The sequence below is a fragment of the Ruegeria sp. AM4 genome, assembly GCF_056540665.1.
Map to the genome: position 1 here is coordinate 844,496 of NZ_JBQFXD010000001.1, position 55,868 is coordinate 900,363.

The following is a 55,868-nucleotide window of genomic DNA, read 5'->3' on the forward strand; positions in this document are numbered from 1 at the left end:
GATGGATTTACCGGGAACGTGGCGATCAAGACCGGCGAGGGCACGGCAAGCCTGATCGGCGATCTGCTGCGCGAGGCGTTCAAGTATTCGCCCCTGTCCCGGTTGGCCTCGATCCTTGCCATCACATCCCTGAACCGTCTGAAGAAGCGGATCGACCCGCGCCGCGTCAATGGTGGTGTGTTTCTGGGTCTGAATGGCACAGTGATCAAATCGCACGGGGGTGCGGACGCAACCGGCGTGTCGGCTGCGGTCAAGCTGGCCTTTACCCTGGCCGAATCCGGCTTCTCTGAAAAATTGGCGGCACGGGTTGCATCCACAGCCGCGCTTGCACAAGATGCCGCGCAATCTGCATCGCAGTCGGAATAATAAAAAAGGCAGTACCCAAGCATGGCAGGCCGTTCAGTTGTTGTAGGTGTTGGGCATTATTTGCCCGAGCGTATTGTCCCCAACACCGAATTTGAAAACAGTCTGGATACGACCGACGAATGGATTCGAACCCGGTCCGGGATCGAACGCCGCCACTTTGCCGCAGAAGGCGAAACGACCTCTGATCTGGCAACCCATGCCGCGCAGGCGGCACTGAAAGATGCTGGCCTCGATGCAAGCGATATCGACGCGATTGTCCTTGCGACCTCGACCGCCGATCTGACCTTTCCCTCAGCCGCGACGATGGTTCAGGCCCGTTTGGGAATGACCAACGGTTTTGCGTTTGACGTTCAGGCGGTTTGTGCCGGGTTCGTCTATGCGCTCAGCAACGCCAACGCGCTGATCCTCTCTGGTCAGGCCAAACGCGTTCTGGTCATCGGTGCCGAGACGTTTTCCCGGATCATGGATTGGACCGACCGGTCGACCTGCGTTCTGTTTGGAGACGGGGCCGGCGCGCTGGTTCTTGAACTGCAGGAGGGTGAAGGTACCTCGGAGGATCGCGGGATTCTGGCTACCGACCTCAACTCCGACGGTCGTTATAGGGACTTGCTTTATGTCGATGGTGGGGTTTCGACCCAATCTACGGGCCACCTGCGCATGCAGGGCAATCAGGTTTTCCGCCATGCCGTTGAAAAACTTGCAAGAACCGCCGAAGTTGCACTGGAACGCGCCGGTCTGACCGGTGACGATGTCGACTGGATCGTTCCGCATCAGGCCAATATCCGAATCATTCAGGGCACCGCCAAAAAGATGGGCCTGCCGATGGATCGGGTCGTGGTAACAGTACAGGATCACGGCAACACGTCCGCCGCATCGATTCCCCTGGCGATGTCCGTTGGCAGGGACCGGGGCCAAATCAAGCCCGGCGATCTGATCGTGACCGAGGCAATCGGAGGTGGTCTGGCCTGGGGTGCGGTTGCCCTACGCTGGTAACCGGCACAATCCGGCTTACGTGCCCTCACGCAATTCATTGATATTGACAGCGAATTTCCCCTCACCCTATGCTCTGATATCTACAGGGGAATAAGCATGGGCGATAAAACACTGACTCGAATGGATCTGAGCGAGGCCGTCTTTCGCGAAGTTGGGCTGTCACGCAATGAAAGTGCGCAACTGGTTGAAAGCGTCTTGAACCACATGTCCGACGCACTTGTGCGCGGTGAACAGGTCAAGATATCGTCTTTCGGCACATTCAGCGTTCGAGACAAGACAGCCCGCATAGGCCGCAACCCCAAGACCGGTGAAGAAGTGCCCATTCAGCCCCGCCGCGTGCTGACGTTCCGCCCGTCGCATCTGATGAAAGATCGCGTCGCCGCCGGGAACCGGAAATAACCCCGAGGTTCGGTTAAGATGAGCAAGTCCCCCGACGCGTTTCGCACAATCAGTGAAGTTGCGGATTGGCTCGGTGTTCAGGCTCATGTCCTGAGATTCTGGGAAAGTCGTTTCACACAGGTCAAACCCGTAAAGCGCGCGGGTGGCAGGCGATATTACCGGCCCAACGACATGCGGTTGCTGGGCGGTATCAAAAAGCTGCTGCACGAGGATGGAATCACGATCAAGGGCGTTCAGCGTATCCTGCGGGAGCAGGGCGTTGCTCATGTTGCCTCGCTGTCGCCCAGTCTGGACGATCCCGCAGCCGAAGAAGTGGCAACAGACAACACCATTGTGCCATTTTCCGCAAAACCCGCACCTGCGGCTGAGCAGATTCGGATGGAGTTGGACACACCTCCGGATCAGGCCGCGCGCACTGCCGACACCGCCGCCGCGCCGGAAGCGGTCGCCAGCCAGCCAGAACCGCCGCAGGCAAATGAAGTGGACGCCGCCCCCCTTATGGGTGGTATCACGTCTTTGGCCTGGAACCGCTCCGAATTCGACGACGCGTTGCTGGCGCGGATCGCGCCCATCGCCAAGGACCTGCGCGTCTGGCTGAACCGGGTCGATGCACAAGCCGCGGGATAAGACAAAAAGGCGATGATTTCCTCTTGCCCCTGCCGGGAAAGTCTTTATGAACGCTGCAACGTCGGGCTATGGCGCAGCCTGGTAGCGCGTCCGTCTGGGGGACGGAAGGTCGCAGGTTCGAGTCCTGCTAGCCCGACCAAATCACACCGACGTAAATGGCACATAGGCCAGATCCCGCTCTGGCAACAGGGGGGATCGGAATGACAGGCGTATGCGCAAACCAGCAGATACAGGCAATGATCGAGCGGCGTGAGATCACCGCGCAACCTGCGATCATTCCGGAACAGATTCAACCTGCCAGCCTGGATATGCGTTTAGGTACAGTCGCTTACCGTGTGCGCGCCTCGTTCCTTGCGGGCGAAGGTCGCAGCGTTGCGGACCGTCTGGCGGAATTTGAGATGCACCGCATCGACATCAGCGATGGTGCCGTTCTGGAAAAGGGCTGCGTTTATCTGGTGCCGTTGATGGAATCTCTGGCCCTGCCCCCGGGAACAAATGCAGTGGCCAACGCCAAAAGCTCAACCGGGCGACTGGACTTGCTGACCCGAACTATCACCGATGGCGGCGCCGAGTTCGACCGTGTTCCGGCGGGGTACACTGGCCCTCTCTATGCCGAGATCTGCCCGCGTTCTTTTTCGGTCCTGGTGCGCCCGGGCATGCGGCTGAATCAGATTCGGTTCCGGCAGGGTCAGGCGGTTCTGAGCGATGATGAACTAAGCGCGCTCCATGCCGACTCACCTTTGGTTGATGGTCCGGCCGTTATTCAGGACGGGTTGGGGTTTTCGGTCGATCTGCAATTGCCCGAGTCCGATCTGGTGGGCTATCGCGCCAAGCCTCATACCGGCGTGATCGATCTGGACCGCATCGGCGGGTACGCGCCGCAGGATTACTGGGAAGAGGTCCGCACCACGGATGGACGTATCATCCTGGACCCGGGCGCGTTCTATATTCTCGTCAGCCGTGAAGCCGTGCATATTCCGCCGATGTATGCAGCCGAAATGGCCCCCTATCTGGCGATGGTCGGCGAATTCCGCGTCCACTATGCAGGGTTCTTTGATCCGGGCTTTGGCCATGCTGCGGCGGGTGGTGCCGGCTCACGCGGTGTGCTTGAGGTCCGCTGTCACGAGGCGCCTTTCGTGCTGGAACACGGACAGGTTGTCGGACGGCTGGTGTATGAGAAGATGGCAGAATTGCCCACGCAGCTTTACGGGGCTGGGATTGCATCAAACTACCAGGGACAGGGTTTGAAGCTATCAAAACACTTCAAAGCTGCATGATAACCCCTCAGAATTTCATGAACTTGCGCGCCTGGCGCGTCAGTCTCTGCGCCTGCCGCATCGTCTGCTTCTGGTTCTTGGCGGTCTGCTGCATCTGACGTTTCGCTTCTGGGTCAGGCTTACCTTGATCCGGGCCGCCCGTCCGGCTTGCCATATCAAATCCTTTGTCCACGCCCTTGTTTACAAGGCGGCGCATGACACGGCGAACAATCATATCGATGATGCGGTTGGCGTTCATTGTTGTCTCCGTTTTCTGACACCCTAGATAGGTTGTCCTTGCGGCAACATAAGGGCTGCGCGATCACTCTTCCTCGAACAGTTCCGATTGGTCTTCGTCTTCGTGATCTTCTGAGGACCCAAGTGGCACTGCCCCCGGTGGCGGGCGATTTTCCAGCAACCCCGCCGCCCGCAATTCCTTGAGGCCCGGCAGGTCGCGTGCATTCTCGAGCCCGAAATGATCCAGAAATTGCGGCGTTACTACAAACGTCACCGGACGCCCGGGTGTCATGCGGCGGCGGCCCAGCCTGATCCACTCCATTTCCAGCAGCTGATCTATGGTCCCGCGCGATACCGACACACCGCGGATTTCCTCGATCTCGGCGCGGGTACAGGGCTGATGATAGGCAACAATCGCCAAGGTTTCGATGGCCGCACGGCTGAGTTTCCGGGTTTCGACCGTCTCTTTCTGCATCAGAAAGCCAAGATCGGGCGCGGTGCGAATGGCCCATGCCTCACCCACCTGAACCACGCGAACACCGCGCCCCTCATAACGTTTTTGAAGCATTTCAACCGCTTGCGCGGCATTGCTGCCATGGGGCATCCGCGCCTCAAGGTCGGCGATTGTCACTGCTTCTGCACTGGCGAACAGCACCGCCTCGACCATACGCTCCTGCTCGGCCAGCGGCGGTGCTTCGAACAGTGTGCCGGTCTCTTCTGGGGCGTCAGTCACGTGTTTCTGTCCTCTTGCGCAATTGGATCGGCGCAAAGGTATCGCTTTGCTTGATCTCCATATGTCCTTCTTTCACCAGCTCCAGCGAGGCCGCGAAGGTCGCCGCCGTGGCAGACCGCCTGCGCACTGGATCACTCTCCCACCCGTCAGGCAAATAGGTCTCCATATCGGTCCAGGTTCCTGCAAACCCGATCAGCGGGCGCATGCGTTCCAGTGCCTGCTCCATCGTGAAGACTGCGTCGCGATCCATTACGAAGGGGCGGAATTCGTCCCTTGTGCGAATGCGGGCGTAGCCTTGCATCAGGTCCAGCAAGGTCGCCGAATATGTGACCGTACGAATACGCCGGATGTCTTCGCCCTGCCCGCGCTTGAAAAAATCGCGGCCAAGCTGGTCGCGCGCCATCAACCGCGCGGCGGCATCGCGCATGGCTTGCAGGCGTTCCAACTGAAAGGCAAGGTGTGCAGCGAGTTCTTCGCCGGTCGGCCCTTCTTCGTCAGGATCAGGGGGTAGCAGCAGGCGCGATTTCAGAAAGGCCAGCCAGGCGGCCATCACCAGATAGTCTGCGGCCAACTCGATCCGCAGCGCGCGGGCGCGTTCGACAAAGGCCAGATACTGCTGCGCCAAGGCCAGAACCGAAATTTTTCGCAGATCGACCTTCTGTGTGCGTGACAAAGTCAGCAGCACATCCAGTGGGCCTTCGAACCCGTCTACGTCAACGATCAGCGCCTCGGCGGCCAGACGATCGGCGACCGAGATCGGGTCTTCGCTGAAAAGGTTATCCGACATATACCTGCCCGCCCATGAGGGCAGATAGTTCCGCCTCGGCGGCCTGAATGTCAAGCGCCAGAGGTGCCGTGCGCATGGCCAAGGCCCGCTCTGCGCGGGTCTGTGCCGCATCGGTCATCTCGCCTGCGGCGTTCAGTACGGCCTCACGATCCGAAAGGGATGCGTTGCAATGCAGAACAACATCGCACCCGGCGGCCAGAGCCTTTCCTGCCACCTCGGCCGGGTTGCCGCGAAGTGCTTTCATCGAGATGTCGTCGGTCATGATCAGCCCGCTAAACCCGATCTGTTCTCGGATCAAGCGGATTATCTTGGGTGAAATCGTTGCAGGCTGCGGGTCGATCTGATCGTAAACCAAATGCGCGGTCATCCCCATCGGCAAGTCATTCAGCGCACGAAACGGCGCGAAATCCGCGAGTTCCAGTTCCTCGAGTGGCAAGTCGACATGTGGCGGTTCGTGATGGCTGTCCAGCGTGGCACGCCCGTGTCCGGGCATGTGCTTGACCACAGGCAGAACACCGCCATCCAGATGCGCCTGCGCTACGGCCCGTCCGATCTGCGCGACCTGCTCGACCGAACTTCCATAACAGCGATTGCGTAGGAAAGCGTGCGTCTCGGGCCGGGCCACGTCCACCATCGGCGCGCAGTTGCTATCGATCCCCAGCGACCGGAGTTCATGAGCAATCAGGCGATACCGAAGATACATGGCGCGCTCGGCCTGCGTAGCTGCAATCTCGGCGTGGTCTAGCGGAGGCAACCACTCGCGCGCCAACGGAGAACGAAGGCGCTGAACGCGTCCGCCCTCCTGATCAATGGTGATCGGGCATTCGCGCCCGACCGCATCGCGAAAGTCATCGCAAAGGGCGCGGACCTGATCGGCGGTATCAACATTGCGAGCAAACAGAATGAACCCGAACGGGTTCATCTGGCGAAACAGGGCTTTTTCATCTGCCGAAAGGCGCAATCCTTCGGCGTCGGTGATCACCGCACCAAACGTCACCGCACGGCAACCGGGATGCAGTCTGCCCCTTGCGCGACCAGCGCTGCACAGAACTGACGCGAGTCGCTCAGGTCGTCAAACCCAAGAACACGGAGACGATAGAATGTGCGGCCACCACTTGAAGTTTTCTGGATAACGCGCTGTTTATCATTCATATAATCGCCAAAGCGACCAGAGATCCTGTTCCACTCGGACTTGGCGACCTCAGTGCTTTCATAGGCACCAAGCTGGGCAAGACGCGTCCCCTTGGCCAGCGTGTCGGGTGCGACATCCAATCCGGCAGCCGCTTTGACGGCGGCATTGATCGTCGCTTCGGTGTTGCTGTTTGCGGCGATCCCGCTTTGCGTTGCGCGCGCCGGGCGCGTCACTGGCCGCAGCGAACGGCGTACGCCGGGCAACGCTGCGATTTTCGGATCAGGCTGCAATGCGGCAAGATCAGCCGGATCGATGGCGGGTTCGTCATCCGAGATTGCCAGAGAGGCAACCTGCACGCCGCTCTCGACCGCAGGATCGGTCTTTGCCTCACCTGCGATTTCTGCGACCAGCGCGTCAACAGCGCTCTGCCGCAGTTTCGTGGCATCTTCCCGGGTAATCTCTTCCTCGACCACATGCACCGCTTTGGTCGGCTTCAGAACACCCATCGGAGTATCTTCATCCGTCAGCGAAACGGGCCGCGGCGCAAGGATCAGGCGATCCGCTGGCGCGGCTGCCGACCCTTCGGCGGCAACAGTGTTTACGGCAAGCCCCTGATGATCGGCCAGAGTCCCGCCCGGATTTTCAGGCTGGATACGCATCGGCCCCTCGATGGCGCGTACAACCGGTACACCGCTGACGTCGCGCATAACCAGTTGGTAGCCCCAGACCCCGACCCCCGCCACAAGCGCCAGCGAGGCCGCAGCCCCCAGAAAGTTGACCACGCGGCCAAGCCCTGCGACGCCGCGCGGCGCGTCGTCATACGCGTGCATGTCGTCAGAATAGTCATACGCATCCTCGGGATGCGCTTGATTCGGGTAATACATCTGCTCGGGGCTCGCCTGCCCCGAGTAATCGTAACTCGCCATTTCCGCCTCACCGCCCGATTGCGCCTTAAAACGTTGCGCGCGGGTCATTTCTTGTCTGCCTCAGACCGGCGGTTCGGGCGGTGTTGGTCACCGCATCTCCTGCGCCGGAGTGACCCCAAGAATACCCAAGCCCGCTGAAATCACAACAGAAACGGCCCGGGCCAATGCGATTTTTGACTGGCTTGTGGCAACATCGCCATCCTGGATAAACCGCAACTGGGTTTCGTCATTGCCCTTATTCCACAAAGCGTGGAAATCCCCAGCCAATTCATAGAGATAGAAGGCAACGCGGTGCGGTTCATTCGTGCGAGCCGCGATTTCAATCAGGCGTGGCCATTCGGCCAGTTTCTTGGCAACAGTCAGTTCCGTTGCGTGGTCAATCTTGCCCAGATCGGCGGCTGCAAGGGTCGCTTCATCAGCCTTGATCCCGGCCTCGGCCGCGCGACGCAACACGCTCATGACCCGCGCATGGGCGTATTGCACGTAGAAAACTGGGTTCTCGCGGCTTTGTTCCAGCACCTTGTCGAAATCGAAATCCAAGGGCGCATCGTTCTTGCGAGTCAGCATCACGAAACGGGTCACATCAGGGCCCACCTGATCAACCACATCGCGCAGGGTGACAAAGTTCCCTGCCCGTTTCGACATCTTGAACGGCTCGCCGTTCTTCCACAGCTTCACCAGTTGAGTCAGCTTGATATCCAGCGACACCTTACCATCGGACAGTGCCGACACCGCCGCTTTCATCCGCTTGACATAGCCACCATGGTCGGCGCCAAATACGTCGATCAGCGCGTCAAAGCCACGGGTCACCTTATCATAGTGATAGGCGATATCCGGTGCGAAATAGGTCCAGCTGCCGTCCGATTTCTTTACCGGTCGGTCGACGTCATCGCCGTGCTCGGTCGATTTGAACAGGGTCTGCTCGCGCGGCTCCCAATCCTCGGGCTTCTTGCCCTTGGGCGGTTCCAGCACGCCTTCGTAGATCAGGCCCTTGTCGGTCAGAGACTGAAGCGCAGCCTCGATCCTGCCCGTGCCGTAGAGCGACTTTTCCGAGAAGAACACATCCATCTCGACACCCAACGCCTTAAGGTCGGCACGGATCAAATCCATCATCGCATCGGTGGCGAACTCGCGCAGCTCTTCCAGCCACTCGCTTTCGGGCTTGTCGATCAGACTGTCGCCGTATTTCTCTTTCAGCGCCTCGCCGATCGGGATCAGATAGTCACCAGGATACAGACCTTCTGCAATCTCCGGGCTCAGGCCATTGGCTTCGCGATAGCGTTCGTAAGCAGACCGCGCCAGCACATCCACCTGCGCACCGCCGTCATTGATGTAGTACTCGCGGGTCACGTCATGGCCAGAATACGCCAACAAACTCGCCAGTGCGTCGCCGAATACCGCGCCCCGCGTATGACCCACGTGCAGCGGACCGGTTGGGTTGGCCGAGACATATTCGACGTTGACCTTCTGCCCCTGCCCCATCGTCGAGCGACCATAGTCGGTGCCCTTTTCCAGCACCGCTGCCAGAACGCCCTGCCAGACCGACGGCGCCAGCCGCAGGTTCAGAAAGCCCGGTCCTGCAACTTCGGCGCTGGTAATGCGGTTGTCGTTTGCCAGCTTGCCCGCCAGCACATCCGCAATGTCGCGCGGTTTCATTTTTGCAGGTTTGGCCAATACCATGGCCGCGTTGGTCGCCATGTCGCCATGCGCCGCGTCGCGCGGCGGCTCGACTGCCACGTTATCAAAGCTCAACCCCTCGGGCAGAGCACCGTCGGACTGCATCTGGGTCAGCGCGTCCAGTACGAGGCCGCGGATCTCGGAAAACAGGTTCATTTCGGATGTCCTTTTGCTTGTCGGGCGGTTTATCACGCAATGCGACAACGTCAATGGAAGCGATCAGTTTAGGCGCGGATCGACCGCCGCATTGCGCCGCGTCGCTGATCCAGAGGCGGCCATGCGGCTTGAACACCGATAGATATTGCGGCTGCACACTGGAATTGAGCATCACCATTGCCGCAGAATGTCCTACCGACGGAATGATCAGCCGGAACACAGCCGTGCATGATCCTGCAACGCAAAACGGTCCGTCATTCCGGCGATATAGTCAGACACGATCCGCGCCAGCGCCGTTTCGTCTGTTGCTGCCTCAATATCCTCATGCCATCGCTCGGGCATCTGTTTGGGATCGTCGAGGTAGATGGGAAACAACTCCTCGACCACTTTGCTGACCTCAGCCCGCACCTGCATGACGCTGGGGGCGCGATACATACGCGCAAACAGGAAGGCGCGGATTTCCTTTAGCTGCGCCCACAGGTCTGCCGAGAAGCGAATGACCGGATAACCCAGATGGCGAATATCTTCGACCGTCAGCGCGTTGGACCCGGCAAGTAATGCCTGAGAAGTGTCGATGACATCTGCGACCATAACACCAAACACGCGGCGCAGCGCCTCGTGCCTGCGGCGATATGGATCCAACTTAGGGTATTTGCGGTCTACCTCGGCGTAACACGCGCCGACGATGGGCAATTGGCCAATTTCCGCGTCGGTGAACAACCCGGCACGCAAGCCGTCCAACAGGTCGTGATTGTTGTAGGCGATATCATCTGACAGTGCCGCCACTTGCGCCTCGGCGCTGGCATGCGTGTGCAGTTCCAGATCAAAGCCGTTGTTGCATTCCGCAAGGGCCCAGGGCAACCGACCCGTGACGGGGCCGTTATGCTTGGCGATCCCCTCAAGACATTCCCAAGTCAGGTTGCAGCCGTCGAAATCAGCATAGTGACGCTCAAGCTTGGTTACGATCCGAATGGCCTGAGCGTTATGGTCGAACCCCCCATAGGGTTTCATCAAAGCGTGCAATGCGTCCTCGCCGGTATGCCCGAACGGCGTGTGCCCCAGATCATGCGCCAGCGCGACAGCCTCGGTCAGCTCGGGGTTCAACCCCAGCGCCCCCGCAATCGTGCGCGCCACCTGCGCCACTTCGATGGAATGTGTCAGTCGCGTGCGATAGCTGTCGCCCTCATGTTCGACAAAGACCTGCGTCTTGTGTTTGAGCCGCCGAAACGCGCTGGCGTGGATGATCCGATCACGGTCGCGTTGAAAGCACGATCGGAAACTGCTTTCCTCTTCGGGCACAAGCCGCCCACGTGCGCGGCCCGGGTTCGAAGCAAAACCCGCTCGTTCCAATGGTCTTATCCTTGTCGCCTGTCTTCTGATTTCATATATTGTACCGTGCTGAGGAAATAAACCTTTGGAGTCCGGCATGAATCTGCCTCCAACCGTCACAGAACGCGCCTTCGACCGGCTGGCCGAGATTGGCGCCGCAGATCAGGGTCAAGCCCTGCGCGTCGCCGTTGAGGGTGGCGGATGTTCCGGTTTTCAATACGAAATCGCGCTGGACAAACCAAAAGAGGATGACCTTGTGCTGGAGGGCAAAGGCCAAAAGGTTATCGTCGATTCAATCTCGCTGCCGTTTCTGGAAAACGCGGTAATCGACTTTACACAGGAACTGATCGGCGCAAGGTTCGTGATCGAGAATCCAAACGCGACTTCGTCCTGCGGCTGCGGCACCTCGTTCTCAATGTGATCACCTGGCCGGCCAGCGCCCACGCCCTCAAGACATTTTCAGCGAGACGAAGTGGGGATCCACTCTCTGGCAACTGCGTCACTTGGAACGTCTCGCATCTTTGCCTCGTTGCATTGAGAATTTTGAACCCGATCGTCGGGCTGCATCGTGAAATACTGCTCCAAACATCAAGCACTACTGACCTAATGGCGGAAGAGCGGACTTTGCCGCCATTGGGTTAATATCCGCTTTCGCTTCTTACTTCGGCCGTCACCGAACCTTTCATGCTGGCTCGGTTTGCATTCTGGCTCTAGTCTGTCGACATGGCAATCGAACCGAGACTGGACATCATTGGAGCTGCGTTGGCCGATCCCAGCCGTTCCCCCATATTGTGCGAGTTGATGGATGGGCGCGCGTTTACGAACAAGGAACTGGCCTGCGCGGCCGATGTTAGCCCACAGACAGCGAGCGGGCATCTTAAACAACTAGAAAGCACCGGTCTGACTTCTTCGTTGCGCAGTGGTCGGTATGTCTATCACCGGATTGCGACTGACGAAGTTGCCCAGGTCCTCGAAGGACATGCCAGCCTGTCGCCGACAGATCATCTATCTCGATCCGGACAGGCCGCCACGGATACCCTGCGTGCGCGTAGCTGCTACAATCATATCGCTGGCAGGCTCGGGGTTTTGATGAAAGAGCGTCTTATTTCGCTCGATGTGCTGATCCTCCGAGATGACGCTGTGATGGCAGGTCGGCGCTATCGTGCGTTTCTCGAAGACCTCGGAATCGAGCCTTCGTCAGTTTCGTCGGGCAAACCTCCGGCAAAGCTCTGCCTCGACTGGACGGAGCGGAAGCATCACATTTCCGGGCAATTTGCGACGGCGCTGATGGCAAAGTTCTTTGAAGAGCAATGGCTTCAGCGTCGGACTGGTAGCCGTGCCCTAACCATCACCGATAACGGATTCGATGCGTTGGAACGCTGGTTTGGTCTGGGTAAACAAGCAATTGATGGCGACACTGGGGTCTGACAATTCGGTCGTTAGCGAACCGTCCTTTCCCGCAACTGCGCCGATAGAGGCTATGCCAACAAAAACGCTGTTGGAGATACCCATGACACTGCCCAAGCTCAACAATGACAGGTTCGTGCCCGAATGCGGTCTGCGGATCGTCGTTCAGGTGCCCGATACCCACGCGCAGAAAATTGTGGATGCTGTTCTGGTCGAGGATAGCCTGAAATATGGTGACTATGATTGCGTCACATTTCGAACCGCGCCGGGCATCCAGCAATTTAGATCGCTTGGAAGCGGGCGCAATGTAGCAACCGAAGATGTGGTGGAGGTGCCCTGTGTGGAGCTGTCTTTCTTTGTAGGTGATAGCGAGGCGAAGGCTGCTCAGGCTCTCAAGCGCATCTATGCATCGCACCCCTACGAACAGCCGGTGATTTTCGTGGAAACTTGTGTTCGCACCCTCCATATTCGGGGAATGGATGAGGACAACCCCAATAGGTTCTGGAACAATGAAGCCGAAGACTGGGTGCCTAAAGAACACCGTTAGAAGGCACCAGAACACAGCCGAGGACGTCACCTGAGACCTGACAACCGCCGCACCTTGGCGGATGAACAGGTTGGACTCGAAGCAGACCTTGGTTGCTTCCCAGAAAACCGGCGTCAACCTTCAACCAAATCGTAGTGTTTGATCGTTCTAGCCTCCACTAATTCGGCTTCTGCCGCATCAATGTGAGGCGATTGATAGTCATCTCCCACGAAAGCTTTAAGCGACGACAAGTCTTTCCAGATCATCACGAAACTGAACTCTCTCGGGCTATCTGCACGAGGTGCACCTGGAAAGACTTGGACGATGCCCTCGGTTCCCTTCATCAACGGAATAGCGGTGTTGCGAAAGAACTCGCTGAATTCTTTTTCCTTACCTTCTCGAACCAATACCTGAAAAATGCGCATAATCATGCTGTCCCTCCTTTTGGCGGGGTTTCAGCCTGTATGGTAGCCTCAGGTTCAACTCTTAGCAGCAAAACTCTGAAATGTCGTCTTTGTGGCTCAAAACCGACTTACCGCGATGCAGTATGGCGCACTGCCAAAACATCTGAAAATTGATGCTGAGAGTAGGTGAATTCGACCGAGGTTCAGTTGAGGCAATGTAATGACGCAAAAGTCAAACATCTTTGACTTTCAGCACGCCAGTTAGCCTCAGCTGGCGTGTTCGTCCACCCCGCCCATGCCGCAGATATTTGTTCGGTCAGATTGGTCAAAGACGTGTTTCTTCATCTGGCCAAGTTATCCCGGAGCGCGAGGCAGCGCCTCGGCACCCCGCATCCGACTTGCCGTTGGGCCAGTTCTGGGCGATAGGTTGCCACAGGCTTTCGGAGGGCAGCGCATGAAAATCGCCACGTTCAATATCAACGGCATCAAGGCGCGGGCCGAGGCTCTGCCCCGATGGCTGGATGACGCGCAGCCGGATGTGGTTCTGCTGCAGGAAATCAAATCGATTGACGAGAATTTCCCTCGGGAGTTGTTCGAAGAACGCGGCTACAACGTCGAAACTCACGGGCAGAAGAGCTTTAACGGTGTCGCGATACTCTCGAAACTGCCGCTTGAGGATGTTTCGCGCGGGCTTCCTGGTGACGACGAAGACGAACAGGCGCGCTGGATCGAGGCGACCGTGATCGGCAAGCAGGCCCTCAGAATCTGTGGGTTGTATTTGCCCAATGGCAACCCGACCCACGGCCCCAAATACGAATACAAGCTGGCATGGATGGAACGGCTTTATGACCGCGCACGCACGTTGCTAAGCTCGGAAGCGCCCGCGCTGATGGCCGGCGACTATAACATCATCCCTCAGGCCGAAGATGCCAAGCGTCCTGACGCCTGGCGTGAGGACGCTCTGTTCCGCCCAGAAAGCCGCGCCGCATATCGCAAAATTCTGAACTTGGGGTTTACCGAGGCGTTTCGCGCTGTCACGCAAGGTCCCGAACACTATTCGTTCTGGGATTACCAGGCTGGCGCTTGGAACCGGAACGACGGCATCCGTATCGACCATTTCCTGCTGACCCCGCAGGCCGCCGATCTGTTGCGCGATTGCAAGATTGATGCCGAGATTCGCGGACACGAAAAGCCATCGGACCACGTACCGGTATGGGTCGATCTGGATCTCTGAAACTTCAGGTCGTTACGTCGAACTCGTAGATCCAGTCGTAACGCCGCCCCAATCGCGATCCCATTGTTGTAAGCACCATCTGAGCGGCCAACCGCATCGGCCCCCGCAGATGGAAATTGCGGGCATTGGACCCCGCGGCGTCAACCACGCGCCGGGCGCGCGCAAATCGCGCCTGTTCATAAGCCGCAAGGCTGTCGGCCAATGTTTCGGCGTCAAAGGATCGCGCCAGAACCCAGGCATCTTCCAGCGCGAGGCAAGCCCCCTGCGCCATAAAAGGTAAGGTCGGATGCGCCGCGTCACCAAGCAGTGCGATGCGACCATTTTGCCATTTGCGTGCGACCGGGCGCAAGAAAAGGGCCCAGAGGTAAGTCTGATGCACCTCGGCAAGCACTTCGCGCACTTTGCCGCCGAAATCGGCGAACCGCGCGCGCAACTCGTCCGGGTCGCCCTGCAAGCGCCAGCCTTCCTCTTGCCAGTCCGAGCGCTCTTCGATCGCGACGATGTTCAGAAGGCGTTGATCCCGGAGGGGATAGGTCACGACATGGCGACCGGGACCCATCGTCAGATGCGCTTTGGGCGCTTTCAGGTGGCGATCCCATGGGATTGTGGCACGCCAGGCGACCTGGTTGGTAAATCCCAGAATCTCCTCTCCGTTCAGTTGAGGTCGGATTGCGCTGCGCCCACCATCGGCTGCTATCAGGCAATCCGCCGTCAGCAGTCGACCGTCCTCAAGCCGGATATCAATCTGTTCGGCGGCGTCGTCGACGTCCCGAACACAGCTGTTCAATTGTATGTCGACACCCGCATCAACCGCCGCCGCATACAGAAGATCAACAAGGTCGGCCCTGTGATAATACCAGGTCGCCCCCGCAGAAGGCGGTAGAAGGCGGCTAACGAAGCGCCCCTTGCGATAGTCACGCACGACGGTACCGTACGAGCGTAGCCCGGCCTTGGGAACATCCCCAACCACGCCCAATGCGCGCAGGACTTTCATGCCGTTCTCGCTGATCTGCAGCCCGGCGCCGACTTCGGTGATTGCCTGTGCCTGTTCAAGCACGACAACCTGTGCCCCGCGTTTCCGCAGCGCTACCGCGGCCGCCAGACCACCGATCCCTGCGCCCACCACGGCAAATTTCACGCCCGCTAATTGCATAAATCCGATGTATCCCAAAAAAAACGCCGGAGCCACAGGCCCCGGCGTCGATTTGTTCCGACGGTTCGGCGATCAATCGTCGCGGTGAACCTTTTCGCGGCGCTCGTGCCGTTCCTGCGCTTCCAGTGTCATGGTCGCGATCGGACGCGCATCCAGACGTTTCAGCGAGATCGGATCGCCGGTCATTTCGCAATATCCGTACTCGCCCTCGTCAATCCGGCGCAGGGCCGAGTCGATCTTGGCGACCAGCTTGCGCTGGCGGTCCCGGGTCCGCAGTTCCAGTGCGCGGTCGGTTTCCTCGCTCGCGCGGTCGGCAACGTCCGGAATGTTACGGGTGTTGTCCTGCAACCCTTCGATCGTGTCGCGGCTGCCTGCTAGTAGCTCATTCTTCCAATCCAGCAGCTTGCGGCGAAAATACTCAAGCTGTCGATCGTTCATGAAAGGTTCATCTTCGGCCGGACGATAATCCTCCGGCAGAAAAACTTCCTGCTTCATTTTGGCTCCCTCGGTATGGCCAGAAACGTCGGTCGTGGTAGTGTTACCTGACATTTGGCACCCCCTTCTGCGCAGCATTTATCTGACAGGCGTAGGAATGTCACTACACAAACGTAGCGCCGTTACGTCGCCAGACAGGCTGGTTCAATTCTGAGACTTAATAGGAACAAATCGCTGTTTTTCTGTGAAACAGTCAGGGCGATTTCAAGGCGCGTGCAACCAAGGGGGCGTCGGACATTTTTCGAATCAACCGGATTCGGTCGCCGTTTTCCGATGGCGCCCGACCAGTGGACGCGGCGGACCGCTTGTAAATCGCGCAAGCGCTCTGTAACTCCGGTCAACAACGCTTTTCTAAGATCCGGATGAGGCCCATGACCGCACGATTTCAAGGCACGGCAGAATATGTCGCCACGGATGATCTGACCATCGCTGTAAATGCCGCCGTCACGCTGGAACGTCCTTTGCTGGTCAAAGGTGAGCCCGGCACCGGCAAAACTGAGTTGGCCAAGCAGGTGGCCGGCGCGCTGGGACTGACGATGATCGAGTGGAACGTGAAATCCACGACCCGCGCGCAACAGGGTCTCTACGAATACGACGCGGTCAGCCGGTTGCGCGACAGCCAGTTGGGTGATGAGCGTGTCCACGACGTCTCAAACTACATCCGCAAGGGAAAACTGTGGCAGGCATTCGAGGCAGACGAAAAGGTGGTTCTGCTGATCGACGAGATTGACAAGGCAGATATCGAATTTCCCAACGACCTGCTTCAGGAACTCGACAAGATGGAGTTCCATGTCTACGAGACGGGCGCGACGATCCGGGCAAAGCACCGACCGATCGTAATCATCACGTCGAACAACGAAAAGGAACTGCCCGACGCGTTCCTGCGCCGTTGTTTCTTTCACTACATTCGCTTTCCGGACGAGGCGACGATGCGCCGGATTGTCGAAGTACACCATCCCGGGATCAAGGATGCGCTTCTGACCACCGCGCTGACGCAATTCTATGAAATCCGCGAGACGCAGGGGCTCAAGAAAAAGCCTTCGACCTCGGAAGTGCTGGATTGGCTCAAGCTGCTGCTGGCCGAAGATCTGACATCCGAGGACCTGAAACGCGATGGTGCCAATGCGTTGCCCAAGCTGCACGGGGCGCTTTTGAAGAATGAACAGGACGTGCATCTCTTCGAACGCCTTGCTTTCATGGCGCGCAGCAAGCGGTGACCACGTCACATTCGGCGATTATCCTGCGATCGTCTCTTGCCACGGCCAGGGCCGGATGCCAGCATTGCCACAGATGCTCCGCCACCGTCGGGGAAGAAGTTCCGAGCCAAGAGGATTTTCGCATTGCCCGACGCACCGCTCAACCGTCCCCTGCGTCCTGAGGATCGGCCCGAATGGTCCGAGATGTGGTGCGACTATCTGGCGTTTTATGAAACAGCTGTCGCGGACGAGGTTTATGACACGACGTTCGCGCGGCTGCTGGGAGATGATCCTCAGGACTTTTCCTGTTTCGTCGCGGAATTCGACGGTCACCTTGTAGGTTTGACCCATTACCTGTTTCACCGCCACGCATGGAAACAGGAAAATGTGTGCTACCTGCAAGACCTCTTTGCACGCCCCGAGGCGCGCGGAACCGGTGTCGGTCGGGCGCTTATTCAAGCCGTCTATGATGAGGCCGACCGGCGCGGCGCACCTTCAGTCTATTGGCTGACGCAGGACTTCAACCACACCGCGCGCAAACTGTATGACCGCATTGGCAAACAGACGCCGTTTATCCGGTATCAACGCCCATGATGCGCTGGGTGGCAACATTAGCGGTGCTGGCGTTGACCGGGTGCAATACAATTGCCCCTGCCGACCTGTCGACGCGCGCGGTATTTGTCGAAGCCGCCCTGCCCCCGATCCCAAGTTTCAAGCAGACGCGGACAGCGCCACCGTCGCGTTCGAACGTTAATATCGCCGAAGACTTCATCGCATTGCATTTTGCCTTGGAAAGCGGTGCGGAACTGCCGGTTTTCACGCGGTTCGAAGAACCGATAACGCTGCGATTGACCGGAACGCCGCCCGCATCGATGCAATCCGATCTGACCCGCCTTCTGTCGCGCCTTCGGCGCGAGGCCGGAATTGACATCGAACAGGTAACCGAAGGCCCGGCCAACATCACGATCGAGGCCGTAAGCCAAAAGCAGATCCGCCGTATCCTGCCACAAGCGGCCTGTTTCGTCGTGCCCAATTCCTCGAGCCTCGAAGAGTACCGCCGCGACCGGCGCAAAGCCAAAAGCAATTGGACGCAGCTGCGCAGGCGCGACCGTATCGGGATATTCATCCCCTATGACGTCAGCCCGCAAGAGATGCGCGATTGTCTGCACGAGGAACTGGCGCAGGCGCTGGGGCCGCTGAACGACCTTTACCACCTGCCGGATTCGGTCTTCAACGACGACAATTTTCACACGATCCTGACCGGTTTCGACATGCTGATCTTGCGCGCGGCCTATTCACCGGAACTGCGCAACGGAATGACCCAAGAACAGGTCGCGCGCGTCATGCCAAACGTTCTGCGACGGTTGAATCCGAAGGGTGAGTACATAAAGACGCAGCCACGGACCGAGACGCCGCGAGAATGGATCAACGCGATGCAGCGGGCGCTCGGCCCCGGCTCGCCGTCACCCCGCCGCGTTCGGTCCGCGCAAGAGGCTATGCGGATCGGTCAGTCACAGGGCTGGACAGATCAACGCCGCGCTTATCCGCACTATCTTTTGGGCCGGATGAGCCAGTTCGACGACCCCGATGGTGCAAGGCAGCAATACGAGATCGCGCTGAAATACCTCCGTGCCACAGCCGGAACCGAAGTTCACCAAGCGCATATCACGGCTCAAACCGCGGCCTATGAACTGGCCCAGGGGCGCGGTGCACAGGTTTTGCCCGAACTGAACCAGGCCATCGACGTCATGACCCGAGCCGAGAATGCTGCCCTGATGGCCACGCTGATGTTGCTCAAGTCCGAAGCGCTGCGTCAGGCCGGGCGTGCCGATCAGGCACGCGCTGTCAGGCTGGACAGTATCGGGTGGGCGCGCTACGGGTTCGGCTCGGATTTGGTGGTACGCTCGGTGACTCAAGAAATCGCGCAGCGGCCTCCGCGCAATACAGGTGGATGACAACGTATGCTGCTGGTTTGGGGAATGGCTGTTCTGGGTGCCGTGCTGGGGGTGTTGAAAGCCCGCAAGCGCAACGGAAATCGGGCTGACATGGCGCAATACGCCGCCGGGTACGGTATCGCATTTGCCTTGCTGGGACTGATCCTGTCCCTGATCCTGGTGCGGGTAGTGGTTTAGGCTGATGTTCCTGCCCTTCTTCGATAATCTTCGAAACGCAGGTATTCCGGTCTCGCTGCGCGAATACCTGACCTTTCTCGAGGGCATGAAACGGGGATTGGCCACCTACGACGTTGAGGCATTCTACTACCTCGCCCGCGTGTCGATGGTGAAAGACGAACGCAACATCGACAAATTCGACCGCGCCTTTGCCGCCAGTTTCGAAGGTCTGAACGACATCAGCTTCGACCAGGTGCTCGAGGCCGTCGATATCCCATCAGACTGGCTGGCCAAGATGGCCGAAAAGCACTTGTCCGACGAAGAAAAGGCCGAGATCGAAGCACTCGGCGGCTTCGACAAGCTGATGGAGACGCTCCGCGAGCGGCTCAAGGAACAACAAGGGCGCCATCAGGGCGGCAACAAATGGATCGGGACGGCCGGGACCTCTCCGTTCGGGGCCTATGGATACAATCCCGAAGGCGTGCGGATCGGCCAGAAGGAAAGCCGCAACCAGCGTGCTGTAAAGGTCTGGGACAAGCGCGAGTTTCGCAATCTTGATGATACGGTCGAACTCGGCACCCGCAACATTAAGGTTGCGTTGAAACGTCTGCGCCGTTGGGCGCGCGAAGGCGCTGCGGATGAACTGGATCTGGACGGCACGATCCGCGCAACTGCAGAACACGGATATCTGGACGTCAAAACCCGTCCCGAGCGTCATAACGCAGTCAAAGTGCTGTTGTTTCTGGATGTAGGCGGGTCAATGGATCCGCATATCAAAGTGGTCGAGGAACTGTTCTCGGCCGCCAGAACTGAATTCAAGCATCTGGAATACTACTATTTCCACAATTGCCTGTACGAAGGCGTCTGGCGCGACAACCGTCGCCGCTGGGATCAGCAGACGCCGACCCACGAGGTGTTGCGCACCTACGGCTCGGACTACAAATGCATCTTCGTCGGCGACGCCTCGATGAGCCCCTACGAGATCGCCTATCCCGGCGGTGCCAGCGAACATTGGAACCAGGAGGCAGGTCAGGTCTGGCTGCACCGCGCACGGGAACAATGGACCTCGAACCTGTGGATCAACCCCGTGCCCGAGAAGTACTGGGAGTACACCCATTCCATCGGCATGATCCAGGAGATCTTCGAGAACCGCATGATGCCGATGACCCTGGCCGGCCTGGAACAGGGCATGCGGGAACTGACGCGCTGACACATTTGGTCTAACGGCAGCGCAATACCACCCGCAACAAGCGCCCGATACACCGATGTATTTGATGAAATGGTGCGGTCGAGAAGAGCGACTTCGAACTACCCAAGGTCGGATAGATCAAAAACGTTGATTGAGGGTGATCCGGGAGAAGCGTTGGTACGGTTCTTCAAACATCCCGGTACGCTGGCTGTGCTGTGTGGTGGTTTCGGATTCCTCGCACATAACGTCTATTCATTCACGGAACGCCACGGTGGATTTGAGAATGCCTTTCCCGAGGACAAGGCGGGTTTCTTTGTGTTCCTGGCTCTGGCTATCGTCTTTGGCTGTCTTAGCTTGTCACGCTGGAAAAAAACCAATCGTCAGCAGTGATGGAACCTATCCAACTTACCTAGAATGCCCCGCATCGGGGCATTCAGTTTTATAAAGAACAATATCCGAAAACTCAGATCGTCAGATCGTCGATGGATTTCCCAGCTTCCAGTGCCGTTTTCACCCATGCAGGTTTGCGACCTCGCCCGGTCCATGTCTGTGTCGGATCATCAGGGTTGGCATATTTGGCAGCCGGTTTGGTCGCTGCTTTCTTGCCTTTGCCGCCATGCAGAGCAATCACATCTTCAAAAGCCACGCCCAGCTTATCCGCAATCGCGCGCATTTCTTTCAGAGCCGCTTGCAGCGTTTCTTTTTCCACTTCCACAGCGCGCTTTTCGATCTTCACTGCAAGCTCTTTCAGTTCAGCCGCATTCAGGCCGCTAATGTCTATCGACATCTTGTTTCCCTTCATTCTGTCCAGCCGCGACTAAGCAGAAAACCATCCCAAGAGCAAGAAAAGCCGAATATGACGACGAATTCTTGCTCAACGAAATCGAGACATAGTCAAAAGGTGAGTGTGACACATGGGCAATTCACCCAAAAATATGATTCCCGCCAAACGCTAGTTTTTGGTGATACGCTCTCCGGCTCGCACACGGCTGAGGGTGATCTCCTTAGTTTGAGATGGCTTCCATCTGGGCGGCGTGAAACTCCGCTCATCAGAAGGGATCAAATGAAAATCCATGGCATTGCAGCGCTCTGGAGTACGTGTGATTGGCTTTTCATCGGGCAATCGTTCGCCTATGAAATGTTCGTCTAAGAACCGCTCTAGGTAGGCATAACCCTCATCAAATGAAACATCCTTGCAGTTGCATGATTCACTCAGATCACCGTCATTCTGAGTTTGGATAAATAACTGCCATTCATCTAGGACTTTCATGGTGGGATGCTATCAAATCAGGCTGATGCACATCCGAGATATCGGTAAGTTATCCACAGAATTGATACACGACGTTTCTAAAATTCATTTCTGGACGCGTCTTGCGGACGTAATTCTGAGGTACGGCTTGTTTCAGCAGTTTTGTTTCTCTCTTTATCCTGACGTGTTGCGCATGCAACCGTCTGGCCTCCGCCAAGGAACGGGGGTGCAAGGATCAAGGGCGTGTGCTTGCCACACGGGACCAGAGCCACGCGGAGCTGCAATGCACATGAAGCGAGTATGGCGAGGACCCAACCTTTGATCCGCGCCGGGGGCGGTAGCCCCAAGTAAATCACTGCTAAGTCCGCCAAATGGCGTCACATAGGGGCCTACTGGTAGACTGGTCGGCTCAGATTGAAAAAGCAACGCACTTTTGCTAAGCTATCGCTTAACATTTCAGAATTCGTGTTTTTACCGATCAGATAAACCAACTATCTCTATGCTTTAATCTAAGGAATATAGAATTTAGCCCACGTCTCTCATGTCATTAGAAAGAACATTCAATGAAAAAAATTGTAATTTCATTGGCTCTCCTTTGCTTGCCACAATGCGGAACCAGCGTGCCTCAGCTTACTCAAAATGGAGATGACTCACTCTTCGTAGAGGATGTCCACAAAAAAATCCGATGCGAAGTTGTATCTTCAATTCATGAAGCCGTTTCGCAAGCAAACGCAATCTCAAAACTGAGAGGGCAGCCGCTCACTTTCTTTCAAGAATGGGGTGTTCGCTATACGCTGACACTCAAGGTTATTACTGACACAAATGCCAATCTATCCGTAACGGCCCTCAATCCCACAGCACCAGTCTCGACACTGAACCCCGGAAACTCGGTGGCTACGGTAGGAGGACTACTCTCGGCATCCGCCAAAGCTACACGAACAGAACAGGATTCCTATTTCAATACAGTAAAACGTTTAAATCAGATAAAGAAATGCTCCGATATTCCTGAACGGGGCATAGCCCCATTTGGAAATGATCTCGGCATAAGGCCGTGGATAATAACTCGAATAAATCTGGCAGATAACAATAACTTTCCGCTACTAAGCGCGAAAGACTCGTTCACTTATGAAGTGAAATTCGAAATAACCAACAGAGGTAGTTTAACGCCCAACTGGTTATTCATACAACGCAGCCCAAGCAATGCTGGCGGACTCTTTAACACTGGAAGAGCGACGGCCCACTCAGTTCTTGTAACATTTGGCCCTCTAGCGAAAGACCGTCAAAACTTGGTTAGGGAAGCTCAAGCCGTGCACGACGCACGTCTTGTCGGCGAAGCAGTGAATTTTAGATAAAGGAGACTTGATATGGCGCAAACGTGTTACAAATTGCATCCTCACAGGACTGGTTTTATCCAAGTTTGTGAGCTAGACGACGATGGCGACTGCACCCAGAACTGTAGAGATGTAAGCATTGATGAAACGCCCCAACGCGTCGCAATAGAATTCAAGCGGCTGGAAAATGCTATTAAGAAATATATGGCTTGAATTTTGGGCGAACAATTTCCCGACTCTCTAAAAGTCACTCTCTTCATGGTAGCGAATGGCCATTCCAACGAGTGAAAGAAGGTAAAGACAGCGATTTCAAGATGGGCTGTCGAGTTTTCGCACGCTTACGATAACCAATCCGTGTAAGGACGGAATCCATGAAACATTCCGGTTTGTCGAACACATGCTGGCGTCTGTGGCTCAGCATCAGCGCGAAAAGAACGCGGAACAAACCTCCAACCGGATGAAAGGGCGAATGATGAACGGCTATTCCGTGTTCGCCGCCCCTATCGGTTACGCGTACAAGAAGACAGGCTCACACGGCAAACTGCTGACCCGTGTTGAACCCATCGCCACCATCATCAAGGAAGCATTGGAAGGCTATGCCTCTGGTCGGTTCTCGGCACAGGCTGACGTTCGGCGCTTTCTAGAGGCCCAGCCTGACTTTCCCAAAGACTTACCGGATGGAAAAATCCGCCAGCAGAAAGTGACGGACATGCTGAACCGCGTGATCTACGCGGGCTATGTTGAGCATGAGCCGTGGGGCATCACCTGTCGCAAAGGTCATCATGAAGCTCTGATCTCGTTGGAAACATTTGAGACAATCCAAGAGCGACGCAGTGGCAGAGGTATTGCGGCCAAGCGTCCTGACATCAACGAAGACTTTCCACTGCGTGGTGCGGTGAATTGCGCGTGCTGCGACAAACCCATGACCGCGTACCACGCGCGGAGCGCCACAGGTAGACGTTACCCCTACTACAATTGCCAGACGAAAGGCTGTTCTGAGTACCGCAAAGGCATTCGTGCCGAGAAAATCGATACAGGCTTTGAGGCCATCCTGCGCTCTCTGGCCCCGAGCAAGAACATGCTCGATATCGCAATGTCGATGTTGAAAGACGCATGGGATCAGCGCGGAGATCAGGCCAAGCAAGCAAAGGCCGAAATCAAACGTCAGCACAAAGAGTTGGACAAACAACAAGACGCACTTGTTGAGCGCATGATTGAGACGTCGAATCCAAAAGTCATGGCGGCGCTTGAAAGCAAAATCGCCAAGCTGGAAGAGGACAAGCTGCTGCTGACGGATAAGCTATCCCACACTACGAAACCCGCACGCAGCCTCAGCGAAATTATCGAACTCTTGCGAGACTTCCTCTCAAGCCCTTGGAGTATCTATGAAAATGGATCACTCCTCGTGAAGAAAACCATCCTCAATGCAGCCTTCAAGGCCCCATTGGCATACGACCGCCAAAACGGTTATCGAACTCCACAAACATCTGTAATCTTTGAGTTTCTAGCGGATTTCACATCAAAATGTGAAATGGTGCGGTCGAGAAGACTCGAACTTCCACGGGTGTTACCCCACAGCGACCTCAACGCTGCGCGTCTACCAATTCCGCCACGACCGCACTGCCAATGACTTGGTAGAGGCGCGTATAGACGTTGATCATGGGGATGTGAAGAGGCAAATTATGTCGGTCGATTGAATTCGCGCGGCCCAGTCATATCTTGCGCGCAAAGCCCTGAAATATCCTAATGCGGAGCTCTCATGTCATCACCCGACTCCCGCCCGATTGTTCAAATCGATATTGTATCCGATGTGGTCTGCCCCTGGTGCATCGTGGGATTTCGCCAGTTGGATATTGCATTGCAGCAGCAGGGCGTTCTGGCGCAGCTCAGGTGGCATCCATTTGAATTGAACCCTGCTATGGGGCCGGATGGCCAGAACCTGCGCGAACATATCGCGGAAAAATACGGCTCGACCACAGAACAAAGTCAGCAGGCTCGTGACCGGCTCACGGCCTTGGGGCACGAGCTTGGTTTCACGTTCAACTTCGACGACAGCAGCCGAATCTATAACACCTTTGCGGCGCATCAGTTGTTGGACTGGGCCGAGACGCAGGGGCGGCAACATCCCTTCAAACTGGCATTGTTCGAGGCTTATTTCACCCGACAACGGGACGTATCGGACGTCGAGGTGCTAATCCGCACAGCCGAGGATGCTGGCTTGGATCCGCAGACCGCACGCCAGATCCTGGCGTCGGGTGAGCGTGTGGAGCAGGTGCGTCAGAAACAGCAGTTCTGGACGAGCCGGGGGATCTCGGGCGTGCCCTCGATGGTGTTTGGCGGCAAATACCTGCTGACGGGCGCGCAAGGCACCGATACCTATGCGCAGGTGCTGCAACGGTGCCTGACCGAAGCCGCCTGATCCCTTTCCCCCGCACCTCAATCCGTCTAAGGACGTGTCATGGAATGGAAGACGACAGACGGGCTGACCGACTACAATGAGGCCGTCGCCTTTATGGAGACGCGGGTTACAGCGATTGCAGCCGGCGAGGCCGAAGAATGCATCTGGCTGCTTGAGCATCCTCCGCTTTATACGGCGGGGACTTCGGCGCGGATCGAGGATTTGACCGACCCGGATCGGTTTCCTGTCTACGAAAGCAAGCGCGGCGGCCAATATACCTATCACGGGCCTGGCCAACGAGTCGTCTATGTCATGCTGGATGTGGGCAAGCGCGGACATGATGTGCGGCGCTTTGTCAATCAACTCGAAACATGGGTGATCGCTGCGTTGGGCGAATTCAACGTCAAAGGCGAAATCCGCGATGGCCGCGTCGGGGTCTGGGTTCAACGCGGCGACAAACCTCTGACCGCCGCTGGCAGCCCGGCCGAGGACAAGATCGCCGCGATCGGCATCCGCCTGCGGAAATGGGTCAGCTTTCATGGTATTTCGATCAATGTCGAACCGGATCTCAGCCATTTCTCAGGCATCGTTCCTTGTGGGATACAGGAACATGGCGTGACGTCTCTGGTCGATCTCGGACTGCCGGTATCGCTGTCGGATGTGGACGTAGCCCTGCACCGGACATTTGAACAGGTCTTTGCTGACTCAACCCAGCGCTGAAGGCTCGCGAATCGCTCGACGGCCTTTTTGGCGACGACAATCCGCTGATCACGGGGGCTCTGTTTCCAATCGCACCGAAGTTGCCGCTGCGTTAACCTAAAAACGCTTAAAATTCAGGGATTCTTTACGCCTGCCCAATACAAACCACATTGAACCACATAGTATGTAATCGCCGTTCAAGAGTGAGTGGTGTGTTAACCGGTGATCAAGGGTTTGCCTGCGAAAACCGACTAGTGTTTGGTTACGAGTCTGCCGTTCCGACCCCATATCGGAACGGCAATTCTCTTGGAACTCACGCAGAGTTTCATCGCAACCGCACGTCAACCTACGGCATCGCCGCCACGAAGGTTGATTGAACCTGCTTGAGCCCACGCAGTTTCCAGCGCCAAACACATTTTGTGTCCGACAGACCTTTGAAATTATGGGCGGCGCGGTCGATCAGCTTCGAGCAGCGTCAACAACCCCTCGGCGCGTCCGCCCAGCAGGTCGCAGCGACATCACCCCAATGAGGCGCGAATTTTCTCGGCGTGCTGTGCGATCAGATCGAAATCGCCCATCTGACCGGGCGGGCGCAGCGGGACACCCTCGTGCCGGGGCAGAACGTGGAAATGCAGGTGAAAGACCTCCTGCCCGCCTGCGGCCTCATTGAATTGCTGGATCGTCACGCCCTCGGCGTCAAACGCCGATTTGGCCGCGCGCGCCAGTTTCTGTACCGTTGCGATCACCGCCGCCAGTTGCTCGGGCGCGGCGTCCAGCACATTCCGGCAGGGTGTTTTCGGGATCACCAGCAGATGCCCGTCCGCACGCGGCATGATGTCCATGAAAGCCAGCGTCTCGTCGTCCTCATAAACGCGTGTTGCGGGGATTTCGCCGCGCAGGATCTTGGCAAAGATATTGTCGGGGTCGTAAGCGGTCATGTCAGGTCTCCGGCGAGTTGGCGCTGTGCTTTGTTTGTGCGGGCGGGCCCGGTTAGGGTCAAGCCGCGAAATCGGCCGCAGTAACGCTCTTGAAATTGCGACCATAACGACCAGATAAGCTGCGATCGAACTCAAAAACCGCGCGCAGCTGAATCTGCCCGCGACAATTATTCTTGATCCATATCAAACTCGACCATTGAAGGTCGCCCCCTCGCATTCTAAAACCAGCAGGAATCCCGCGCGCCGGAGAGGTCTGGCTGCGCGGTGCAGTTGCAACAGGAGGCACCTAAATGGCAGACGCAGCCATTCATGGTCACGATCATGAAGACCAGCGTGGGTTCTTTACCCGCTGGTTCATGTCGACCAACCACAAGGACATCGGGATTCTTTACCTGATCTTCTCGGCCATCGCCGGGTTTATCTCGGTCGCGATGACCGTCTATATGCGGCTCGAACTGATGCACCCCGGTGTTCAGTACATGTGCCTCGAAGGCTTTATGGCCGATCCGTGTACGCCCAACGGGCACCTGTGGAACGTTATGATCACCTATCACGGTGTTCTGATGATGTTCTTCGTTGTCATCCCTGCCCTGTTCGGTGGATTTGGCAACTATTTCATGCCGTTGCAGATCGGCGCGCCAGATATGGCGTTCCCGCGGATGAACAACTTGTCCCTGTGGCTTTATGTTGCCGGCACCTCGCTGGGCGTCGCCTCGCTGCTCAGCCCCGGTGGCAACGACCAGTTGGGTTCGGGCGTTGGTTGGGTTCTCTACCCGCCGCTGTCGACGACCGAGGGCGGCATGTCGATGGACCTTGCGATCTTTGCCGTACACGTATCGGGCGCCTCCTCGATCCTCGGCGCGATCAACATGATCACCACCTTCCTGAACATGCGTGCGCCGGGCATGACTCTGTTCAAGGTGCCACTGTTCAGCTGGTCGATCTTCGTCACCTCGTGGCTGATTCTGTTGTCGCTGCCGGTTCTGGCGGGCGCGATCACTATGTTGCTGATGGACCGGAACTTTGGCTTCACCTTCTTTGACCCGGCCGGTGGCGGTGACCCGATCCTGTATCAGCACATTCTGTGGTTCTTCGGCCACCCGGAAGTGTACATCGTGATCCTGCCCGGTTTCGGCATCATCAGCCACGTGATCGCGACCTTCGCGCGCAAGCCGATCTTCGGTTACCTGCCGATGGTCTGGGCGATCATCGCGATTGGTGTTCTGGGCTTTGTCGTGTGGGCGCACCACATGTACACCGTTGGCATGTCGCTGCGTCAGCAGGCCTACTTCATGCTGGCCACGATGGTTATCGCGGTTCCGACCGGCGTTAAGGTCTTCTCGTGGATCGCGACCATGTGGGGTGGCTCGATCGAGTTCAAGACACCGATGCTGTTCGCATTCGGCTTCCTGTTCCTGTTCACCGTCGGCGGTGTGACCGGGGTGGTTCTGTCGCAAGCGGGCGTAGACCGTGCCTATCACGACACCTACTACGTCGTCGCGCATTTCCACTACGTGATGAGCTTGGGTGCGGTCTTTGCGATCTTTGCCGGGGTCTACTTCTACTTCGGCAAGATGACGGGCCGTCAGTATTCCGAGTTCTGGGGCAAGGTTCACTTCTGGCTGTTCTTCATCGGCGCCAACCTGACCTTCTTCCCACAGCACTTCCTGGGCCGTCAGGGCATGCCGCGCCGCTATATTGACTACCCTGAGGCATTCGCCCAGTGGAACTTTGTCTCGTCGATTGGCGCGTTCGTGTCCTTCGCTTCGTTCCTGCTGTTCTTCGGCATCGTGTTCTACGCGCTGTTCCGTGGCGCTAAGATCACCCAGAACAACTACTGGAACGAATACGCGGATACTCTGGAATGGACCCTGCCCTCGCCGCCGCCCGAACACACGTTCGAGCAGCTGCCCAAGCAGGAAGACTGGGATAAGGGCCACGCGCACTGATCCTGTCGGAAACCCAAGAAAACCCCGCCCGAAACGGCGGGGTTTTTTCGTTCTAAGTGCTGCCTGGCGCACCAAAACTCTCCAGCAAGTCGCCAGAACGACAAAAATAGGCTATTCTGGTTGGCACGACTTATCCGTCAGATCGGAGGTTCCAGATGCCCGAAATCGACTTTTGGTTTTCCATCGGCAGCACCTACAGCTTCCTGACGATCATGCGGCTGGACGACTGGAGCAACGAACACGATGCGACCGTACGCTGGCGGCCTTTCAACGTGCGTACAGTGATGGCGGTTCAGCAAAATGTTCCATTCGCGGGAAAGCCGACAAAGTCTGCCTATATGTGGCGCGATATCGAACGTCGCGCTGCCAAGTATCATATCCATGCCAGCCTGCCTGCGCCCTATCCGATTTCTGATCTGGCGCTAGCCAATCAGGTGGCAGTACTGGGCATGGGCGAAGGTTGGGGCAAAAACTATGTGCAGTCGCTTTATCGTGTTTGGTTCGAAGACGGCATCGAGGCCGGGAGTGACTCCGCCATTTCCGAGGCGCTGCACCGCTGCCAGCAAGACCCGCGCCTGATCATTGCCCGCGCGCGCAGTCCCGACACGGTCGCAGCGCTAGAGACCGAAACCGAGACAGCGACAGGTCTTGGCGTTTTTGGCGCACCAAGCTTTGTTGTGCGCGGAGAGGTCTTTTGGGGCGATGACAGGCTGGATGACGCGCTGTCCTGGGCGCGGGTCGGACACGTCGTCTGATTTGCACTTCGACTTTGGCAACGCTCAAGCTAGGTTCCTGCCATGCCATATGAATGGACCCGGACCCCGGATGGGGATCAGCAATTACGCCTTTGGCCCCACAACTCATTGCCCCCGCGCGGGGCGATGGGTGTAGTTCTTGCGGTATTCCTGTTTGGTCTGATTCCGCTGATTGCGGTTTTGGGTTCGGTTTTGTTGTGGGGGTTGCTGCCGTTCCTGCTGTTGACCGTTCTTGGCCTCTGGCTGGCGTTCGAGAGGAACTATCGCGATCGCAGCGCGTCCGAGGTTTTGACGCTCAGCGCGACGCAGGCGCACCTGGTTCACCGTGATCCGCGCAGGGGCGACCTGGAGTGGACTTGCAACCGTTACTGGGCCCGACCCGAACTGCATGTGCACGGCGGCCCAGTGCCCCACTATATCACGCTGATCGGTGACGGACGGCAGGTCGAAATCGGCGCGTTCCTGTCAGAAGAGGAACGCATTGCCCTGTATGACGATTTGGTGGAAAGGCTGCGCGCACCCGCAGCCTGAACCTAGCAGCCGTTCGTCGAGGCGCAGAGGTGATCTTTGACCATCGGTCCAACCTTGCCGAAATCCATCTGGCCGGTGTACCGTGTTTTCAACTCGCCCATGACCTTGCCCATATCGCGGATCGAACCCGCTCCGGTGGCCGTGATCGCGGTCTGGATCGCTTTGGAGACCTCGTCATCGTCCAGTTGCTTGGGCAGAAACTCCTCGATGACCTCGACCTCTCGCAGCTCGCGCTCGGCCAGGTCAAGGCGGCCACCTTCTTCATATGCGCGGGCACTTTCCTTGCGCTGCTTAGTCATTTTTCCAAGAATTTCAAGGACATCCGAGTCCCCACAGCCCTTGGCCTCATCACTGTCGCCACCGCGCGTCGCGATATCGCGGTCCTTGATGGCGGCATTGATCAGACGCAGGGTCGACAGGCGTTCAGCCTGTTTGTCTTTCATTGCTTGCTTCAGGGCGGTGGTCACCCGTGATCGCATATCCATTTGTTCTATCCATCCCCATGGCAAAGGAACCTTGACAATATCGAAACAAAAAGGGGGACACAACTGCCTGCAATCACATCTAAACCATTGATTTTGCTAGATAGCCCAAAATTTGAACAGACTTGACCCGGCCGCGCAACCCCCTTAGGTATGCGCCGATTTACCTTGCAGGAGAGTCGTCGTCATGGCCCAGAACGCCCCGTCCAAGCCCACCGCATGTCTGGCTTTGGCCGACGGAACCCTGTTCTACGGTATGGGTTTTGGCGCAACCGGTCAGACCGTGGCCGAGCTTTGCTTCAACACCGCCATGACCGGTTATCAGGAAATCATGACCGACCCCTCTTATGCCGGTCAGATTGTGACGTTCACCTTTCCGCATATCGGCAATGTCGGGGTGAACCCGGAAGATGATGAAACCGGCGACCCGGTAGCCGCTGGCATGGTGGTCAAATGGAATCCGACCGAACCATCGAACTGGCGCTCGGCCGAAGAACTGAAAACCTGGCTGGAGCGGCGCGGCCGCATCGCCATCGGTGGCATCGACACCCGTCGCCTGACCCGGGCCATCCGCCAGCAAGGAGCCCCGCACGTGGCACTGGCGCACGACCCGGAAGGCAATTTCGACATTGAGGCGCTGGTCGCTGCCGCGCGTGGCTTTGCAGGTCTGGAAGGCATGGATCTGGCCAAGGACGTGACCTGTGCCCAAAGCTATCGCTGGGACGAAATGCGGTGGGCGTGGCCGGATGGTTATGCCCGCCAGAATGACCCAGTACACAAGGTCGTTGCTTTGGATTTCGGCGCCAAACGCAATATCCTGCGCTGCTTGGCCTCGGCTGGCTGCGACGTGACCGTTCTGCCTGCGACCGCAACCGCCGCCGAGGTTCTGGCGCATGAGCCCGATGGTGTCTTCCTATCGAACGGCCCGGGCGATCCGGCAGCAACCGGTGAATATGCCGTGCCGATGATCAAAGAGGTTCTGGACAAGACCAATCTGCCCGTGTTCGGCATCTGCCTTGGACACCAGATGCTGGCGCTGGCGCTGGGCGGGCAAACGGTCAAGATGAACCACGGTCACCACGGCGCAAACCACCCGGTCAAAGACCTCGAGACCGGCAAGGTCGAAATCACTTCGATGAACCACGGTTTCGCTGTTGACGCGCAATCCCTGCCCGAGGGCGTCGTCGAGACCCACAAGTCGCTGTTTGACGGATCGAACTGCGGCATTCGGATGGTGGATCGCCCGGTTTATTCGGTGCAATACCACCCCGAAGCCTCGCCCGGCCCGCAGGACAGCTTTTATCTGTTCGAACGGTTCTCGGCCGCGATGGCGGAACGAAAAGCACAGGTATAACCGCAGATTCATCCCTATTAACCGACCGTTAACCCTGTTTCAGCAAACCTGCCGAACGTTGGTACTGGCAGGGTTTGCGTATGGTTGATCTGAATTTGCAGCGGCTGAAATCGGCTAAGCCGGTTCCTGGGCCGCAGTCGCGCAAACCTTTGGGGGCCTGTCTGGTTGATCGGGGGATCATCACGCGGCGACAGCTGGTGCGGGCATTACAGATGCAGGCCCAGCAGAAAGCGCCGCTCGGGGAAATACTAGTGGCCGAAGGATGGGCTAGCCGTCAGGACGTACTGGCGGCTCTGTCCGATCAGAGTGGTTGGCAAATTGCCGATCTTGAAAAGGCCCCTCCGACCCCCGAACTGTGCGAGTTGAAACCAGTGAGCTTCTGGTTGGAACACAACGTGGTGCCCTGGCTACGGATGGGGCCATTGCTGTTGGTGGCGACCGCGCGACCGGATGAGTTTTCCAACGTTTCCAAAGCCCTGCGTGATTGCGGCCTGACCGTGGTGCCGGTTCTGGCTGGAACTGAACAGATCGACGCTGCGATTGCCCGATGTCATTCTGGACAACTTGCAAAATCCGCAGAAACACGCGTCGAGCCCTTGCAAAGTTGCCGCAACTGGAGGGCAGGATCGCAGCTACGGGCGGCCTCGGTTGTGCTGGCCCTGTGCGCCGCTGCCGCCACGGCGCCAAAGATCGGGCTGGCCGTCCTGTTCTGGGCTGCTGTCGTGACACTCTCGCTTTTCATGGTTTTTCGCGTCTTTGGCTCGGCCGTGACACTGCTTAACTGGAGGTCGGGCACCACCGAACGCGACGACCGACCGACCCGCCTGCCCTGTATCTCGATCATGGTGCCGCTCTACAAGGAGCGCGAAATTGCTGACGCGCTGATCACGCGGTTGCGGCGGTTGAGCTATCCCAAAGCTCTGCTCGATGTCATTTTGGTGCTGGAAGAGAGCGACGATGTCACGCGCAAGGCGCTGGCGCGGGTAGACCTTCCCAGCTGGATACGCGCAATCGAGGTGCCTGAACGCGGCACCCTGACCACCAAACCTCGTGCCATGAACTATGCGCTGGATTTCTGCCGGGGTGAAATCGTTGGGGTCTGGGATGCCGAAGACGCGCCGGTTCCCGATCAGCTTGAAACTGTCGCGCAAAAATTCGAGCAGGTACCGGAGGAGGTCGTCTGCCTTCAGGGTGTACTGGACTACTATAATCCGCGCACCAACTGGCGGTCGCGCTGTTTTACGATCGAATATAGCGGTTGGTTTCGCGTGATCCTGCCCGGGATTGCACGGTTGGGCCTGGTTGTGCCCCTAGGGGGCACGACTTTCTTTTTCCGGCGCGACAAGTTGTTGGAACTGGGCGGATGGGATGCGCATAACGTGACCGAGGACGCCGATCTGGGCGTGCGGTTGTGTCGGGCGGGTTACCGCACCGACATCGTGAACACCACCACTTATGAAGAGGCCAACTTTCGCGCCTGGCCGTGGGTGAAGCAACGCTCGCGCTGGCTCAAAGGGTTTATGGTGACCTATCTCGTGCATATGCGCACCCCGCTGCGCTTGTTGCAACAACTTGGGATCAAACGGTTTCTGGGTGTGCAGGCATTTTTTCTGGGCACACTTGGGCAATTCCTGTTGGCCCCGGTGCTTTGGACCTTCTGGCTGGCCACGTTTGGCCTGCCTCATCCATTCGATGGCGAGGTCGCTGACAGCATTCTGACGCCTTGCCTTTATCTTTTCATCGCGGCCGAGATCGCGAATATTCTGGTAGGCTCGCTTGGCGTTGCCGCAGGGAACAGGCGTTTCCTGATCCCCTGGACGCCGACCATGGCTCTGTATTTCCCGCTTGGCGTGCTGGCAGCCTACAAGGCATTATGGGAGCTCTTGGTGGCCCCGTTCTACTGGGACAAAACCCAGCATGGACATGCTGAAGAGGAAGATCTGGCGGTCTGATCCGGCCTACTTTTCGCGCTGAACAGCGTCCTGCTTCAGCCGCGTCATGAATGCGACCGAAATGTGCTCTTTCAGGGCTTTGTCGGCTGCGTCCTCATCGCGCGCCGCGATAGCCTCGACAATCCCTTTGTGCTCGCTTTGGGCAATCTCGCCGCGCCCTTGCACCGCAAGCGAGGTCGTTGCCATCAATGCCATGGTGCGATGAACCAGATCCAATTGCTGCACCAGGTAACGGTTGTGAGAGGCCAGATGAATCTGTTCGTGAAAGCGACGGTTCGCGCGCGACAAAGCGGTCGGGTCATTCACCAACGCGTCATCAGCGGCAACCATCTCTTGCAGCACCTTGATTTCTTCGGGTGTTGCGTGGCGTGCGGCCAGTCGCGCGGCCAACCCCTCCAACTCGCGTCGCACCACATACAGCTCGGCCATCTGGTTGTGATCCAGCGACGCCACGATCAGCGACCGACCGTCCCGTTCCAGCAGCGATTGGGTCTCGAGTCGTTGCAGCGCTTCGCGAATAGGCGTGCGTGAAACGCCGAACCGCTCGGCCAGCTCGCTTTCGACGAGACGATCACCGGGTTTGTACACCCCCACGTCGATGGCTTCGAGTATCAGGCTATAGGCATCCGTGTGGGACTGTCTGGATTGGGGCATGGGATGTGTTTACTCCTCGTTCGGACATGTCTATCCGCCGAAACGGACCGCAATCAAGTGCGACCGTTGAAAACCTCGCGCGCGCGGCTTACACCCGGGATCATGGTTAAACCGGCTTTTGCACATGTCACCCAATGGGTGTTCGATCTGGACAACACACTTTATCCGCCACACATGCAATTGTTCGATCAGATCGAAGTTCTGATGACGGACTATGTGGTGCAGGCAATCGGCGTGGAACGGTCCGAGGCGGACAGGCTACGCTCGCACTATTGGCGGGAATACGGAACCACTCTGGCCGGGTTGATGGCCGAGCATGATCTGGACCCCGACCCCTATCTGCATGCGGTGCATCAGGTCGACATGAGCCATATGGAGCCCGACGCGGAACTGGCCGATCACATCCGTGCCCTGCCCGGACGGCGCATCGTCTACACCAACGGCTCGGCCCCGTATGCAGAACGTGTTCTGGCGGCGCGCGGTCTGACCGGGCTGTTTGACGCGATCTACGGTGTGGAGCATGCGGGGTACCGACCCAAGCCCGAACGGGCGGCCTTTGAGACTATCTTTGCGCAAGATGGTATCGAGGCAGAAAAAGCCGCCATGTTCGAGGATGACCCTCGCAATCTGGCAGCCCCGCATCAGATGGGGATGCGCACGGTTCACGTCGCACCCGACCCGCACAGCGCCGATCACATCCACCATCACACAGACGATCTAACCGCCTTTTTGGCTCAGCTGCGGTAGGCTGTCACACTGCGACGATCCGCACATTCTGCATGCGCAGCATCAACCCTATATGCCCGTTAGCGACGAACAGAGCCGGAGGCATCATGGCCACGATCGAAATACCCAGGCGTCTGCCCATCTGGCAGCGCCTTGTTTTTGCAGTCCCCCTCTTTGGTTGGATGGCACGGGATGTGGCGGACGGCGAACCCGAAGATCTGGGCTATACAGCCGCGGCTATTTTTAGCATGTGGGGTTGTTCAGCGCTGCTTTTTGGTCTGCCCGGGCTATACCTGCCAGCGCTGGCCATGGTGCCGGTGATGTTCCTGATCCTCATCCTGATTTCGCGCGGCTGAAAACGGGACAGGATGTCACTTGGCGGATGCGGCAAAAGCAAACTAGGGTCTGCGTAAGACGGAGAAAAGCGCCATGACCGACAGTTGTGATATCCTTGTGTCCGGCGGTGGTATCGCGGGGCTGACCGCCGCCGCGGCCTTCGGTGCTGCAGGTTATGATGTGATCTGCGTCGACCCGACGCCTCCGGTGACAGAGCGAGACGTTGACGGGTCGGACATGCGCACCACCGCGTTTCTGCAACCGGCCCGCGCATTGCTTGATCAATGCGGTCTTTGGCAACGGCTTGAGTCTGACGCTGCACCGCTTCAGATCATGCGCATCGTCGACGCTGGCGGAGATGTACCAGAGCCGCGTGTCGTGCGCGATTTCAATGCCGCCGATATCTCGGACCAGCCATTTGGTTGGAACCTGCCGAACTGGTTGCTGAGACGGGAAATGGTCGCCCGCCTTGCGGAGTTGCCTAGCGTCGACTTTCGACCCGGTGTCGGCACGGTCAGCCTGTTCACCCGGACCGCCGAGGCGCGCGTTGGGTTGAGCGATGGCAGCCGGGTCCGTTGCAAGCTGGTGATCGCTGCGGACGGCCGCGCATCCCCGATGCGCGAAGCCGCCGGGATCGCCGCCCACACCATCCGGTATGGTCAAAAGGCGCTTGCTTTCGCGGTTACGCACCCGATCGCCCACGACAACGTCTCGACCGAGATCCACCGGTCCGGGGGCCCCTTCACGCTGGTTCCGCTGCCTGATTGGCAGGGGCAGCCCTCGTCAGCCATTGTCTGGATGGAACGCGGCCCGCGGGCGGTTGAACTGTTGAACCTCGACGCGACGGCGTTCGAGGACGCAATGACCGAACGGTCCTGCGGGCTTTTTGGGCCGCTAAAACTCGCTTCACGCCGGACGATCTGGCCGATCATAACCCAATCCGCCGAGCGGTTGTCAGGAGAACGTATCGCACTGATGGCAGAGGCTGCTCATGTGGTGCCCCCGATCGGGGCGCAGGGGTTGAACATGTCGCTTGGCGATCTGCGCTGCCTGTTGGACTTGGCGCAGGCAAAACCTGATGGTTTGGGCGAGATGCAGATGCTGGATGCCTATCACAAGGCCCGCCACACCGACATCGCGCTAAGGGTCAAAGGGATCGATCTGCTGAACCGCGCCTCAATGATCGAAGCGCGGCCTTTGCGGGATGCGCGGGCGATGGGGCTGAACGCGCTCTATTCTATGCCGCCCGTGCGCAAGACGTTGATGCAGATGGGTCTTGGCGTGCGATAGACCGTTGAGCGGGCTTCCGCCCGCCACCTGGTCAAAGCACCTGGTCCAGAACCCGCGTCAAACGCGCGATGGTGCCATCAACATCATACAGCTTGTCCAGACCAAACAGGCCCAGACGGAAGGTGCTGAAGCCTTCCGGCTCGTCACACTGCAGCGGCACACCTGCAGCGATCTGCGTCCCGAGGGCTGCGAACTTCTTGCCGTTCTGCACCTCGGGATCCGAAGTGTAGCTGACCACGACGCCCGGTGCGCCGAACCCGTCCGCTGCAACCGAAACGATACCCCGCTCCCGCAACAGCGCCCGAACGCCATCGCCCAGTGCCCATTGCGCCTCGCGCAGTTTTTCGAACCCGTAGTCGCGCGTTTCGATCATCGTGTCGCGGAAGGCGCGCAGCGAATCCGTCGGCATCGTTGCGTGGTAGGCGTGACCACCGTTTTCATACGCCTGCATGATCTGCCGCCATTTCTTCAGATCGATGGCAAAGCTGTCCGATTCTGTCTCGGCCAGCTTGGCCTCGGCGCGTTCCGACAGCATGACCAGTCCGGCGCAGGGCGTAGCGCTCCACCCTTTTTGCGGGGCCGAGATCAGGACGTCCACGCCAGTCGCCCTCATATCGATCCAAGCGCAGCCCGAAGCAATGCAGTCCAGCACCATCAGCGCGCCGACCTCGTGCGCAGCGGCCGCCATTGCAGTCACATAGTCGTCGGGCAGAATCACTCCGGCTGATGTTTCGACATGCGGTGCAAAGACGATATCCGGGCGTTCCGCCCGGATTGTTTCCACCACCTCATCAATCGGCGCAGGCGCAAATGGTGACGGGCTGGAATTGCCGGTTTGCCGCGCTTTCAGCACCGTCGACGAGGCGGTCAGCCCTCCGGCCTCGAAAATCTGGCTCCATCGATAGGAAAACCACCCGTTCCGCACGACAACCGCCTTTGCACCGCGCGCAAATTGTCGTGCAACGGCCTCCATCCCGAAGGTGCCGCCACCGGGCACAATCGCAACCCCCTCAGCGCAATAAACGTCGCGCAGCATGTCCGAGATATCGCGCATCACCTGCTGAAAGCCGGCTGACATGTGATTGAGTGAACGGTCGGTAAACACGACCGAAAACTCCTCGAGACCATCGGGGTCAACGGTGTTCAACAAAGCTGGCATGATCTGTCCTCTCCTTGGCTGAATCGTTTCTGCACTGTCTTGACGCAACGGTAAAGCCGCAAAGAAATGCGACCAACTGACCTAACGGAAAGAGCAACCCAAGGTTTTATTTTAAAACTCCCCATGCAACAAATGGACGAAATGACGCCAACCAGTGTCACCATCTCTTTACACCGTGACGTGTTTCTGAGCAGATACGCTGACTTTGAGTAAGAAGGATATTACCGCCAGTGGCTTCGCAAAAGCGGATCAGTTTTCAAGTAGTAAGAGATGAAGTCAAACGCAGGATCGAGTCGCGCATCTGGCCGCAAGGGTCTTTGCTTCCGACCGAGACCCAATTGGCAGAGGAATTCAACTGTGCCAGAGCGACGGTGAACCGCGCCCTGCGCGAGCTGGCCGATCAAGGCTTTGTCGAGCGCAAACGCAAAAGCGGGACGCGCGTCACCAAGGAACCGCAGAAACAGGCCAAGCTAGAAATTTCGCTGGCCCGGCAGGCAGTCGAAAAGCAGAACTCGGCCTATCGCTACGCTTTGGTCGAACGCAAAGTCGTCTACAGCCCGGGCTGGCTGACGTCACAGTTGAATGTCGAACCCGATGCGCGGGTCCTGCATGTGATCTGTATGCACTACGCCGACAATCGACCTTTCCAACTGGAAGAACGCTGGATCAACATCGGTGCCGTCCCCGAGGTCGAGCATGCCGACCTGAACAATAGCGGTCCGCACGAATGGTTGCTAAGCGCTGCACCCTTTACCGAAGCGGAAATCTCGTTCTGCGCGGTATCCGCTGACGGACGTTTGGCCGAATTCATGGGCACCACGACCGGGACTTCCATGATACAGCTCGAACGGACGACGTGGCGTGACGGCACACCGATGACATTTGCCCGCATGACGCATCACCCGGGATACTGCATCCGGTCCAGGTACTGATACCGGCCTATCCGATCGGTCCCGGAAGGCGTTCTTCGCTCAGCAGCACGTTGGCCTCGACGTCACCCGCCCCTGGTAAGGTCATGATCCGACGCCGCAACACGCGCTCGAAATCCGAGAGATCGCGCGCAACCACCCGCAGGCGATAGTCGTAAAGCCCCAGCACATGCTCGACGGTCTGAACCTCGGGAATGGCGCTTACGGCGCGTTCAAAATCTTCAAGGCTGACATGCCCTTTGCGGGCCAGCTTGACCCCTAGAAACACGGTGACGCCAAAACCCAGCGCCTCGGCATTCAGCCGCAGGCGACGACCTTTGAGGATGCCTGCCTGCTCCAGCCTGCGAATGCGCCGCCATGTAGCGGGCTGAGATAGCCCAAAACGCCGCCCCAGCGCCCCGGCACTTTGCGTCGCGTCTTGGGCCAGCGCGCGCAAAATCTTGCGGTCGATTTCGTCCAATTCGGTCATACCGGCAGCCCCTCGTCGTGCTTGACCCGTGCGATATGCATCAGGGCCTCGATATCGGCGATATGGGGCAGCGTCAGAATGCGATCGCGATAGACCTGCTGATAATGCGCCATATCCCGCGCCAGAACCGACAGGCGCACATCCACTCGTCCCAGAAAAGTCTGAATCTCGATGACCTCGGCCACGCTTCGGACCGCGGCAGTAAACTCGTCAAAGGCGCGCGGTTGAGTCTTGTCCAGCGTGACACGCAGGGAAACCTCAACCGCATAGCCAAGCGCGGCCCAGTCGATCACCGCCTCTTGCCCCTCAATGATCCCGGCCGCCTGCATCTTTTCGATCCGCCGCCAACAGACGCCCGGACTTATGCGGCATCGTTCCGCCAGTTCTGCGGCCGACAGGCTGGGTTCGGCCTGAAAATGGCGCAGGATACGCCGATCAAGATCATCGAGCATGATTTTCACATTTTTTTCTTCATTGAAGAATTAATCTTCGCCTTTTTCCCAAATACCCAATTCTACAACACTCGCCAATACCCATTCACCCAGATAAAACCACCGCAATTGAAACAGAAAGGACCGGCAAAATGCGCGTCTATTACGATCGCGATTGCGACATCAACCTGATCAAAGACAAAAAAGTGGCTATCCTGGGCTATGGCTCGCAAGGCCACGCCCATGCGCTGAACCTGCGCGACTCGGGCGCCAAGAACCTGGTCATCGCCCTGCGCGAAGGTTCGCCTTCGGCCAAGAAAGCCGAAGCCGAAGGTCTGCAGGTCATGGGTATCGCCGAAGCGGCAGCCTGGTGCGACGTGATCATGTTCACCATGCCCGACGAATTGCAGGCCGAGACCTACAAGAAATACGTCCACGACAACATCAAGCCAGGCGCTGCCATCGCATTTGCCCACGGCCTGAATGTCCACTTCGGCCTGATCGAGCCAAAGGAAGGCGTCGACGTCATCATGATGGCCCCCAAAGGCCCCGGTCACACGGTGCGCGGCGAATACACCAAAGGCGGCGGCGTGCCCTGCCTGGTCGCCGTTCACAACGACGCAACCGGCAAAGCGCTGGAAATCGGGCTGTCCTATTGCTCGGCCATCGGTGGTGGACGCTCGGGCATCATCGAAACCAACTTCCGCGAAGAATGTGAAACCGACCTGTTCGGTGAACAGGCGGTTCTCTGTGGTGGTCTGGTCGAATTGATCCGCTGCGGCTTTGAAACTCTGGTCGAGGCAGGCTACGCGCCCGAAATGGCCTATTTCGAGTGTCTGCACGAGGTGAAGCTGATCGTTGACCTGATCTATGAAGGCGGCATCGCCAACATGGATTACTCGATCTCGAACACGGCTGAGTACGGCCAGTACGTCACCGGCCCGCGTATCCTGAAATACGACGAAACCAAAGCGCGGATGAAAGCCGTTCTGGACGACATCCAGCAGGGTAAATTCGTCCGCGACTTCATGCTTGAAAACGCCGTTGGTCAGCCGACCATTAAAGCGTCGCGTCGCGCCAATGACGAGCACATGATCGAAGAAACCGGCGCCAAGCTGCGTGGCATGATGCCATGGATTTCGGCCGGTAAGATGGTCGACAAAGAAAAGAACTAAACCTGACTTCAGTCAGTGAACGGGCGGCCTCGGTGGCCGCCCTTTTTCATGCGGTGACCGCGTTCGCGAAACACTGCCCCAGCACAAAATCCCACCCGGAATCGTACCCGCTGCGTTTGTCCGGGGCGTCGCTGGCCCAGAATTCCCAACCTGAATGCGTCAACGTCACCGTTGCCTGCCCAGCCCCATTATCTTCGAAAGCGACGTCCACGCGGGTTGGTTTGTCAGCGTTGGTCCCCGGATGCCAGGTAAAAGCCAAACGGTGCCCGACATCGAATTCCAACACCTTCCCCCAATCGGCGCGTGTTCCGTCGAACATTGTCTCGTAGATCGCCCCGCCGACCCGAGGTTCGATAACCACAGCAAGCGCTGGCTTGCCTTTCGATGCCGAAACAGCATGACCGTCCAGAGGCCACCATTTCGCGATCCGATTGACGAAGATATCAAAGGCGCGCCGTCCGGAGGCATTGACGATCACAGTCTTAACAATTGGCTCGGTCATTGGCCCCCCCCCTTCGTTAACTTCTTCGGCAAAGCTGTTCATGACATCGGACCAATACTGATCCAGCCAGGCGCGCAGTTCTGCCAACCCTTCTGGTCTTACGGCATAGATCCGTCGCGCGCCTTCTGCTTGGCTCATGACCAAACCCGCGTCAGATAGCACCTTCAGGTGCTGCGACACTGCAGGTCGGCTGACAGGCAATTCGGCGGCAATTTCGCCCACTGCCCGAGGCTTGCCTGCCAATACCTCAAACACCCGTCTTCGGGTTGGATCTGCCAGAGCTGAAAATGCCAATTCGTAAGTCATTACTTACCGTAAGTGAACACTTACAATAAGTCAATATCACCGCGTGACTCTGATCACGACGCGGGATAAGGGGATGAAATGATTCAACAACCCAACCAACGCGACTGGGCCGGTGTCTTCTCGCTCGGCTTGATCTGGGGTGCCACATTCATGGTGGTTGCCTTAGCGCTAGAAGGCTATGGGCCGGTGACCGTCGCAACAGCTCGGACCACATTGGGTGCGCTCACTTTGCTGCTATTGATGCAGGCGACGGGGCGTCGGCTGCCAAGCCTCGACACCTCGCTATGGGTATCAATCCTTTTCATCGGGTCCCTGTCGACCGCGCTGCCCTTCATGTTACTGAGCTGGGGCCAACAATATGTGCCGTCTGCTTTTGCGGGCCTTTCGATGGCTGCGGTACCTCTGATGGTGCTGCCACTTGCGCATTTCTTTTCGGACGAACCGCTGAATCTGCGTCGCCTTGTTGGTGTGCTATTTGGCTTTTCCGGTGCGTTGGTGCTGATTGGGCCAGGTCTTGCTCAATTGGGTCAGGGCGCGGTTCCACTGGCACAGCTGGCCTGCATCGGGGCTGCGCTCTGCTATGCCTGCTCGTCAATTCTGACCCGACGCTGCCCACCGATTGACCCGGTAACACTGGCCGCCTTGTCGCTGGTTGTCGGGGCGGCAATCCTGCTACCCATAATGCTGATCACCGAAGGAGTCCCAACTTGGCAAGACACCCGCTCTAGCCTCGCCATCATAGTTCTGGGCCTGATACCAACCGCGTTTGCAACACTGCTTCGCGTATCTGTCATCCGCAGCGCCGGGTCGGTCTTCATGAACCTCGTCAATTACCAGGTACCCATCTGGTCCATGGTTTTCGGCGCCTGGGTTCTGTCCGAGGCGCTGCCGCTGCGGTTCTACATCGCTTTGATCATGATCCTGACCGGTTTAGCCATCAGCCAATGGTTCAGCCTGCGAAAAATGCTGATCGGACGCTAACCGGCTGCCGCCTCGACCTCGGCCACGATGCCGTCGACCACCTGCAGCAACAGCGCATCATCCTCGCACTCGGCCATGACGCGGATCAGCGGCTCGGTCCCGGATTTGCGGATCAGCAGGCGGCCTTGCCCGCTCAGACGTGCTTCGGCATCAACAATCGCCGCCTGTACGTTAGCCGCTTCGAGCGGCAATTGACCCGCCTGATAGCGCACATTCTTCAGCAGTTGCGGCACGGTTTCGAACTGCCGCGCAAGTTCCGAGGCTTTGCGCCCGGTCAAAACCATCTCGGACAGGAAATGCAGACCAGCCATCAGACCGTCTCCGGTGGTGGCATAGTCGCTCATCACGATATGGCCGGATTGCTCACCACCCAGGTTAAAGCCCCCCTCGCGCATCCGCTCGACCACATAGCGGTCGCCCACAGCCGTCCGTTCAAGACGCAAGCCCTGCCCGGTCAGGTGCCGTTCCAGCCCAAGGTTTGACATCACCGTTGCAACCAGCGCCCCACCCTTCAACTGATCGGCCCGCGACCATGCGCCGGCCAGCAGCGCCATCAATTGATCGCCATCGGCCACCTGCCCGTTTTCGTCGATCACAACGACGCGATCCGCGTCACCGTCCAGACAAATGCCCACATCCGCACCATGCGAGACCACGGTTTCCGCCGCCACACGCGGTTTGGTCGATCCGCAATCCAGATTGATGTTCTTACCGTTCGGAGAGATACCAACCGGGATCACTTCAGCACCAAGCTCCCACAGAACTTCGGGCGCTGTGCGGTGGGCTGCGCCGTTGGCGCAGTCGACCACCACTTTCAGGCCATCAAAGCGCACCTGACGCGGCAGCGACGATTTCACCCGTTCACCATAGCGAAAACGGGCGTCATCCACCCGACGGGCACGGCCAATGTTCTGAGCCTGCGCCGGGCTGACACCCTGCTCGATCAGTTGTTCGATCTCAGCTTCCGCCTGATCGGACAGCTTGTATCCGTCGGGCCCGAAGAATTTGATGCCGTTATCTTCGGCCGGATTGTGGCTGGCCGAGATCATGACGCCCAAATCAGCGCGCATCGACCGAGTCATCAATCCAACCGCAGGGGTCGGCACCGGTCCCAGCAGCAGCACGTTCATTCCGGTTGAGGTCAGCCCGGCCGTCAGAGCGTTCTCGAGCATATACCCTGACAGGCGCGTATCCTTGCCGATCACCACCCGGTGCACGCCCGAGGCGTCGCGGCGGAAATACCGCCCCACTGCGGCACCGATGCGCAACGCCATTTCCGCCGTCATCGGGTGCGTGTTGGCGGTGCCTCGCACCCCATCGGTTCCGAACAGCTTGCGCATGTGTAGATCTCCTGAAACTTCTTTCGAACCGATTACCGGACAGCAGCCCACAGACGCAAGGCCTGAGCAGTCTCAGCGACATCATGTACACGAAGGATCTGCACGCCTTGCGACAGGCCCGACAAAGCAACCGCAATCGATCCGGGCGCGCGCGCGTCCTTGCGTGGCTCTTTGCCGATCTGCCCAATCAAACCCTTCCGGGATACGCCCAGCAGAATTGGGCAACCCAAACCGTGAAACAGGCTGAGATTGCGCAGAAGCGCAAGATTATGCGCCTCGGTCTTGCCGAAACCGATACCGGGATCGACGATGATCATGTCCCTTGGCAGGCCAAGCGAAACCAGCTTTGCGATCTGACCTTCAAGAAAATCAAAGACGTCCAAAACCACATCATCATATTGTGGATCATCCTGCATCGTCGCGGGGTCACCCTGCATATGCATCACGCAGACAGGCACTTTGGTTTCGGCACAAAACGGGGCCAGATACGCGTCGAAGGTGAAGCCCGAGACATCGTTGATCAAGCCCGCGCCGGCCTCGTGCGCAACCTGAGCGACAGCGGCTTTCCGCGTGTCGATCGAAATCAGCGCGTTAGTTTCGGCCTGGATCGCCTCGATCAGTGGCTGCGTTCTTGCGATCTCTTCTTTCTCATGGACCAGCGTTGCACCCGGGCGCGTCGATTCTCCGCCGATATCCAAGATGCTGGCACCTTGCGCAACCATGTCTCTGGCCGCCGCCAGTGCGACATCAACCGAATTATGAACACCGCCGTCTGAAAAGCTGTCCGGAGTGGCGTTCAAGATGCCCATGATTTGCGAGGTTGCCATGTCAAGGCCAGCGATGGCCGCGCGCGGCGCTGTCAATCTTGTTAAGGTTTCCGGCGGAACCTCTTGTGCGGAAACAATTTCTGCGGATCCTTGGCGGGCAAGAGCTTCGACATGGGTGAACCACAATTCCTGCCCCGCCAGCGGCATCGCACCGGCAGGCCTGTTTGGCCCATGTTGAACCAATGGCCGGTAATATGTGGTCACAGCTTGGCCTGCGCTGTGGAAACCGCACGCAGGGGCGTTTTCGGCGCATCGGGCAACTCGCCTCCGATCACCAGCATCTCGCTGGCCTCGAACGTCGCCGCAAACCACGCCGCCAGCGCCACAGCATCAGACGGAGCAGCGGACGGGCCATCCACCGCATCCAGAACGATTTTCGACGGGGCCCAGACGCAGATCTGACCGTTCTTCATCGCCCAATCCAGTTCGGTCCGCGTCGAGACCACAACACAACGGTGATCGCGCGCGGCCAGAACCCAGGCATTCTGCTCGATCGCCAAAAGGTCAATCCGGCGCTGCGTCATCGCATGTCCTGTTTGCGGAACGCCCATATCCGCCGCGCCAACGCAGAGGATCAGGGGGCGCTGACGATTTTCCAACTGGTCAATCCAGCCGGTCAGATTGTCCGATGCGATGGCGGAGTTGGACAGAAAAACCAAACGCGGATGCGGACGCTCCTCCTCGGTGACCTCGGCGTGAACCGCGTCTTTGCCACGCACGATCTCGACACCCAGAGCACCCGGCCCACGATCCAGTTTTTCGATGCGAACAAAGGCCCTTACAGCCTGCGGCTCAAGCAATATCCGTTCCGCCACGCGGTCCGCCAGCGTTTCCAACAGGTTCAATCGCTCGGCGGCCAGCTCATAGGCAATCGCTTCGGTCACACGGTCATAGGACAGAATACGATCAACATCATCGTCTATCGGATCGGTCAGGGGGCGAACCTCGACCACGATATTGAAACAGATACGCTGCGTGGTGCCGCGCTCGGCCTGAAACGCACCAATCTCGACATCAACGATGTGGTCGCGCAACGAGATGCGATCCAACGGACCGCGCGTGGCTGTCGCCTCCGAACGTTCGGATGGATGCGCGAAGGCAAGACGAATCTCAGAACTCATGGGTCGGGCCCTTTGCCAACATGAAGAGTTCACCCAATTTAGGTGTCCCGAGGGCCTATAGCATCGCGACAAGCGCCATTCTACCCGCCGAATGCGGCGTCACGCGCGACATTCGGCCGGTTCTCAGTTGCTGGCGGTGCGGTAATTGTGGCGATAGAAGATATGAACGCCGATCCGGGCGGTTTCTTTGTACACCCGCGACCAGGACGGCCGCACTGCCTTGGTGTGGTAGTGCGTTGCACCAGACGTCATCTCATCACTCACGCCGTCAATTGCAGCGCGGGCCACCTTGGCCACACGTTCATAGGCGCGTTTTTCGTGGATGACTTCTTTCTTACCGTCGCAGGTATAGGTGAACTGGCATTGGTATTTCTTGCCGGTTCCCTGATTGATCACGCCACACAGCGAATTAGGAAAGCGAGAGCTGTCGACGCGATTCAGGATCACCTCGGCAACAGCAAACTGACCACGGATGCTTTCACCGCGCGCTTCGAAATACAGCGCTTCGGCCAGGCAGCGAAAATGTTCGTCCCCTGATGCCTTGGGCAGCTGATCCAGCCAGGCTTTCGTGTAAGAGATTTCGACCGGTTCCGGCGCTTTACGCGGCTTGAACAGCTTCAGATAGTCGCGAAAGCTCTGCGCCGGAAGTTCATTCCGGGCGACCAGTTCATTTTTCGTGGTTTCGACACCCCGCCTCTCGGCAGCGGACAGACTCGGCAGCACGGTTGCCGCCGCTAAGGCAACAGCCACTATGTAGCGTTTCATCAGATAACCTCGCACAGGCACACAAACGCGCCAAACCCTCCCCCGGCGGGCGCGAGGAGGCTGATACCCGATACGAGGGCAAACGTCCAGTTTTGTGGAAAACGCAAGAGGAATCTTGCGCAGGCGCTCAAAAAACTTTGGCCACCATTCCATCCCAAACCCACTATTTCTAGGGCTTTGAGGCTAAGTCAACCCCCAAGTTTGGAGGAAATCGCCAGTTGAGCGGCAGATAGCCGAGCGACGGGTACCCGGAAGGGTGAGCACGAGACATAGTCGAATCCAAGCGCGCGGCAGATGGCGATTGATTCGGGGTTTCCCCCATGCTCGCCACAAACAGAAAGTGTAACGTCTGGTTGTGCTTGGCGCCCGCGCTCAGCCCCCAGTTTCAACAGCTCACCGACGCCATCCGCGTCAAGGACGTGAAACGGATCTTCGTTGAAGACACCCAGCCGAACATAAGCGGACATGAACCGCCCAGCGTCATCGCGCGACAGCCCATAGGTCATCTGCGTCAGATCGTTGGTGCCAAAGCTCAGAAACGCCGAATGCGGCGCGATCTCGTCGGCGCGCATGCAGGCGCGCGGGGTTTCCACCATCACGCCCAGCCGATAATTGATCTCTTGCCCTTTTTCCGAGGCGACTTCGGCGGCGACCGTATCTATGCGCGCCTTGACCAGTTCGACCTCTCGCTTGGCGGATACCAGCGGGATCATCACCTCGGGCACAACGGGTGCACCGTCCTTGCTGGCCTCAAGCGTTGCTTCAAAAATCGCACGCGCCTGCATGTCGTAGATCTCTGGCACGGTGACACCCAGTCGGACCCCGCGCAAACCCAGCATCGGGTTGTATTCGCTCATGGCGTCCACGCGGCGTTCGACATCGGACACCGGCAGGTCCAGCGCTTCGGCCAGCTCGCGTTGGCCAGTGCGAGTGGTCGGCAGAAACTCGTGCAACGGCGGATCGAACAGGCGGATACAGACCGGCTGACCCTCCATGATGCGGAAGAGTTGTACGAAATCCTGCCGCTGCATTGGCAGCAGGCGTTCCAAAACAGCAGCCCGGCCCGATGGTGTTTGCGCAAAGATCATCTCGCGCATCACAGTCAGGCGACCGGGATCAAAGAACATATGCTCGGTGCGGCACAATCCGATTCCCTGCGCCTGAAAGTTCCGCGCGGTCTGCGCGTCGGCGGGGGTGTCGGCATTTGCGCGAATGGCAATGTCGCGCTCGGCATCGGCCCAGGACATAAGGGTTTGAAAACAATCGTCCAATGCCGCCTCAAGCATTGCGGGTTGCCCCGCCAAGACCTGACCGGATGACCCGTCGATCGTCAGAGTATCACCTGTTTTGAAGGTGCGCCCATCCGGCGCCGTCAGCAGCTTTTTCTTGGTCTGAAACCGCATCTCTGACGCGCCGACGATACAGGGCAGCCCCAGACCGCGTCCAATCACGGCGGCGTGGCTGGTCATGCCGCCCTTTTCCGTCAGAACCGCCACGGCGGCGTGCATCCCGCGCACATCTTCGGGTGAGGTTTCACGGCGCACCAGAATGCACGGCTCGCCCCGCGCCGCGCTGGCTTGCGCCTCGGCTGCGGTGAAAACGACGCGCCCGGTTGCAGCCCCGGGGCTTGCGGCAATGCCGGTTGTCAGCACGTCGCGCTTGGCATCCGGGTGAACCTGACGGTGCAGCAATTCGTTCAAAGAATGCGGGTCGATCCGCATGACCGCCTCTTGCTGCGGGATGATGCCATCCTCGGCCAGCCGTACCGCAATCCGCATTGATGCACGAGAGCCGCGCGGAACCCGAACTCCGTCCAGAATATGCACATGGCCATTTTCGATCACGAATTCGACCTGCATTTCCTCCCGCAGCTTTTCGCGCATCAGGGCGGCATGCGCTTTGAGCTCGTCAAATGCCTCGGGGGCCACATCTTCCAGCGACTGCCCGCGGGGATCCTTTTCCAGATAGAGGGCCGAGACCCCCTCACCTAGCGCATCGCGCCCCTGACTCTGGCTTAGATAACGGCCGGTGATCTGCGGCATACCGGTGGCCGGATCAACCAGTTGCAACACGCCCGATCCGCACTCGCCCTGCCCAACGCCCGGGATCATCTCTTGGATCACCAGGCCCAGACCGGCATCCGCAGGCGCACCCTTGGCCTGCCGCAGCAGCCGGGCCGAGGTTCCGTCCCACGCACGCGCCATCGACCGCAGCACTCCGATCAGTTGCTCGCCCCGATCCTGGGGGAAGGCTTCGTCGGTTTCGTCCTCATAGGCGCGCAAGGACAGGCTCAGCCCCTCGCGCCCGTCCGCCTCGATATCGTCGAACACATCAGGGTCCAGACGGGCCACATGCATCGCATAGCTTTGCACAAACCTCAGATACAACGCTGCCGCCGCATCGCGACCCATCTCGGCAGACACATCCAAATAGCGCGCGTCGTTCATCCCGATGTTCAGAACCGCACCGGGGCCGCCCCAATCGGGGTCTTGCGAACTGGGACGCACGCACAACAACGACGACGGGTCGAACTGTTCAAGAATCGCGGCCATGTCCGGGAATTGACCGTTTGCAATCTGCTGCACGGCCTCAAACGACAGGGCTACCGTCCGGGGCACTGGCAATTCCAGCCGGGCCAGTCGTTGCAGGCACTTCGCCCGGCCACCATGCGTGTCGGCGGCAACAGGGGCGTCAGCGGTGATAAGCGTTGTATGCGGATTATTCTGCACTGCGGCACCTTTTGGTTTCACCGCAGCATAGGCACCTGCGCCCCTCACGCAAGGGCGTTATGGGCGCACAGGAACACGCGCGCCCTTGGATCAGCCCTCGATCCGGGTCAGATCGGCAACGCTGGAACAGACCTGACGGATCTGGCTGAGCAGGTTCAGACGGTTGCGCCGCAGGATGTCATTGTCGGTATTGACCTGCACATCCTCAAAAAACGCATCCACCGGTCCGCGCAACGTGGCCATTGCGGCCATGGCTGACGGGAAATCCTCGGCCTTCAAGGCCGGGTCGATCTTGGCCTTGGCCGCCGCCAGCGCCGCAAACAGAGCCTTTTCGCTGTCGGTTTCCGCTAACTTGATATCCGCGCCATAGGAGTATTCCACGCCATCCTTTTCCTCGGCCTGGGTCAGAATATTGTTGGCACGCTTGAAGCCCTGCACGAGGTTCTCGCCATCCTCGGTCGCAATCACCGCGTTCAGCGCGCGGGCGCGTTTGACCAGCAGGTTGAGGTCGTCATTCCCCTCCATCGCGATACAAGCATCGATGATGTCGTGACGGATGCCTTCTTCTCGGAGGAAGACCTTGAGGCGGTCGTGGAAGAAAGACAGGAGGTTTGCGTAGGTAATATGCGGTCCCCGCAAATCCTTATGATCAATTCCCAACTCAGCAAGCTCATCAAAAACGGCCTCATCCAATTTTGGAAGCTCGATTGACGCAACGAGCTTCAACGCTTCGTAGGTCTCAAAAAACTGATTGGGGTCGAAAATTTTCATTAGTACGCCATGAGTACCAAGTCCAAAGCCCAATACTCTCGCTAGTGGTAACCGTAGGTCGTTTTCGATAACCAACCGAATAACCCCCAACGCCGCGCGGCGCAGCGCAAACGGGTCTTTCGAGCCGGTCGGTTTCTCGCCGATCGCCCAGAACCCGGCCAGCGTGTCCAGCTTGTCGGCCAGCGCCACGGTTACCGACAGCGGCGCGGTCGGCACGTCATCCGACGGCCCCAGCGGCGAGTAATGCTCCTGCGCCACGGCGGCCACGGCAGCGTCTTCGCCCGCCGCTCCGATATAATACCGCCCCATAAGCCCTTGCAATTCCGGGAATTCATAAACCATCTCGGAATTCAGATCGGCCTTGGCCAGACGCGCGGCTTTCTCAGCTTGGTCCGCGTCAGCCCCAGTCACCGGGGCCAGTTCACGGGCCAGCGCGGCGATGCGGTCGATGCGTTCGGCCTGTGTGCCCAGCTTGTTGTGGAAGGTCACATTCTCAAGCGCACGGGTCCATTGGGCGATGTCCGATTTGGCGACGCGCAGGTCGTTCTCCCAGAAGAACTTGGCATCCGCCAGACGCGCGGACAGCACCTTTTGGTTCCCCGCGAGAATGGTCGCGCCATTGTCGGCGGTTTCGCGGTTCGCGACGGTGACAAAGCGTTCGATCCGCCCTGTCTTTGGGTTCTTCACGGAAAAGAACTTCTGGTGTTCCTTCATCGAGGTCTGCAGCACCTCGGGCGGCAATTCGAGGAATTCCTCGTCAATCTGCCCCATCAGCACCACCGGCCATTCGACCAGCCCGGCCACCTCGGCCAACAGGCCCTTGTCCTCGACAACCTCAAGCCCGGCGGCAAAGGCCATGTTCTGGGCGTCGTTCCAGATGTGCTCGGCGCGCTCTTCGGGCGACAGGACCACAAAGGCGCGCTTCAGCTTGGCCGCGTAATCGTCGAAAGACGTCACCGAGAACCGGTTCGGCGCCATAAAGCGATGACCTTCGGTCGTGTCGCCGGATTTGATCCCTTCAACATCCATCGGCACGACCTGCGCACCGGAGTCGTCAGACAGAATGCACAGGATCGAGTGCAACGGTCGCACCCAGCGCATGCCACCCCTGCCCCAGCGCATTGATTTGGGCCAGGGGAAGTTGCGGATCGTCGCTTCCAGAACCTCGGCCACGATCTCGGCAGCCGGGCGGCCGGGCTTTTCGATGGTGGCGAAATAGACCGCGCCTTTGGGCGTATCACGCTCTTCCAATTGATCCCGGGCCAGGCCCGCGCCGCGCAAAAAGCCCTCGATGGCTTTGTCCGGCGCGCCGACTTTGGGACCCTTGCGTTCTTCGCGGATCGTGGGACTTTCTGCCAGCAGCCCTTCGACCACCAGCGTCAGGCGACGCGGCGTGGTCAGAGCAGCAGCCCCGGCATAGGTCAGACCGCCCTCGACCAGACCGTCGGTGATCCGCTTTTTCAGGTCTTCGCCAGCGCGCGTCTGCATGCGCGCGGGGATTTCCTCGGAAAACAGTTCGATCAGCAGGTCGGGCATTTTCGGTCCTTAGAAATTGACGATCGTCTGGATGACGATGGCATTGGCGATATCCACAAAGAATGCGGATACAAGGGGCAGCACGATAAAGGCAATAGGCGACGGGCCATATCGCTTGGTTACGGCAGTCATATTTGCAATCGCGGTCGGGGTCGCGCCCAGAGCGAAACCGCCGAAGCCCGCAGCCAGCACAGCGGCGCGGTAGTTGGAGCCCATGACCGGGAACAGCACCCAGATGACAAAAACCAGCGCAAAGAGCGTTTGGGCCGTCATGATAACCACAATCGCAAGCCCAAGTTCCGCTATGGTCCACAATTGCAGGCTCATCAGCGACATGGCCAGAAAGGCACCCAGCGAAAACTCCGAGATCAGCGCCAACGATGGTGTCTGCGATACAGGAGGCCGATTGGGAACAAGCGCAGTGCGCAGATTTGCGATGACAATTCCCATGATCAGGCAGGGTACAAACAGCGGTAGCTTCAGCCCGGCAGCGCTGATGACTTCGCCCAGAAAATAACCCGCGATTATGGCGAGGTTCAGATACAGAAGCACCCGCATGATTGTCAGGTGGTCGATTTTGGTGTCCGCATCGGTCGGGTCGTTCGGTAGGCCGATCGTGTGTTCTTCGTTGGGACGCGACGGGCTGAGGTTGCGACCTTCGACCAGATACTTGGCAATCGGACCACCGATCAGCGCCGCCAGAACCAAACCCAGCGTCGCCACCGCAACGCCCAATTCGGTCGCGCCGTCCAACCCGGTAACTTCGGCCACTTCCGGCGCCCATGCAATTGCCGTTCCGTGCCCTCCGATCAATGCAGCAGAGCCAAACAGAACCCCGGCCTGCGCGGGGTATCCGAACAGCGACGCGCCAAATGCGCCCAATACGTTCTGGGCTATGATCGTGATCAGTGTCAGGATCAGAAGCAAAAACAGAGGCTTGCCGCCCGAAATCAAATCTGAGATTCGCGCGTTCAGACCGATGCCTGCAAAGAACACAACAAGCAGAAAGTCCCGGGTACCAAGCTCAAAAGACAACTCAATATCGAACACCAGATACAGCAGCAGCACGACCAGAGAGGCCAGCAACCCTCCGCTGACGGGTTCGGGAATGTTGAACTGCCGCAACGTGGCGACGCGCGCATTGATCTCGGCTCCCAGAAGGTAGACCGCGAACCCAAGCGTTGCGGTCAGAAAGTCTGGGATATGAACGGTTGCGGCGCTCATGCGGTCCTCATTCGGTTGGCCGGGGCGGGCACTCCTCGCCAACCACGGTTCCGTCATAGGCTTTCTCACCGCAATTGTTCAACGCGTGCCAGACATATCCTTTACCGTCCTTGGTGACGGCGACAATTCGGTCGACACCGTAATGGACGTTCTTGACCCCCAAATAGGCCTGTGCCTGCCCCGATTTCAACGCGTCGGCCAGAGCGGCTGCGTCATAGCAATCGAACCACCCCGGTGCGGTCAGGGGTTCCGCATCCTCGACTGTTTGATAGGCGCGTAGGTCATCATGCGTCAGGTCTGTTTCAAAACAGGCGCGATAGCGGATCGGTGAACTGTCTGCATCAATCGCCTGAAAGGCGGAGTAAGAAATGGCCGTCGGGTCCTCTGCGCCTTGGGCCACCAGCGCCACATCCTGTCCGGGTTTCGCTTCGACATCATAGTAAAACCCGTAAATTTGCAGGTAATACATCCCGATTCCGGCGGCTAGGGCCGAGACCAGCAGTACAATCGCAAGCAGTTTTCCGGTCATAGTCTTCCTCTCATGCTTACGATGCCCCTTTCATGAGGCGCGAAAATAGGACAGGTTCCGATGGATTACAGGGCAGAACGAGATTTTTGGAATGGACACGACCCTTGCCGTAGGATTCTTTGGCGCGCTTTTTGCGATCATGAACCCGATTACGAACCTGCCGGTATTTCTGAGCGTGACGGACGGGTTGCCTCCGGCGGACCAAAGAAAAGTCGCCGCAAAAACAGCTGTCTACTGCATGATCCTTGGCGCGGCCTTCGCCGCGATCGGGAACAAAACGCTGAGCTTGTTCGGGATCAGCGTTGATGACCTGCGCGTGGCGGGCGGGCTGGTCGTCCTGATGATCGGGCTGAACATGCTGAATGGTAATCAAAGCACGTCCCACCACGGCACCAAGGGGGAACAGGAATCCTACCCTGAGCCCGACACAGTTGCGTTTTATCCCTTGGCGTTCCCGATCCTTGTTGGCCCGGGTACGATCACGACACTGATCCTGTATGCGCATCATATCAGCAATGCCATTGATGCCATTGTTTATGCTGGCGTATTTCTGGTCGTCCTGTTGCTGCTGTTCGTCACTTTCTGGAACGCCTCGGCGATCGCCAAGCGCCTGTCGGAAAATGCCCGCGTGATCATGAGCCGTTTCATGGGCATGATCCTGTCGGCCATCGCAATCGGCATGATCGCGGCTGGACTGAAGGTGTTGCTGCCTGGTTTGGCCTGAAAGGCGCATCAGGCCACGTGCCCGGCGGCCTCGGTTTGAACGAAGGCGTCGGCGCATTGCTTGGCCAGCGCGCGTACCCGGCCGATATAGGCCTGCCGTTCGGTCACCGAGATTACGCCCCGTGCATCCAGCAGGTTGAAGATGTGACTGGCCTTGATGCACTGATCATAGGCCGGATGCGCCATGATGATGCGTTTGCCGGTCTTTGGATCGTCGTGCTCCTGCGAAAGAATGGCCGCGCATTCGGCCTCGGCCTCTTCGAAGTGACGCAACAGAACCTCGGTGTTGGCAACGTCAAAGTTCCAGCGCGCGTATTCCTCTTCGGTTTGTTTGAAGATATCGCCGTAAGTTAGCGGGCTGGGCGATTGCGGATCGTTGAAGGGCATATCCATCACGTGATCGATGCCCAGCACATACATCGCCAGACGCTCAAGCCCATAGGTCAGTTCGCCCGAGACCGGCGCGCAGTCATGGCCGCCCACCTGTTGGAAATAGGTGAACTGGCTAACCTCCATGCCATCGCACCAGACCTCCCAACCCAGCCCCCAGGCGCCCAGCGTCGGGCTTTCCCAGTCATCCTCGACAAAGCGGATGTCGTGCAGGTCCATATCGATGCCGATGGCCTGCAATGACCCCAGATACAGCTCTTGCAAATCCGGCGGGCTGGGTTTGATCAGCACCTGATACTGATAATAATGCTGCAACCGGTTCGGGTTCTCACCATATCGCCCGTCGGTCGGACGGCGCGAGGGCTGCACATAGGCCGCCGCCCAAGCCTTGGACCCCAAAGCGCGCAGGGTGGTTGCCGGATGGAACGTCCCTGCCCCCACTTCCATGTCATAGGGCTGCAGGATGGCGCAGCCCTTGGATGCCCAATAGGTCTGAAGACGCAGGATAATTTCCTGAAACGAGCGTGGTGCGCTAGACGGTTCGGTCATGACATTCCCTTTGGGTGCAACTGCACCCAGTTCCGGTCGGTTTCGCCCTTCCTATGCAAGGGGCTAAGGGGCGTCAACGGGCCAATGGCCACGGGCTGTCACTGAGCCGCCACACTGTCGATCCGCCTTCAGAGGGGCATGGCGTTTGACCCATGCTTTCGCGTAATCTGCGCCAAAGACAAAACACTGCGAAACGGGCAGACAATGACACGTGTATTTTCGGTAATTCTTTTGATTTTCCTTTTCGGCCTGCGCGCCGCAAGCGCGCAGCAGGATCAGGGCGTTTGGGTCCAGGTCGAGGCACAGCCTTCGCTGCGCGAGGCGCAGGAACGGGCACAGGCCTATGCCAGCAATCTTCCGGATGTCAGCGGATTTCGCTTGAACAGTGGCTGGTATGCCATTGTTATTGGTCCGTATTCTCGTTCAGACGCTGAA

59 protein-coding genes, 2 tRNA genes and 1 pseudogene (2 of these 62 running past the window's edge) are annotated in these 55,868 nt (G+C 58.3%); 33 read left to right on the forward strand and 29 right to left on the reverse strand.

Going from position 1 to position 55,868, the window contains the following annotated elements; genetic code table 11:
• The 6 genes from plsX to ACR0JA_RS04200 form a co-directional block, all read left to right on the forward strand.
• Positions 1-366, forward strand: partial view of a phosphate acyltransferase PlsX gene (gene plsX, locus ACR0JA_RS04175; RefSeq protein ID WP_480570387.1) — the final stretch only. Its footprint begins 720 nt before the window's first position; 366 of the gene's 1,086 nt are visible here — the last part of the coding sequence; its start codon lies off the left edge, out of view; the stop codon is at positions 364-366.
• 21 nt (positions 367-387) lie between these two features.
• A complete protein-coding gene (locus tag ACR0JA_RS04180; protein ID WP_480570390.1) occupies positions 388-1,359 on the forward strand; it encodes a beta-ketoacyl-ACP synthase III in 972 nt (323 codons plus the stop codon).
• A 96-nt stretch (positions 1,360-1,455) separates the two neighbouring features.
• Positions 1,456-1,758: an integration host factor subunit alpha gene (ihfA, locus tag ACR0JA_RS04185; RefSeq protein ID WP_008755922.1), complete on the forward strand. Its 303-nt coding sequence runs from the start codon at positions 1,456-1,458 to the stop codon at positions 1,756-1,758.
• An 18-nt stretch (positions 1,759-1,776) separates the two neighbouring features.
• Complete coding sequence (locus tag ACR0JA_RS04190) at positions 1,777-2,385, forward strand: MerR family transcriptional regulator (RefSeq protein WP_480570393.1); 609 nt, start codon at positions 1,777-1,779, stop codon at positions 2,383-2,385.
• A 62-nt stretch (positions 2,386-2,447) separates the two neighbouring features.
• Positions 2,448-2,524: transfer RNA gene (locus tag ACR0JA_RS04195), tRNA-Pro, on the forward strand.
• A gap of 61 nt (positions 2,525-2,585) precedes the next feature.
• Positions 2,586-3,662, forward strand: coding sequence for a 2'-deoxycytidine 5'-triphosphate deaminase (locus ACR0JA_RS04200; protein WP_480570396.1), 1,077 nt, complete (start codon positions 2,586-2,588; stop codon positions 3,660-3,662).
• Positions 3,663-3,669: 7 nt separating this feature from the next.
• Here the strand turns inward: ACR0JA_RS04200 and ACR0JA_RS04205 are convergent, their stop codons facing one another.
• The 7 genes from ACR0JA_RS04205 to ACR0JA_RS04235 all read right to left on the reverse strand — a co-directional run bounded on the left by ACR0JA_RS04205 (position 3,670) and on the right by ACR0JA_RS04235 (position 10,717).
• Positions 3,670-3,900, reverse strand: a complete 231-nt coding sequence (locus tag ACR0JA_RS04205; protein WP_480570399.1) for a hypothetical protein — start codon at positions 3,898-3,900, stop codon at positions 3,670-3,672.
• 63 nt (positions 3,901-3,963) lie between these two features.
• Positions 3,964-4,611, reverse strand: coding sequence for an SMC-Scp complex subunit ScpB (gene scpB / locus ACR0JA_RS04210; RefSeq protein WP_480570402.1), 648 nt, complete (start codon positions 4,609-4,611; stop codon positions 3,964-3,966).
• A complete protein-coding gene (locus tag ACR0JA_RS04215; RefSeq protein ID WP_480570404.1) occupies positions 4,604-5,398 on the reverse strand; it encodes a segregation and condensation protein A in 795 nt (264 codons plus the stop codon). Before ACR0JA_RS04215 ends, scpB begins: the two co-directional genes overlap by 8 nt.
• Complete coding sequence (gene nagZ, locus ACR0JA_RS04220) at positions 5,388-6,395, reverse strand: beta-N-acetylhexosaminidase (protein ID WP_480570407.1); 1,008 nt, start codon at positions 6,393-6,395, stop codon at positions 5,388-5,390. Before nagZ ends, ACR0JA_RS04215 begins: the two co-directional genes overlap by 11 nt.
• Positions 6,392-7,504, reverse strand: a complete 1,113-nt coding sequence (locus tag ACR0JA_RS04225; protein WP_480570410.1) for an SPOR domain-containing protein — start codon at positions 7,502-7,504, stop codon at positions 6,392-6,394. The genes nagZ and ACR0JA_RS04225 overlap by 4 nt, the downstream gene beginning before the upstream one ends.
• Before the next feature lie 39 nt (positions 7,505-7,543).
• Positions 7,544-9,289, reverse strand: a complete 1,746-nt coding sequence (gene argS / locus ACR0JA_RS04230) for an arginine--tRNA ligase (RefSeq protein ID WP_480570413.1) — start codon at positions 9,287-9,289, stop codon at positions 7,544-7,546.
• Between the two features lie 207 nt (positions 9,290-9,496).
• Positions 9,497-10,717: a deoxyguanosinetriphosphate triphosphohydrolase gene (locus ACR0JA_RS04235; RefSeq protein WP_480570416.1), complete on the reverse strand. Its 1,221-nt coding sequence runs from the start codon at positions 10,715-10,717 to the stop codon at positions 9,497-9,499.
• Here ACR0JA_RS04235 and ACR0JA_RS04240 point away from each other — a divergent pair.
• From ACR0JA_RS04240 to ACR0JA_RS04250, 3 genes are all read left to right on the forward strand, one after another.
• Entirely contained in the window at positions 10,716-11,039 is a 324-nt protein-coding gene (locus tag ACR0JA_RS04240; protein ID WP_010440593.1) for a HesB/IscA family protein, read from the forward strand. The two genes, ACR0JA_RS04235 and ACR0JA_RS04240, sit on opposite strands and share 2 nt — an antisense overlap.
• 341 nt (positions 11,040-11,380) lie before the next feature.
• A complete protein-coding gene (locus ACR0JA_RS04245) occupies positions 11,381-12,046 on the forward strand; it encodes an ArsR/SmtB family transcription factor (protein WP_480570419.1) in 666 nt (221 codons plus the stop codon).
• Positions 12,047-12,128: 82 nt separating this feature from the next.
• Positions 12,129-12,572, forward strand: coding sequence for a YqfO family protein (locus tag ACR0JA_RS04250; RefSeq protein WP_480570422.1), 444 nt, complete (start codon positions 12,129-12,131; stop codon positions 12,570-12,572).
• A gap of 113 nt (positions 12,573-12,685) precedes the next feature.
• Here the strand turns inward: ACR0JA_RS04250 and ACR0JA_RS04255 are convergent, their stop codons facing one another.
• Entirely contained in the window at positions 12,686-12,982 is a 297-nt protein-coding gene (locus tag ACR0JA_RS04255; RefSeq protein ID WP_480570425.1) for an antibiotic biosynthesis monooxygenase family protein, read from the reverse strand.
• Between the two features lie 427 nt (positions 12,983-13,409).
• On the opposite strand from ACR0JA_RS04255, the gene xth reads away from it, so the two are divergent.
• Positions 13,410-14,189, forward strand: a complete 780-nt coding sequence (gene xth, locus ACR0JA_RS04260) for an exodeoxyribonuclease III (protein WP_480570428.1) — start codon at positions 13,410-13,412, stop codon at positions 14,187-14,189.
• A gap of 4 nt (positions 14,190-14,193) precedes the next feature.
• Here xth and ACR0JA_RS04265 read toward each other — a convergent pair whose 3' ends face one another.
• Together ACR0JA_RS04265 and dksA are read right to left on the reverse strand one after the other, a co-directional pair.
• Positions 14,194-15,342: an FAD-dependent monooxygenase gene (locus ACR0JA_RS04265; protein ID WP_480570431.1), complete on the reverse strand. Its 1,149-nt coding sequence runs from the start codon at positions 15,340-15,342 to the stop codon at positions 14,194-14,196.
• A gap of 72 nt (positions 15,343-15,414) precedes the next feature.
• The gene (dksA, locus tag ACR0JA_RS04270) at positions 15,415-15,837 is read right to left on the reverse strand and encodes an RNA polymerase-binding protein DksA (protein WP_039531267.1); all 423 of its coding nucleotides are present in this window, start codon (positions 15,835-15,837) and stop codon (positions 15,415-15,417) included.
• A 371-nt stretch (positions 15,838-16,208) separates the two neighbouring features.
• On the opposite strand from dksA, the gene ACR0JA_RS04275 reads away from it, so the two are divergent.
• From ACR0JA_RS04275 to ACR0JA_RS04300, 6 genes are all read left to right on the forward strand, one after another.
• Positions 16,209-17,054, forward strand: a complete 846-nt coding sequence (locus tag ACR0JA_RS04275; protein WP_480570433.1) for an AAA family ATPase — start codon at positions 16,209-16,211, stop codon at positions 17,052-17,054.
• A gap of 183 nt (positions 17,055-17,237) precedes the next feature.
• Positions 17,238-17,627 carry an N-acetyltransferase family protein gene (locus tag ACR0JA_RS04280; protein ID WP_480571144.1) on the forward strand — a complete coding sequence of 130 codons (390 nt, stop codon included), beginning with the start codon at positions 17,238-17,240 and terminating at the stop codon, positions 17,625-17,627.
• Positions 17,627-18,988, forward strand: coding sequence for a DUF2927 domain-containing protein (locus ACR0JA_RS04285; RefSeq protein WP_480571146.1), 1,362 nt, complete (start codon positions 17,627-17,629; stop codon positions 18,986-18,988). The genes ACR0JA_RS04280 and ACR0JA_RS04285 overlap by 1 nt, the downstream gene beginning before the upstream one ends.
• Before the next feature lie 6 nt (positions 18,989-18,994).
• Positions 18,995-19,165: a hypothetical protein gene (locus ACR0JA_RS04290; RefSeq protein WP_480570436.1), complete on the forward strand. Its 171-nt coding sequence runs from the start codon at positions 18,995-18,997 to the stop codon at positions 19,163-19,165.
• A 4-nt stretch (positions 19,166-19,169) separates the two neighbouring features.
• Positions 19,170-20,354 carry a vWA domain-containing protein gene (locus ACR0JA_RS04295; protein WP_480570439.1) on the forward strand — a complete coding sequence of 395 codons (1,185 nt, stop codon included), beginning with the start codon at positions 19,170-19,172 and terminating at the stop codon, positions 20,352-20,354.
• A gap of 153 nt (positions 20,355-20,507) precedes the next feature.
• Positions 20,508-20,723: a hypothetical protein gene (locus tag ACR0JA_RS04300; RefSeq protein ID WP_480570442.1), complete on the forward strand. Its 216-nt coding sequence runs from the start codon at positions 20,508-20,510 to the stop codon at positions 20,721-20,723.
• A 73-nt stretch (positions 20,724-20,796) separates the two neighbouring features.
• Here ACR0JA_RS04300 and ACR0JA_RS04305 read toward each other — a convergent pair whose 3' ends face one another.
• A complete protein-coding gene (locus ACR0JA_RS04305) occupies positions 20,797-21,120 on the reverse strand; it encodes an H-NS histone family protein (RefSeq protein WP_480570445.1) in 324 nt (107 codons plus the stop codon).
• Between the two features lie 165 nt (positions 21,121-21,285).
• The gene (locus tag ACR0JA_RS04310) at positions 21,286-21,603 is read right to left on the reverse strand and encodes a hypothetical protein (RefSeq protein WP_480570448.1); all 318 of its coding nucleotides are present in this window, start codon (positions 21,601-21,603) and stop codon (positions 21,286-21,288) included.
• Positions 21,604-22,145: 542 nt separating this feature from the next.
• On the opposite strand from ACR0JA_RS04310, the gene ACR0JA_RS04315 reads away from it, so the two are divergent.
• Entirely contained in the window at positions 22,146-22,934 is a 789-nt protein-coding gene (locus ACR0JA_RS04315; protein ID WP_480570452.1) for a hypothetical protein, read from the forward strand.
• A gap of 451 nt (positions 22,935-23,385) precedes the next feature.
• Positions 23,386-23,895 (forward strand): annotated as a pseudogene (locus ACR0JA_RS04320) (recombinase family protein); the annotation flags it as partial.
• Between the two features lie 550 nt (positions 23,896-24,445).
• On the opposite strand, the gene ACR0JA_RS04325 reads toward ACR0JA_RS04320, so the two are convergent.
• Positions 24,446-24,532 (reverse strand) — tRNA-Leu (locus ACR0JA_RS04325).
• Between the two features lie 140 nt (positions 24,533-24,672).
• Between ACR0JA_RS04325 and ACR0JA_RS04330 the strand changes: the two genes are divergently transcribed.
• The gene (locus tag ACR0JA_RS04330; RefSeq protein WP_480570455.1) at positions 24,673-25,332 is read left to right on the forward strand and encodes a DsbA family oxidoreductase; all 660 of its coding nucleotides are present in this window, start codon (positions 24,673-24,675) and stop codon (positions 25,330-25,332) included.
• A 39-nt stretch (positions 25,333-25,371) separates the two neighbouring features.
• Positions 25,372-26,031 (forward strand): lipoyl(octanoyl) transferase LipB, encoded by a 660-nt coding sequence (gene lipB / locus ACR0JA_RS04335; RefSeq protein ID WP_480570458.1) that lies wholly within the window; start codon positions 25,372-25,374, stop codon positions 26,029-26,031.
• Between the two features lie 497 nt (positions 26,032-26,528).
• Here lipB and ACR0JA_RS04340 read toward each other — a convergent pair whose 3' ends face one another.
• On the reverse strand, positions 26,529-26,948 hold the full coding sequence (locus tag ACR0JA_RS04340; protein ID WP_480570461.1) for an HIT family protein: 420 nt from the start codon (positions 26,946-26,948) through the stop codon (positions 26,529-26,531).
• 290 nt (positions 26,949-27,238) lie between these two features.
• On the opposite strand from ACR0JA_RS04340, the gene ctaD reads away from it, so the two are divergent.
• The 3 genes from ctaD to ACR0JA_RS04355 all read left to right on the forward strand — a co-directional run bounded on the left by ctaD (position 27,239) and on the right by ACR0JA_RS04355 (position 30,183).
• Positions 27,239-28,897: a cytochrome c oxidase subunit I gene (gene ctaD, locus ACR0JA_RS04345; protein ID WP_480570464.1), complete on the forward strand. Its 1,659-nt coding sequence runs from the start codon at positions 27,239-27,241 to the stop codon at positions 28,895-28,897.
• 155 nt (positions 28,898-29,052) lie between these two features.
• A complete protein-coding gene (locus ACR0JA_RS04350) occupies positions 29,053-29,652 on the forward strand; it encodes a DsbA family protein (RefSeq protein WP_480570467.1) in 600 nt (199 codons plus the stop codon).
• Positions 29,653-29,694: 42 nt separating this feature from the next.
• The gene (locus tag ACR0JA_RS04355; protein ID WP_480570470.1) at positions 29,695-30,183 is read left to right on the forward strand and encodes a DUF2244 domain-containing protein; all 489 of its coding nucleotides are present in this window, start codon (positions 29,695-29,697) and stop codon (positions 30,181-30,183) included.
• A gap of 2 nt (positions 30,184-30,185) precedes the next feature.
• On the opposite strand, the gene ACR0JA_RS04360 is transcribed toward ACR0JA_RS04355, so the two are convergent.
• A complete protein-coding gene (locus ACR0JA_RS04360) occupies positions 30,186-30,668 on the reverse strand; it encodes a GatB/YqeY domain-containing protein (RefSeq protein WP_480570473.1) in 483 nt (160 codons plus the stop codon).
• Positions 30,669-30,852: 184 nt separating this feature from the next.
• Here ACR0JA_RS04360 and carA point away from each other — a divergent pair, with 184 nt between their 5' ends.
• Both carA and ACR0JA_RS04370 read left to right on the forward strand, forming a co-directional pair.
• On the forward strand, positions 30,853-32,019 hold the full coding sequence (carA, locus tag ACR0JA_RS04365; RefSeq protein ID WP_480570476.1) for a glutamine-hydrolyzing carbamoyl-phosphate synthase small subunit: 1,167 nt from the start codon (positions 30,853-30,855) through the stop codon (positions 32,017-32,019).
• A gap of 80 nt (positions 32,020-32,099) precedes the next feature.
• Positions 32,100-33,971, forward strand: a complete 1,872-nt coding sequence (locus ACR0JA_RS04370; protein ID WP_480570479.1) for a glycosyltransferase family 2 protein — start codon at positions 32,100-32,102, stop codon at positions 33,969-33,971.
• Between the two features lie 6 nt (positions 33,972-33,977).
• Here ACR0JA_RS04370 and ACR0JA_RS04375 read toward each other — a convergent pair whose 3' ends face one another.
• Positions 33,978-34,625, reverse strand: coding sequence for a GntR family transcriptional regulator (locus ACR0JA_RS04375; RefSeq protein WP_480570482.1), 648 nt, complete (start codon positions 34,623-34,625; stop codon positions 33,978-33,980).
• A 102-nt stretch (positions 34,626-34,727) separates the two neighbouring features.
• Here ACR0JA_RS04375 and ACR0JA_RS04380 point away from each other — a divergent pair, with 102 nt between their 5' ends.
• From ACR0JA_RS04380 to ACR0JA_RS04390, 3 genes are all read left to right on the forward strand, one after another.
• Positions 34,728-35,372 carry a pyrimidine 5'-nucleotidase gene (locus ACR0JA_RS04380; RefSeq protein ID WP_480571148.1) on the forward strand — a complete coding sequence of 215 codons (645 nt, stop codon included), beginning with the start codon at positions 34,728-34,730 and terminating at the stop codon, positions 35,370-35,372.
• 86 nt (positions 35,373-35,458) lie between these two features.
• Positions 35,459-35,707, forward strand: a complete 249-nt coding sequence (locus tag ACR0JA_RS04385) for a hypothetical protein (protein WP_480570485.1) — start codon at positions 35,459-35,461, stop codon at positions 35,705-35,707.
• A 73-nt stretch (positions 35,708-35,780) separates the two neighbouring features.
• Complete coding sequence (locus ACR0JA_RS04390; protein WP_480570487.1) at positions 35,781-36,977, forward strand: UbiH/UbiF family hydroxylase; 1,197 nt, start codon at positions 35,781-35,783, stop codon at positions 36,975-36,977.
• Positions 36,978-37,008: 31 nt separating this feature from the next.
• On the opposite strand, the gene ACR0JA_RS04395 is transcribed toward ACR0JA_RS04390, so the two are convergent.
• Positions 37,009-38,136, reverse strand: coding sequence for an aminotransferase class V-fold PLP-dependent enzyme (locus ACR0JA_RS04395; protein WP_480570490.1), 1,128 nt, complete (start codon positions 38,134-38,136; stop codon positions 37,009-37,011).
• Positions 38,137-38,366: 230 nt separating this feature from the next.
• Between ACR0JA_RS04395 and ACR0JA_RS04400 the strand changes: the two genes are divergently transcribed.
• On the forward strand, positions 38,367-39,068 hold the full coding sequence (locus tag ACR0JA_RS04400; protein WP_480570494.1) for a GntR family transcriptional regulator: 702 nt from the start codon (positions 38,367-38,369) through the stop codon (positions 39,066-39,068).
• Between the two features lie 7 nt (positions 39,069-39,075).
• On the opposite strand, the gene ACR0JA_RS04405 is transcribed toward ACR0JA_RS04400, so the two are convergent.
• Both ACR0JA_RS04405 and ACR0JA_RS04410 read right to left on the reverse strand, forming a co-directional pair.
• Positions 39,076-39,534, reverse strand: coding sequence for an Lrp/AsnC family transcriptional regulator (locus tag ACR0JA_RS04405; RefSeq protein WP_480570496.1), 459 nt, complete (start codon positions 39,532-39,534; stop codon positions 39,076-39,078).
• A complete protein-coding gene (locus ACR0JA_RS04410) occupies positions 39,531-39,986 on the reverse strand; it encodes an Lrp/AsnC family transcriptional regulator (protein WP_480570499.1) in 456 nt (151 codons plus the stop codon). The genes ACR0JA_RS04405 and ACR0JA_RS04410 overlap by 4 nt, the downstream gene beginning before the upstream one ends.
• Positions 39,987-40,117: 131 nt before the next feature.
• Between ACR0JA_RS04410 and ilvC the strand changes: the two genes are divergently transcribed.
• Complete coding sequence (gene ilvC, locus ACR0JA_RS04415; protein WP_480570502.1) at positions 40,118-41,140, forward strand: ketol-acid reductoisomerase; 1,023 nt, start codon at positions 40,118-40,120, stop codon at positions 41,138-41,140.
• Positions 41,141-41,186: 46 nt separating this feature from the next.
• Here ilvC and ACR0JA_RS04420 read toward each other — a convergent pair whose 3' ends face one another.
• Complete coding sequence (locus ACR0JA_RS04420) at positions 41,187-41,948, reverse strand: ArsR/SmtB family transcription factor (RefSeq protein WP_480570505.1); 762 nt, start codon at positions 41,946-41,948, stop codon at positions 41,187-41,189.
• Between the two features lie 78 nt (positions 41,949-42,026).
• On the opposite strand from ACR0JA_RS04420, the gene ACR0JA_RS04425 reads away from it, so the two are divergent.
• Complete coding sequence (locus ACR0JA_RS04425) at positions 42,027-42,929, forward strand: DMT family transporter (RefSeq protein ID WP_480570508.1); 903 nt, start codon at positions 42,027-42,029, stop codon at positions 42,927-42,929.
• Here the strand turns inward: ACR0JA_RS04425 and glmM are convergent.
• The 8 genes from glmM to ACR0JA_RS04465 form a co-directional block, all read right to left on the reverse strand.
• Positions 42,926-44,269: a phosphoglucosamine mutase gene (gene glmM / locus ACR0JA_RS04430; protein ID WP_480570511.1), complete on the reverse strand. Its 1,344-nt coding sequence runs from the start codon at positions 44,267-44,269 to the stop codon at positions 42,926-42,928. The genes ACR0JA_RS04425 and glmM overlap by 4 nt on opposite strands.
• A gap of 32 nt (positions 44,270-44,301) precedes the next feature.
• Complete coding sequence (gene folP, locus ACR0JA_RS04435) at positions 44,302-45,300, reverse strand: dihydropteroate synthase (protein ID WP_480570514.1); 999 nt, start codon at positions 45,298-45,300, stop codon at positions 44,302-44,304.
• Positions 45,297-46,217 (reverse strand): dihydroneopterin aldolase, encoded by a 921-nt coding sequence (locus tag ACR0JA_RS04440; RefSeq protein ID WP_480570517.1) that lies wholly within the window; start codon positions 46,215-46,217, stop codon positions 45,297-45,299. Before ACR0JA_RS04440 ends, folP begins: the two co-directional genes overlap by 4 nt.
• 123 nt (positions 46,218-46,340) lie before the next feature.
• On the reverse strand, positions 46,341-46,982 hold the full coding sequence (locus tag ACR0JA_RS04445) for a cell wall hydrolase (RefSeq protein ID WP_480570520.1): 642 nt from the start codon (positions 46,980-46,982) through the stop codon (positions 46,341-46,343).
• Between the two features lie 188 nt (positions 46,983-47,170).
• The gene (locus ACR0JA_RS04450; protein ID WP_480570522.1) at positions 47,171-49,732 is read right to left on the reverse strand and encodes a putative PEP-binding protein; all 2,562 of its coding nucleotides are present in this window, start codon (positions 49,730-49,732) and stop codon (positions 47,171-47,173) included.
• Positions 49,733-49,801: 69 nt separating this feature from the next.
• Positions 49,802-52,018 carry a glycine--tRNA ligase subunit beta gene (glyS, locus tag ACR0JA_RS04455; RefSeq protein WP_480570525.1) on the reverse strand — a complete coding sequence of 739 codons (2,217 nt, stop codon included), beginning with the start codon at positions 52,016-52,018 and terminating at the stop codon, positions 49,802-49,804.
• A gap of 9 nt (positions 52,019-52,027) precedes the next feature.
• Positions 52,028-53,242: a sodium/glutamate symporter gene (gene gltS, locus ACR0JA_RS04460; protein ID WP_480570528.1), complete on the reverse strand. Its 1,215-nt coding sequence runs from the start codon at positions 53,240-53,242 to the stop codon at positions 52,028-52,030.
• Between the two features lie 7 nt (positions 53,243-53,249).
• A complete protein-coding gene (locus tag ACR0JA_RS04465) occupies positions 53,250-53,771 on the reverse strand; it encodes a DUF6446 family protein (RefSeq protein ID WP_480570531.1) in 522 nt (173 codons plus the stop codon).
• Positions 53,772-53,862: 91 nt separating this feature from the next.
• Here ACR0JA_RS04465 and ACR0JA_RS04470 point away from each other — a divergent pair, with 91 nt between their 5' ends.
• Positions 53,863-54,495 (forward strand): MarC family protein, encoded by a 633-nt coding sequence (locus ACR0JA_RS04470; protein ID WP_480570534.1) that lies wholly within the window; start codon positions 53,863-53,865, stop codon positions 54,493-54,495.
• A gap of 8 nt (positions 54,496-54,503) precedes the next feature.
• On the opposite strand, the gene ACR0JA_RS04475 is transcribed toward ACR0JA_RS04470, so the two are convergent.
• A complete protein-coding gene (locus tag ACR0JA_RS04475) occupies positions 54,504-55,433 on the reverse strand; it encodes a glycine--tRNA ligase subunit alpha (protein ID WP_480570537.1) in 930 nt (309 codons plus the stop codon).
• Between the two features lie 204 nt (positions 55,434-55,637).
• On the opposite strand from ACR0JA_RS04475, the gene ACR0JA_RS04480 reads away from it, so the two are divergent.
• Positions 55,638-55,868, forward strand: partial view of a serine protease gene (locus ACR0JA_RS04480; RefSeq protein ID WP_480570540.1) — the 5' end (the start) only. It continues 1,500 nt past the right edge of the window; only the first 231 of its 1,731 coding nucleotides appear in the window; the start codon lies at positions 55,638-55,640; its stop codon lies beyond the right edge, outside the window.

Coding starts and splice junctions, on each gene's coding strand:
- ACR0JA_RS04180 (WP_480570390.1), top strand. CDS start 388: ATGGCAGGCCGTTCAGTTGTTGTAGGTGTTGGGCATTATTTGCCCGAG.
- ihfA (WP_008755922.1), top strand. CDS start 1,456: ATGGGCGATAAAACACTGACTCGAATGGATCTGAGCGAGGCCGTCTTT.
- ACR0JA_RS04190 (WP_480570393.1), top strand. CDS start 1,777: ATGAGCAAGTCCCCCGACGCGTTTCGCACAATCAGTGAAGTTGCGGAT.
- ACR0JA_RS04200 (WP_480570396.1), top strand. CDS start 2,586: ATGACAGGCGTATGCGCAAACCAGCAGATACAGGCAATGATCGAGCGG.
- ACR0JA_RS04205 (WP_480570399.1), bottom strand. CDS start 3,900: ATGAACGCCAACCGCATCATCGATATGATTGTTCGCCGTGTCATGCGC.
- ACR0JA_RS04215 (WP_480570404.1), bottom strand. CDS start 5,398: ATGTCGGATAACCTTTTCAGCGAAGACCCGATCTCGGTCGCCGATCGT.
- ACR0JA_RS04225 (WP_480570410.1), bottom strand. CDS start 7,504: ATGACCCGCGCGCAACGTTTTAAGGCGCAATCGGGCGGTGAGGCGGAA.
- argS (WP_480570413.1), bottom strand. CDS start 9,289: ATGAACCTGTTTTCCGAGATCCGCGGCCTCGTACTGGACGCGCTGACC.
- ACR0JA_RS04240 (WP_010440593.1), top strand. CDS start 10,716: ATGAATCTGCCTCCAACCGTCACAGAACGCGCCTTCGACCGGCTGGCC.
- ACR0JA_RS04235 (WP_480570416.1), bottom strand. CDS start 10,717: ATGCCGGACTCCAAAGGTTTATTTCCTCAGCACGGTACAATATATGAA.
- ACR0JA_RS04250 (WP_480570422.1), top strand. CDS start 12,129: ATGACACTGCCCAAGCTCAACAATGACAGGTTCGTGCCCGAATGCGGT.
- ACR0JA_RS04255 (WP_480570425.1), bottom strand. CDS start 12,982: ATGATTATGCGCATTTTTCAGGTATTGGTTCGAGAAGGTAAGGAAAAA.
- xth (WP_480570428.1), top strand. CDS start 13,410: ATGAAAATCGCCACGTTCAATATCAACGGCATCAAGGCGCGGGCCGAG.
- ACR0JA_RS04265 (WP_480570431.1), bottom strand. CDS start 15,342: ATGCAATTAGCGGGCGTGAAATTTGCCGTGGTGGGCGCAGGGATCGGT.
- dksA (WP_039531267.1), bottom strand. CDS start 15,837: ATGAAGCAGGAAGTTTTTCTGCCGGAGGATTATCGTCCGGCCGAAGAT.
- ACR0JA_RS04275 (WP_480570433.1), top strand. CDS start 16,209: ATGACCGCACGATTTCAAGGCACGGCAGAATATGTCGCCACGGATGAT.
- ACR0JA_RS04280 (WP_480571144.1), top strand. CDS start 17,238: ATGTGGTGCGACTATCTGGCGTTTTATGAAACAGCTGTCGCGGACGAG.
- ACR0JA_RS04285 (WP_480571146.1), top strand. CDS start 17,627: ATGCGCTGGGTGGCAACATTAGCGGTGCTGGCGTTGACCGGGTGCAAT.
- ACR0JA_RS04290 (WP_480570436.1), top strand. CDS start 18,995: ATGCTGCTGGTTTGGGGAATGGCTGTTCTGGGTGCCGTGCTGGGGGTG.
- ACR0JA_RS04295 (WP_480570439.1), top strand. CDS start 19,170: ATGTTCCTGCCCTTCTTCGATAATCTTCGAAACGCAGGTATTCCGGTC.
- ACR0JA_RS04305 (WP_480570445.1), bottom strand. CDS start 21,120: ATGTCGATAGACATTAGCGGCCTGAATGCGGCTGAACTGAAAGAGCTT.
- ACR0JA_RS04310 (WP_480570448.1), bottom strand. CDS start 21,603: ATGAAAGTCCTAGATGAATGGCAGTTATTTATCCAAACTCAGAATGAC.
- ACR0JA_RS04315 (WP_480570452.1), top strand. CDS start 22,146: ATGAAAAAAATTGTAATTTCATTGGCTCTCCTTTGCTTGCCACAATGC.
- ACR0JA_RS04330 (WP_480570455.1), top strand. CDS start 24,673: ATGTCATCACCCGACTCCCGCCCGATTGTTCAAATCGATATTGTATCC.
- lipB (WP_480570458.1), top strand. CDS start 25,372: ATGGAATGGAAGACGACAGACGGGCTGACCGACTACAATGAGGCCGTC.
- ACR0JA_RS04340 (WP_480570461.1), bottom strand. CDS start 26,948: ATGACCGCTTACGACCCCGACAATATCTTTGCCAAGATCCTGCGCGGC.
- ctaD (WP_480570464.1), top strand. CDS start 27,239: ATGGCAGACGCAGCCATTCATGGTCACGATCATGAAGACCAGCGTGGG.
- ACR0JA_RS04350 (WP_480570467.1), top strand. CDS start 29,053: ATGCCCGAAATCGACTTTTGGTTTTCCATCGGCAGCACCTACAGCTTC.
- ACR0JA_RS04355 (WP_480570470.1), top strand. CDS start 29,695: ATGCCATATGAATGGACCCGGACCCCGGATGGGGATCAGCAATTACGC.
- ACR0JA_RS04360 (WP_480570473.1), bottom strand. CDS start 30,668: ATGGATATGCGATCACGGGTGACCACCGCCCTGAAGCAAGCAATGAAA.
- carA (WP_480570476.1), top strand. CDS start 30,853: ATGGCCCAGAACGCCCCGTCCAAGCCCACCGCATGTCTGGCTTTGGCC.
- ACR0JA_RS04370 (WP_480570479.1), top strand. CDS start 32,100: ATGGTTGATCTGAATTTGCAGCGGCTGAAATCGGCTAAGCCGGTTCCT.
- ACR0JA_RS04375 (WP_480570482.1), bottom strand. CDS start 34,625: ATGCCCCAATCCAGACAGTCCCACACGGATGCCTATAGCCTGATACTC.
- ACR0JA_RS04380 (WP_480571148.1), top strand. CDS start 34,728: ATGGTTAAACCGGCTTTTGCACATGTCACCCAATGGGTGTTCGATCTG.
- ACR0JA_RS04385 (WP_480570485.1), top strand. CDS start 35,459: ATGGCCACGATCGAAATACCCAGGCGTCTGCCCATCTGGCAGCGCCTT.
- ACR0JA_RS04390 (WP_480570487.1), top strand. CDS start 35,781: ATGACCGACAGTTGTGATATCCTTGTGTCCGGCGGTGGTATCGCGGGG.
- ACR0JA_RS04395 (WP_480570490.1), bottom strand. CDS start 38,136: ATGCCAGCTTTGTTGAACACCGTTGACCCCGATGGTCTCGAGGAGTTT.
- ACR0JA_RS04405 (WP_480570496.1), bottom strand. CDS start 39,534: ATGACCGAATTGGACGAAATCGACCGCAAGATTTTGCGCGCGCTGGCC.
- ACR0JA_RS04410 (WP_480570499.1), bottom strand. CDS start 39,986: ATGCTCGATGATCTTGATCGGCGTATCCTGCGCCATTTTCAGGCCGAA.
- ilvC (WP_480570502.1), top strand. CDS start 40,118: ATGCGCGTCTATTACGATCGCGATTGCGACATCAACCTGATCAAAGAC.
- ACR0JA_RS04420 (WP_480570505.1), bottom strand. CDS start 41,948: ATGACTTACGAATTGGCATTTTCAGCTCTGGCAGATCCAACCCGAAGA.
- ACR0JA_RS04425 (WP_480570508.1), top strand. CDS start 42,027: ATGATTCAACAACCCAACCAACGCGACTGGGCCGGTGTCTTCTCGCTC.
- glmM (WP_480570511.1), bottom strand. CDS start 44,269: ATGCGCAAGCTGTTCGGAACCGATGGGGTGCGAGGCACCGCCAACACG.
- ACR0JA_RS04440 (WP_480570517.1), bottom strand. CDS start 46,217: ATGAGTTCTGAGATTCGTCTTGCCTTCGCGCATCCATCCGAACGTTCG.
- ACR0JA_RS04445 (WP_480570520.1), bottom strand. CDS start 46,982: ATGAAACGCTACATAGTGGCTGTTGCCTTAGCGGCGGCAACCGTGCTG.
- glyS (WP_480570525.1), bottom strand. CDS start 52,018: ATGCCCGACCTGCTGATCGAACTGTTTTCCGAGGAAATCCCCGCGCGC.
- gltS (WP_480570528.1), bottom strand. CDS start 53,242: ATGAGCGCCGCAACCGTTCATATCCCAGACTTTCTGACCGCAACGCTT.
- ACR0JA_RS04465 (WP_480570531.1), bottom strand. CDS start 53,771: ATGACCGGAAAACTGCTTGCGATTGTACTGCTGGTCTCGGCCCTAGCC.
- ACR0JA_RS04470 (WP_480570534.1), top strand. CDS start 53,863: ATGGACACGACCCTTGCCGTAGGATTCTTTGGCGCGCTTTTTGCGATC.
- ACR0JA_RS04475 (WP_480570537.1), bottom strand. CDS start 55,433: ATGACCGAACCGTCTAGCGCACCACGCTCGTTTCAGGAAATTATCCTG.